At 62.7% G+C, this 45389-nt stretch carries 42 protein-coding genes, 2 rRNA genes and 3 pseudogenes (2 of these 47 running past the window's edge); 26 read left to right on the top strand and 21 right to left on the bottom strand.

The features are described from left to right. Together I6L36_RS12275 and rrf are read left to right on the top strand one after the other, a co-directional pair. Positions 1–2002 (top strand): 23S ribosomal RNA (locus I6L36_RS12275) (it extends 888 nt beyond the left edge of the window). Between the two features lie 84 nt (positions 2003–2086). Beyond that, a 5S ribosomal RNA gene (gene rrf / locus I6L36_RS12270) occupies positions 2087–2201 on the top strand. Positions 2202–2302: 101 nt separating this feature from the next. Here rrf and I6L36_RS12265 read toward each other — a convergent pair. The 3 genes from I6L36_RS12265 to ilvY all read right to left on the bottom strand — a co-directional run bounded on the left by I6L36_RS12265 (position 2303) and on the right by ilvY (position 6159). Then, on the bottom strand, positions 2303–4876 hold the full coding sequence (locus I6L36_RS12265; protein WP_053287979.1) for a bifunctional acetate--CoA ligase family protein/GNAT family N-acetyltransferase: 2574 nt from the start codon (positions 4874–4876) through the stop codon (positions 2303–2305). Between the two features lie 90 nt (positions 4877–4966). Beyond that, positions 4967–5158, bottom strand: a complete 192-nt coding sequence (locus tag I6L36_RS12260; protein WP_010676124.1) for a hypothetical protein — start codon at positions 5156–5158, stop codon at positions 4967–4969. A gap of 107 nt (positions 5159–5265) precedes the next feature. Continuing rightward, positions 5266–6159, bottom strand: a complete 894-nt coding sequence (ilvY, locus tag I6L36_RS12255) for an HTH-type transcriptional activator IlvY (protein ID WP_048209637.1) — start codon at positions 6157–6159, stop codon at positions 5266–5268. A 193-nt stretch (positions 6160–6352) separates the two neighbouring features. Between ilvY and ilvC the strand changes: the two genes are divergently transcribed. Then, on the top strand, positions 6353–7834 hold the full coding sequence (gene ilvC, locus I6L36_RS12250) for a ketol-acid reductoisomerase (RefSeq protein WP_039041087.1): 1482 nt from the start codon (positions 6353–6355) through the stop codon (positions 7832–7834). Between the two features lie 163 nt (positions 7835–7997). Here the strand turns inward: ilvC and pgi are convergent, their stop codons facing one another. Then, entirely contained in the window at positions 7998–9647 is a 1650-nt protein-coding gene (pgi, locus tag I6L36_RS12245; protein ID WP_053287980.1) for a glucose-6-phosphate isomerase, read from the bottom strand. A gap of 421 nt (positions 9648–10068) precedes the next feature. Between pgi and I6L36_RS12240 the strand changes: the two genes are divergently transcribed. Further along, the gene (locus tag I6L36_RS12240) at positions 10069–10257 is read left to right on the top strand and encodes a hypothetical protein (RefSeq protein ID WP_053288183.1); all 189 of its coding nucleotides are present in this window, start codon (positions 10069–10071) and stop codon (positions 10255–10257) included. 115 nt (positions 10258–10372) lie between these two features. On the opposite strand, the gene I6L36_RS12235 is transcribed toward I6L36_RS12240, so the two are convergent. The 6 genes and pseudogenes from I6L36_RS12235 to coaBC form a co-directional block, all read right to left on the bottom strand. Then, positions 10373–11209 (bottom strand): mechanosensitive ion channel domain-containing protein, encoded by an 837-nt coding sequence (locus tag I6L36_RS12235; protein ID WP_039040993.1) that lies wholly within the window; start codon positions 11207–11209, stop codon positions 10373–10375. Positions 11210–11493: 284 nt separating this feature from the next. Then, positions 11494–11577, bottom strand: a pseudogene (locus I6L36_RS12230) (nucleoid occlusion factor SlmA); the annotation flags it as partial. Between the two features lie 126 nt (positions 11578–11703). Further along, positions 11704–11787: pseudogene (locus I6L36_RS12225) on the bottom strand (nucleoid occlusion factor SlmA); the annotation flags it as partial. Between the two features lie 138 nt (positions 11788–11925). Then, complete coding sequence (gene slmA, locus I6L36_RS12220; protein WP_005307475.1) at positions 11926–12522, bottom strand: nucleoid occlusion factor SlmA; 597 nt, start codon at positions 12520–12522, stop codon at positions 11926–11928. A gap of 70 nt (positions 12523–12592) precedes the next feature. Then, the gene (dut, locus tag I6L36_RS12215; protein ID WP_010676116.1) at positions 12593–13051 is read right to left on the bottom strand and encodes a dUTP diphosphatase; all 459 of its coding nucleotides are present in this window, start codon (positions 13049–13051) and stop codon (positions 12593–12595) included. Positions 13052–13127: 76 nt separating this feature from the next. Beyond that, entirely contained in the window at positions 13128–14330 is a 1203-nt protein-coding gene (gene coaBC, locus I6L36_RS12210; RefSeq protein ID WP_053287981.1) for a bifunctional phosphopantothenoylcysteine decarboxylase/phosphopantothenate--cysteine ligase CoaBC, read from the bottom strand. A gap of 147 nt (positions 14331–14477) precedes the next feature. On the opposite strand from coaBC, the gene radC reads away from it, so the two are divergent. The 6 genes and pseudogenes from radC (at position 14478) to I6L36_RS12180 (ending at position 18126) form a co-directional block, all read left to right on the top strand. After that, positions 14478–15152 carry a DNA repair protein RadC gene (gene radC / locus I6L36_RS12205; RefSeq protein WP_216986702.1) on the top strand — a complete coding sequence of 225 codons (675 nt, stop codon included), beginning with the start codon at positions 14478–14480 and terminating at the stop codon, positions 15150–15152. A 136-nt stretch (positions 15153–15288) separates the two neighbouring features. After that, positions 15289–15525, top strand: a complete 237-nt coding sequence (gene rpmB / locus I6L36_RS12200) for a 50S ribosomal protein L28 (protein ID WP_005307492.1) — start codon at positions 15289–15291, stop codon at positions 15523–15525. Between the two features lie 11 nt (positions 15526–15536). After that, the gene (gene rpmG, locus I6L36_RS12195) at positions 15537–15704 is read left to right on the top strand and encodes a 50S ribosomal protein L33 (protein WP_005323752.1); all 168 of its coding nucleotides are present in this window, start codon (positions 15537–15539) and stop codon (positions 15702–15704) included. Between the two features lie 90 nt (positions 15705–15794). Next, positions 15795–16250 (top strand): hypothetical protein, encoded by a 456-nt coding sequence (locus tag I6L36_RS12190; RefSeq protein ID WP_053287982.1) that lies wholly within the window; start codon positions 15795–15797, stop codon positions 16248–16250. 14 nt (positions 16251–16264) lie between these two features. Continuing rightward, the gene (mutM, locus tag I6L36_RS12185; RefSeq protein WP_010676112.1) at positions 16265–17077 is read left to right on the top strand and encodes a bifunctional DNA-formamidopyrimidine glycosylase/DNA-(apurinic or apyrimidinic site) lyase; all 813 of its coding nucleotides are present in this window, start codon (positions 16265–16267) and stop codon (positions 17075–17077) included. Between the two features lie 176 nt (positions 17078–17253). After that, a pseudogene (locus I6L36_RS12180) lies at positions 17254–18126 on the top strand (VirK/YbjX family protein). A gap of 74 nt (positions 18127–18200) precedes the next feature. Here the strand turns inward: I6L36_RS12180 and coaD are convergent. After that, complete coding sequence (gene coaD, locus I6L36_RS12175) at positions 18201–18683, bottom strand: pantetheine-phosphate adenylyltransferase (protein ID WP_216986701.1); 483 nt, start codon at positions 18681–18683, stop codon at positions 18201–18203. Positions 18684–18904: 221 nt separating this feature from the next. On the opposite strand from coaD, the gene I6L36_RS12170 reads away from it, so the two are divergent. Next, positions 18905–19948, top strand: coding sequence for a glycosyltransferase family 9 protein (locus I6L36_RS12170; RefSeq protein ID WP_010676109.1), 1044 nt, complete (start codon positions 18905–18907; stop codon positions 19946–19948). 290 nt (positions 19949–20238) lie between these two features. Here the strand turns inward: I6L36_RS12170 and I6L36_RS12165 are convergent, their stop codons facing one another. Beyond that, positions 20239–21015, bottom strand: a complete 777-nt coding sequence (locus I6L36_RS12165) for a glycosyltransferase family 2 protein (protein WP_201921194.1) — start codon at positions 21013–21015, stop codon at positions 20239–20241. A gap of 339 nt (positions 21016–21354) precedes the next feature. On the opposite strand from I6L36_RS12165, the gene waaF reads away from it, so the two are divergent. From waaF to I6L36_RS12150, 3 genes are all read left to right on the top strand, one after another. Next, positions 21355–22452, top strand: a complete 1098-nt coding sequence (gene waaF, locus I6L36_RS12160) for a lipopolysaccharide heptosyltransferase II (RefSeq protein WP_010676107.1) — start codon at positions 21355–21357, stop codon at positions 22450–22452. Between the two features lies 1 nt (position 22453). Continuing rightward, entirely contained in the window at positions 22454–23722 is a 1269-nt protein-coding gene (gene waaA, locus I6L36_RS12155) for a lipid IV(A) 3-deoxy-D-manno-octulosonic acid transferase (RefSeq protein WP_201921197.1), read from the top strand. 111 nt (positions 23723–23833) lie between these two features. Beyond that, on the top strand, positions 23834–24712 hold the full coding sequence (locus I6L36_RS12150) for a DMT family transporter (protein WP_053287986.1): 879 nt from the start codon (positions 23834–23836) through the stop codon (positions 24710–24712). A 183-nt stretch (positions 24713–24895) separates the two neighbouring features. On the opposite strand, the gene I6L36_RS12145 is transcribed toward I6L36_RS12150, so the two are convergent. Further along, positions 24896–25759 carry a YicC/YloC family endoribonuclease gene (locus I6L36_RS12145; protein ID WP_053287987.1) on the bottom strand — a complete coding sequence of 288 codons (864 nt, stop codon included), beginning with the start codon at positions 25757–25759 and terminating at the stop codon, positions 24896–24898. A gap of 146 nt (positions 25760–25905) precedes the next feature. Here I6L36_RS12145 and rph point away from each other — a divergent pair, with 146 nt between their 5' ends. The 9 genes from rph to I6L36_RS12100 all read left to right on the top strand — a co-directional run bounded on the left by rph (position 25906) and on the right by I6L36_RS12100 (position 35477). After that, positions 25906–26622: a ribonuclease PH gene (rph, locus tag I6L36_RS12140; RefSeq protein ID WP_042864731.1), complete on the top strand. Its 717-nt coding sequence runs from the start codon at positions 25906–25908 to the stop codon at positions 26620–26622. Between the two features lie 75 nt (positions 26623–26697). Beyond that, entirely contained in the window at positions 26698–27351 is a 654-nt protein-coding gene (gene pyrE, locus I6L36_RS12135) for an orotate phosphoribosyltransferase (RefSeq protein WP_010676102.1), read from the top strand. A gap of 180 nt (positions 27352–27531) precedes the next feature. Continuing rightward, the gene (locus I6L36_RS12130) at positions 27532–29961 is read left to right on the top strand and encodes a heavy metal translocating P-type ATPase (RefSeq protein WP_216986700.1); all 2430 of its coding nucleotides are present in this window, start codon (positions 27532–27534) and stop codon (positions 29959–29961) included. Then, the gene (gene cueR, locus I6L36_RS12125) at positions 29958–30347 is read left to right on the top strand and encodes a Cu(I)-responsive transcriptional regulator (protein WP_010676100.1); all 390 of its coding nucleotides are present in this window, start codon (positions 29958–29960) and stop codon (positions 30345–30347) included. Before I6L36_RS12130 ends, cueR begins: the two co-directional genes overlap by 4 nt. A gap of 153 nt (positions 30348–30500) precedes the next feature. Further along, on the top strand, positions 30501–31655 hold the full coding sequence (locus I6L36_RS12120; protein WP_039039690.1) for a diguanylate cyclase: 1155 nt from the start codon (positions 30501–30503) through the stop codon (positions 31653–31655). 30 nt (positions 31656–31685) lie between these two features. After that, positions 31686–31949: a YihD family protein gene (locus I6L36_RS12115; protein WP_010676098.1), complete on the top strand. Its 264-nt coding sequence runs from the start codon at positions 31686–31688 to the stop codon at positions 31947–31949. A gap of 197 nt (positions 31950–32146) precedes the next feature. Then, the gene (ccoG, locus tag I6L36_RS12110; RefSeq protein WP_216986699.1) at positions 32147–33595 is read left to right on the top strand and encodes a cytochrome c oxidase accessory protein CcoG; all 1449 of its coding nucleotides are present in this window, start codon (positions 32147–32149) and stop codon (positions 33593–33595) included. Positions 33596–33669: 74 nt separating this feature from the next. Next, positions 33670–34659: a serine/threonine protein kinase gene (locus I6L36_RS12105; RefSeq protein WP_039039688.1), complete on the top strand. Its 990-nt coding sequence runs from the start codon at positions 33670–33672 to the stop codon at positions 34657–34659. Between the two features lie 209 nt (positions 34660–34868). Then, entirely contained in the window at positions 34869–35477 is a 609-nt protein-coding gene (locus I6L36_RS12100) for a thiol:disulfide interchange protein DsbA/DsbL (RefSeq protein WP_053287991.1), read from the top strand. A gap of 80 nt (positions 35478–35557) precedes the next feature. Here I6L36_RS12100 and phnE read toward each other — a convergent pair whose 3' ends face one another. The 5 genes from phnE to I6L36_RS12075 all read right to left on the bottom strand — a co-directional run bounded on the left by phnE (position 35558) and on the right by I6L36_RS12075 (position 40636). Continuing rightward, the gene (gene phnE, locus I6L36_RS12095) at positions 35558–37105 is read right to left on the bottom strand and encodes a phosphonate ABC transporter, permease protein PhnE (protein WP_109112443.1); all 1548 of its coding nucleotides are present in this window, start codon (positions 37103–37105) and stop codon (positions 35558–35560) included. Beyond that, positions 37093–37854, bottom strand: coding sequence for a phosphonate ABC transporter ATP-binding protein (locus tag I6L36_RS12090; RefSeq protein WP_043153387.1), 762 nt, complete (start codon positions 37852–37854; stop codon positions 37093–37095). Before I6L36_RS12090 ends, phnE begins: the two co-directional genes overlap by 13 nt. After that, complete coding sequence (locus I6L36_RS12085) at positions 37851–38696, bottom strand: putative selenate ABC transporter substrate-binding protein (RefSeq protein ID WP_043153390.1); 846 nt, start codon at positions 38694–38696, stop codon at positions 37851–37853. Before I6L36_RS12085 ends, I6L36_RS12090 begins: the two co-directional genes overlap by 4 nt. Positions 38697–38820: 124 nt before the next feature. After that, on the bottom strand, positions 38821–39999 hold the full coding sequence (gene pncB / locus I6L36_RS12080; protein WP_104452104.1) for a nicotinate phosphoribosyltransferase: 1179 nt from the start codon (positions 39997–39999) through the stop codon (positions 38821–38823). Between the two features lies 1 nt (position 40000). Beyond that, on the bottom strand, positions 40001–40636 hold the full coding sequence (locus I6L36_RS12075) for a nicotinamidase (RefSeq protein WP_119197178.1): 636 nt from the start codon (positions 40634–40636) through the stop codon (positions 40001–40003). A 74-nt stretch (positions 40637–40710) separates the two neighbouring features. On the opposite strand from I6L36_RS12075, the gene I6L36_RS12070 reads away from it, so the two are divergent. From I6L36_RS12070 to I6L36_RS12060, 3 genes are read left to right on the top strand one after another with little or no spacing between them, the layout of a single operon-like run. Then, the gene (locus I6L36_RS12070; RefSeq protein WP_201921210.1) at positions 40711–41361 is read left to right on the top strand and encodes a DNA mismatch repair protein MutT; all 651 of its coding nucleotides are present in this window, start codon (positions 40711–40713) and stop codon (positions 41359–41361) included. Positions 41362–41377: 16 nt separating this feature from the next. Continuing rightward, the gene (locus I6L36_RS12065; RefSeq protein ID WP_143236902.1) at positions 41378–41683 is read left to right on the top strand and encodes a hypothetical protein; all 306 of its coding nucleotides are present in this window, start codon (positions 41378–41380) and stop codon (positions 41681–41683) included. Further along, a complete protein-coding gene (locus I6L36_RS12060; protein WP_201921212.1) occupies positions 41680–42156 on the top strand; it encodes a DUF523 domain-containing protein in 477 nt (158 codons plus the stop codon). Before I6L36_RS12065 ends, I6L36_RS12060 begins: the two co-directional genes overlap by 4 nt. Here the strand turns inward: I6L36_RS12060 and I6L36_RS12055 are convergent. The 3 genes from I6L36_RS12055 to I6L36_RS12045 all read right to left on the bottom strand — a co-directional run. After that, on the bottom strand, positions 42099–43046 hold the full coding sequence (locus tag I6L36_RS12055; RefSeq protein ID WP_201921214.1) for an acyltransferase: 948 nt from the start codon (positions 43044–43046) through the stop codon (positions 42099–42101). The two genes, I6L36_RS12060 and I6L36_RS12055, sit on opposite strands and share 58 nt — an antisense overlap. Before the next feature lie 7 nt (positions 43047–43053). Continuing rightward, on the bottom strand, positions 43054–43953 hold the full coding sequence (locus I6L36_RS12050) for an acyltransferase (protein ID WP_143236905.1): 900 nt from the start codon (positions 43951–43953) through the stop codon (positions 43054–43056). Between the two features lie 132 nt (positions 43954–44085). Further along, positions 44086–45389: the 3' portion of a YifB family Mg chelatase-like AAA ATPase gene (locus I6L36_RS12045; protein ID WP_045522719.1), read on the bottom strand. It continues 214 nt past the right edge of the window; 1304 of the gene's 1518 nt are visible here — the last part of the coding sequence; the start codon falls outside the window, past its right edge; the stop codon is at positions 44086–44088.

The following is a 45389-nucleotide window of genomic DNA, read 5'->3' as shown; positions in this document are numbered from 1 at the left end:
ACCCCATGCAAACTCCGAATACCAGTAAGTACTATCCGGGAGACACACGGCGGGTGCTAACGTCCGTCGTGAAGAGGGAAACAACCCAGACCGCCGGCTAAGGTCCCAAAGTTCTGGTTAAGTGGGAAACGATGTGGGAAGGCTCAGACAGCTAGGATGTTGGCTTAGAAGCAGCCATCATTTAAAGAAAGCGTAATAGCTCACTAGTCGAGTCGGCCTGCGCGGAAGATGTAACGGGGCTCAAACCAGGCACCGAAGCCGCGGATTCACACTTATGTGTGAGTGGTAGGGGAGCGTTCTGTAAGTCTGCGAAGGTGTATCGAGAGGTATGCTGGAGATATCAGAAGTGCGAATGCTGACGTAAGTAACGATAAAGGGGGTGAAAAGCCTCCTCGCCGGAAGACCAAGGGTTCCTGTCCAACGTTAATCGGGGCAGGGTGAGTCGACCCCTAAGGTGAGGCCGAAAGGCGTAATCGATGGGAAGCAGGTTAATATTCCTGCACGACTTGTAATTGCGATGGGGGGACGGAGAAGGCTAGGTGGGCCAGGCGACGGTTGTCCTGGTGAAAGTGCGTAGGTGGTGTTTCTAGGCAAATCCGGAGACACAACACTGAGACACGAGACGAACGCACTACGGTGCGGAAGCCATTGATGCCCTGCTTCCAGGAAAAGCCTCTAAGCTTCAGATTACAAGTCATCGTACCCCAAACCGACACAGGTGGTCGGGTAGAGAATACCAAGGCGCTTGAGAGAACTCGGGTGAAGGAACTAGGCAAAATAGAACCGTAACTTCGGGAGAAGGTTCGCTCTTGATGGTGAAGTCCCTTGCGGATGGAGCTGTCGGGAGTCGCAGTGACCAGATGGCTGGGACTGTTTATCAAAAACACAGCACTCTGCAAACACGAAAGTGGACGTATAGGGTGTGACACCTGCCCGGTGCCGGAAGGTTAATTGATGGGGTTAGCGCAAGCGAAGCTCTTGATCGAAGCCCCGGTAAACGGCGGCCGTAACTATAACGGTCCTAAGGTAGCGAAATTCCTTGTCGGGTAAGTTCCGACCTGCACGAATGGTGTAACCATGGCCATGCTGTCTCCACCCGAGACTCAGTGAAATCGAATTCGCCGTGAAGATGCGGTGTACCCGCGGCTAGACGGAAAGACCCCGTGAACCTTTACTACAGCTTGGCACTGAACATTGAACCTACATGTGTAGGATAGGTGGGAGGCTTTGAAGGCGTGACGCCAGTTGCGCTGGAGCCGTCCTTGAAATACCACCCTTGTATGTTTGATGTTCTAACGCAGGGCCCTGAATCGGGCTCGCGGACAGTGCCTGGTGGGTAGTTTGACTGGGGCGGTCTCCTCCCAAAGAGTAACGGAGGAGCACGAAGGTTGGCTAATCCTGGTCGGACATCAGGAGGTTAGTGCAATGGCATAAGCCAGCTTAACTGCGAGACGGACAGGTCGAGCAGGTACGAAAGTAGGTCATAGTGATCCGGTGGTTCTGAATGGAAGGGCCATCGCTCAACGGATAAAAGGTACTCCGGGGATAACAGGCTGATACCGCCCAAGAGTTCATATCGACGGCGGTGTTTGGCACCTCGATGTCGGCTCATCACATCCTGGGGCTGAAGTCGGTCCCAAGGGTATGGCTGTTCGCCATTTAAAGTGGTACGCGAGCTGGGTTCAGAACGTCGTGAGACAGTTCGGTCCCTATCTGCCGTGGGCGTTGGATGATTGAAGGGAGTTGCTCCTAGTACGAGAGGACCGGAGTGAACGAACCTCTGGTGTTCGGGTTGTCACGCCAGTGGCACTGCCCGGTAGCTAAGTTCGGAATCGATAACCGCTGAAAGCATCTAAGCGGGAAGCGAGCCCTGAGATGAGTCATCCCTGACCCCTTGAGGGTCCTAAAGGGCCGTTGGAGACCACAACGTTGATAGGTGGGGTGTGTAAGCGTAGCGATACGTTGAGCTAACCCATACTAATTACCCGTGAGGCTTAACCATACAACACCCAAGAAGTGTTCTGAGACTTGTAGCAGATACCGAGAACGAATAACTAAATCAGCTTTTTCAGATTGAAGATTTTTGCCTGGCGGCAATAGCGCAGTGGAACCACCTGACCCCATGCCGAACTCAGAAGTGAAACGCTGTAGCGCCGATGGTAGTGTGGCATTCGCCATGCGAGAGTAGGACACTGCCAGGCACCCAACACGAGAAACCCCGCTCATCTGAGCGGGGTTTTTTATTGCCTGAAATTCACGTTATCCATCCATATCTGGTTGATTTACCACCACGATTGCATCGTTATACAACCTGATCAGCGCAGGGAAGCTCCATGTTGACTATCCCGTCTTCCAGCTGAATATCGATCTTGAAACCGAGCCGTTTGGCCAGATTGATCATGCCGCGATTGCTGGGCATGGTCATGCCAGAGAGCTGGCCTATGCCACGCTCTCTGGCGTAGCGCACGATCTTTTCCATCATCAACTTGCCGAGTCCGAGCCCTTTCAAGTCTGAGCGGACCAGGATGGCAAACTCCGCATCCGATTGATCCGGGCTGGCAATGGCTCGCACCACTCCCAGGATCTGCTGGCTGAAAGGGCCGTCCTGACCCACGGCGACGAAGGCCATTTCCCGGTCATAATCGATCTGGGTCATGCGGGCCAGCTCCTCATGCCCCAGCTCCCCCACGTCGGCGAAAAAGCGTTTGTACCTGTCTTCATCAGACACCTGCCGCACGAACTGCTTGTGGGCCGGCTCGTCTTCGGGGCGGATGGGGCGCAGCAGTACATGACTCTGATCTTTCAGCCAGGCACCCTCTTCCAGCTCGGTGGGATAGGGGCGAATGGCCAGTGGCAGCACTTGTTGTCCTCGCTCTGCCAGGACGAGCCGGGCATCCAGGATCACCATCTCTTCACCACAGGCCTGCAGCGGGTGCAGATCCAGTTCTTGTATCTCGGGGAAGGCCAGCAGCAGCTCGGAGAGCTGGCACAGCACCTGGCCGAGGGCGTCGATATCGAGCCGTACTGGACTGGCCTGCTCGCGGATCTTGCCATCCTTGAAGGCACCAATGATCTGGTAGCGAGCCAGTGCCTGGTTGAGGGGAGGAAGGGCCGCGACCATCTCGCGGGGCTCGACACCCGACTCCCCGAGCAGGATGACGGGACCGAAAACCGGATCCTGCTGCAAACGGATCCGCAGCTCCAGACCCCCGCTGCGGCGTGCCATGCGTTGTACTAGAAGCCCTTCTATGCGGGCGCCAGGGTCGTGCTGACGTACCCTGTCCAGAATGGCATCCGCCGCTTGGGCGACTTCCGCCGAGGTGCGCAGGTTCAGCATGACACCGTGTACATCGGATTTGTGGGCGATGTCGGGAGATCGCAGCTTCACCGCTACGGGGTAGCCAATCTGTTCTGCAGTCAGTGCGGCCTCGATGGCATCGGAAACGATCCAGGTCGCGAGGGTGGATAGCCCGGCTGCCTGCAAGATGGGGTGGGCCAGATGGGTATCCAGTACCCGCTGCTGGCGGTCCAGCGCTTGCCCAAGGAGCTGCTGGCAGCGCTCGACATCGAGCCTGTCGCCCTGCAGGGAGGCCGGGGTTTCCATCAACTGCTTCTGGTTGCGGCGATATTCCACCATGTGCATGAAGGCCGTGACGGCGCTTTCCGGGGTGCGATAGGTCGGGATGCCCGCCTCGTTGAACAGGCGTCTCCCCTCCTGGGCGGAGTATTCGCCTGCCCAGTTGGTCAGGATGTTGAATCGTCTGGCCCTGGGATGCTGCTTGATGAAGTCGATCAGGCTGCTGGCGAGGGTGACGCCTCGGGCGGTGAGGGACGGTGCATGGATCAGCAGGATGGCATCGGCACCGTCCCCTTGGAGCAGCGTCTCGAGTGCACTCTTGTAGGCCTCGATATCTGCATCGCTGCCGATGTCGAGGGGTGGCATCGCCAGCTTGCCTCCCCGAGACAGCAGTACGTCTGCGGCCATGTTGGCGAGGCCGCGCCCGTTGGAGAGGATGGCGAGCCGCTCCCCCTTGAGGGTCAGGGAGTGGCTCAGGGTCTCGACAGTGGCAAACAGTTCGTGGGTATCCCGGACGCGCAGCATGCCAGCCCGGCGGATGGCGGCATCATAGACATTGTCGAGACCGTTGGCCGGGTCGTGCCGACCGCTCTTGAGGATCAGGATGGGTTTGTTGCGCGAGGCGGCACGGGCGGCGGAGAGAAAGTGCCTGGCATCGTGCAGCTTGTCCATGTAGATCAGGATGGCGCGGGTCGTCCCGTCCCGGGAGAGCTGATCCAGCAGTTGGCCAAAGTCGATGTCGCAATGATCGCCCAGGGAGATGAAGGCCGAGAAGCCGATTTCGCGCTGCTTGGCCCAATCCAGGATGGTGGTGCTGACCGCTGCCGACTGGGAGAGAAACGCCACCTGTCCCGGAGTCGCTGCAATGGGGGAAAAGCTGGCGTTGATACCCTGCCCGGGGAGCAGCATGCCCATGCTGTTGGGGCCGAGCAGCCGGATGCCGTATTGCTGGCACAGATGCTTGAGCCGCAGGCGCTCGTCAGTGGAGAACTGGGCGGCCAGTATGATGGCGGCTCCGGTTCCTTTCTTGCCGAGCTCCTCGATGAGCGGCAGTACCCGTTCGCGCCGGGTACAGACGATGGCGAGATCGGGGGAGAGGGGAAGGCTCTCTATGTCCGGATAGGCGAGCACGCCAGCGATGGCCTGGCTGCGGGGGGCTACGGGTAGTATAGGGCCCTGGAACTGACCCGCCAGCAGGTGCCGGATGACCACATGGCCTGCTTTCTGCGGATCACTGGAGGCGCCGATGACGGCGATCGAGTGAGGTTTGAAGAGCCGATCCAGGCCGCTTTGTTTCATGGGCACTCCTCGTGGTGGCCCCCGGGGCGAGGGGGACGGATGGTGCCAGTCTAATACGCTTTGCGTGCGGGTACTGTGACCGATTGCGGATCACGATCTGGCCAGTGCGCTGGCGCGCAGATAAAAGCGCAGCTCCCCCTGAATGCATTGCACCGTGGCGAGGTGCCTGTCCTGGAGATAGATCTCCTGCTCCCGATCGAGTTCATGGCGCTGGACCCCGAGGCTTTGCAGATATTCTGCGAACAGGATGGCACTGCGGATTTCGACAAGATGCTGGCTCACGCTCTATTCCTTGATGGTGGCTGGATGGTGCCGGCCAGTGTCCCCTCTTCTCCCCCACTTTCATACTGATACATTTGACACTCACTGTGGCTCTGACGCCTGCCGGATCAGCGAAGGCCTCCCTGGCCGCGTGCGGTGTCCCAGAAGGCGCGGATCAGCGGCTCTTCCAGCCGCTTCTTGAGCACGGCGATGCCGACGTCGAACGCCTTGAGCGCCGGTTTGGGCTCGACCACACGCACCTTGTCCCCCATGGGGCTGTGATCGATGACGGCGGCAGGCACGACACCCACACCGAAGCCGAGGGCCACCATGGCGACGATGCCCTCGTTGCCCGCCACTTCTGCATAGATGTTGGGAGCTATCCCCTTGTTGCGAAACCATTGATCACAGCGCTTTCGGGCCAGCCCCTGTTCGGAGAGGATCAGCGGCAGGCGCTCCCAGTCAGGTTCACCCAGGGGGAACCACTGACCCTGCTGGGGGGCATTGCGGGGGGCGATGAACACCAGAGGGACTTGTTGCAGGCTGGCGAATTCCAGCTTGGACGAGAGCGCATCCGGCCTCGCTGCGATGGCGAGATCGGCTTCGTCAGCCAGGATCTTGTCCACTGCCAGTGCCGGGTCGCCGGTCTCCAGCTTGATCTCCAGCTGGGGATAACGGCGGCGAAAGCGCTCCAGTACTTCGGGCAACAGAAAGTAGCTGGCGGTGACCGAACAGAAGACCCGCAACCGCCCTTGCAGCGGCTCGTCGCTGCGCTTGAGCTCCTGTTTGAGTTGGCGCCACTCCTGCAGCAAGGCACCGCCAAACTCCCGCAGCTTGTCACCAGCAGGGGTGAGCCGCACCGAGCGGTTGTCCCGCTCGAACAGCACGCAGCCGGTCTCCTGCTCCAGTCGCTGGATGGCGCGGCTCAGGGTGGAGGGGCTGACCGCCATGGCATCGGCGCTTTTGCCGAAGTGGAGGGAGTCGGCGAGGTGGAGAAACAGTTCGAGATTGCGAAGGTCCATCTTTTTATTCCTGCGGCGTTGTCAGGCGCCCTGTAGCACGATGGCTCGGCGGCGGGAGATTGCGGGAAATCACATTTCAATTCCTGCAACGTACTGTTTCGAATATATCAGTTCAGGCAATAAGTGTCCCGCGCTATAGTGGTTTCGACAACGCCGCTATCCGGCATGGAATCAATCGAACGGAGCAATCACCATGGCTAACTATTTCAACACCTTGAACCTGCGTCAGCAGTTGGCCCAGCTGGGCAAGTGTCGTTTCATGCAGCGCGAAGAGTTCGCGGACGGCTGCAACGTGCTGAAGGGCAAGAAGGTGGTGATTGTGGGCTGTGGCGCCCAGGGCCTGAACCAGGGTCTGAACATGCGCGACTCCGGGCTGGACATCTCCTACGCCCTGCGCAAGGCCGCCATCACCGAGAAGCGCGCCTCCTGGCAGAAGGCCACCGACAACGGCTTCGTGGTCGGTACCTATGAAGAGCTGATCCCGACCGCCGATCTGGTGCTGAACCTGACTCCGGACAAGCAGCACTCCGACGTCGTCAAAACCGTGATGCCGCTGATGAAGCAGGGCGCCGCTCTGGGCTACTCCCACGGCTTCAACGTGGTGGAAGAGGGTCAGCAGATCCGTTCCGACATCACCGTCGTGATGGTGGCGCCCAAGTGCCCGGGTACCGAAGTGCGTGAAGAGTACAAGCGCGGCTTCGGCGTACCGACCCTGATCGCCGTCCACCCGGAGAACGATCCCCAGGGTGAGGGCATGGCCATCGCCAAGGCGTGGGCCTCTGCTACCGGTGGCGACCGTGCCGGCGTGCTGGAATCTTCCTTCGTCGCGGAAGTGAAATCCGACCTGATGGGCGAGCAGACCATTCTGTGCGGCATGCTGCAGGCCGGTTCCCTGCTCTGCTACGACAAGCTGGTTGCCGAGGGCACCGACCCGGCCTATGCCGGCAAGCTGATCCAGTTCGGCTGGGAGACCATCACCGAGGCCCTGAAGCAGGGCGGCATCAGCTTGATGATGGACCGTCTCTCCAACCCGGCCAAGCTGCGTGCCTTCGAGCTCTCCGAGCAACTGCGCACCCTGATGCGTCCGCTGTTCGAGAAGCACATGGATGACATCATCGCCGGCGAGTTCTCCCGCGGCATGATGGCTGACTGGGCCGAAGACGATGCCAAGCTGTTCGGCTGGCGCGAAGAGACCGGCAAGTCCGCCTTCGAGAATGCCCCTGCCTATGCCGGCAAGATCGCCGAGCAGGAGTACTTCGACAATGGCGTGGTCATGGTGGCCATGGTCAAGGCGGGTGTCGAGCTGGCGTTCGAAACCATGGTGGCCTCCGGCATCTATGAAGAGTCCGCCTACTACGAGTCTCTGCACGAGTTGCCGCTGATCGCCAACACCGTCGCCCGCAAGCGTCTGTACGAAATGAACGTGGTCATCTCCGATACCGCGGAGTACGGCAACTACCTGTTCGCCAACGCCGCCGTGCCGCTGCTGCGCGAGCACTTCATGCCGACTCTGCAAGCAGGGGACCTGGGCAGTGCCCGTGCCGAGAGCAAGGCGGTGGACAACCTGGCCTTGCTGGCTGCCAACGAAGCGACCCGCAACCACCCGATCGAGAAGATCGGCCAGACCCTGCGTGGTTACATGAAGGACATGAAGCGTATTGCCGTCGGCGGTTAAGCCTTCGCTGAGCGGCATCGGAAGGGGCGGGGATGACGATCCCCGTTACTGGCTGGCTTAGACACCTGGCCTGTCGTCCGGATGATGCAAACAGACAGATTGAAGCCTATAAAAAAGCCCCGCTCATCGAGCGGGGCTTTTGCATTCTGGAGGGCGGGAGCAATCAGACCTTCCAGGCTTTCCAGGTGTTGATCAGGCCGTTGGTGGAGCCGTCGTGGCTGGTGACGGCCTCATCGGTGCCCAGCTCCGGCAGGATCTTGTTGGCCAGCTGTTTGCCCAGCTCCACACCCCACTGGTCGAAGGAGAAGATGTTCCAGATTGCGCCCTGTACGAAGATCTTGTGCTCGTACATGGCGATCAGGGAGCCGAGGGTTTTCGGGGTCAGCTGCTTGAACAGGATGGAGTTGGTCGGGCGGTTGCCTTCGAACACCTTGAACGGCACCAGATCCTTGACTTGCTCCAGCGTCTTGCCGGCGGCCAGGAACTCGGCCTCCACCGCTTCCTTGCTCTTGCCGAAGGCCAGGGCTTCGGTCTGGGCGAAGAAGTTGGCCAGGAGCTTCGGATGGTGGTCACCGATGGGGTTATGGCTGATGGCCGGCGCCAGGAAGTCGCAGGGGATCAGCTTGGTGCCCTGATGGATCAGCTGGTAGAAGGCGTGCTGGCCGTTGGTGCCCGGCTCACCCCAGATGATGGGACCGGTCTGGTAGTCAACCGGATTGCCGTCGCGATCCACGTACTTGCCGTTGGACTCCATGTTGCCTTGCTGGAAGTAGGCAGGGAAGCGATGCATGTACTGATCGTACGGCAGGATGGCTTCGGACTCGGCACCATGGAAGTTGTTGTACCACAGGCCGATCAGGGCCAGCAGTACGGGCACGTTCTGCTCATAGGCGGCAGTGGCGAAGTGCATGTCCATCTCGAAGGCGCCTTGCAGCAGGGCCTCGAAGTGCTCGAAGCCGAGGGAGAGGGCGATGGGCATGCCGATGGCGGACCAGGAGGAGTAACGGCCGCCGACCCAGTCCCAGAACTCGAACATGTTGTCGGTGTCGATGCCGAACTCGGCCACGGCCTTGCCGTTGGTAGACAGGGCGGCGAAGTGCTTGGCCACGTGAGCCTTGTCACCGGCGTGACCGAGGAACCAGTCGCGGGCGGTCAGGGCGTTGGTCATGGTCTCCTGGGTGGTGAAGGTCTTTGAGGCCACCAGGAACAGGGTGGTTTCCGGATCGATCTTCTTGAGCGTCTCGGCGATGTGGGTGCCGTCGACGTTGGAGACGAAGTGCATCTCCAGGTGATTCTTGTAGGGGCGCAGGGCCTCGGTGATCATGACGGGGCCCAGATCGGAGCCACCAATGCCGATGTTGACCACGTGCTGGATGGCCTTGCCGGTATAGCCCTTCCACTCGCCACCGATGACCTTCTCGCAGAAGCCCTTCATCTTGGCCAGTACGGCGTTCACTTCCGGCATCACGTCCTTGCCGTCAACCTCGATGGGACGGTCGGAGCGGTTGCGCAGGGCGGTGTGCAGTACGGCGCGTCCTTCGGTCATGTTGATCTTGTCGCCGTTGAACATGGCGTCGATGGCGCTGCGCAGATCGGTCTCGCCAGCCAGGTTCACCAGCAGCTTGAGGGTCTCTTCGGTGATCAGGTTCTTGGAGTAGTCGACCAGGATGTCGCCACCGAAGGTGAGGGAGAACTTGTCAAAACGCTTGGGATCCTGTGCGAACAGATCCTTGAGACGCATCTCCTTGTTGGCTGCAAAATGGGCTTCCAGTGCCTGCCAGGCCTGGGTCCGGGTTGGATTGATATTTTTCATAGGATTATCAGTCTTCCAAGTTGTGTTTGAACCTTGCAGGCAAGGCTCCCGCCAAACCTTATTATGCGAGCATTATACCGGGCACTCCGTGCGCCCCGTGTAACAGAGCATTACCAATTGTCTGCAACGAGGGAGTGTACAACCAAAACAGTGCGATTATGAGTCACCCAGTACCCCGGGATCTTGCGTTCGCGCATGCTTGTTCGGGTTGAAAAGGCTTTCATTTCAAGGGGAGCACGGCCGTGGCTCTGGAAAGCTGGCGTGACAGATAAAAGGGTATTCAACAGACGCTCATCGGACGGTTTTTTGAGCAGACGCAAATGGCGGGCAACAGACGCTGGCTACCATATGAGCCGAATGGACGAGATCTCCCAGGGATGGCCAAGGTATGGAATCAATGGTGTGGAATGAGGAGATCGAGATGAAAGCCCTGTTATCCCTGTTTGCCCTGAGCCTGATCGCCACCGGCCTCATCGGCTTGCTGACCCTGACGCTGGCCAATGCGGCGCCGACGCTGGAGATCCGCGTGATGGTGGTGATCGGAGCCGTGCTGGGGGGCTATGTGCTGATGCAGCCCCTGCTCAACCGGGTTGCACGCCGGCTGGGGTGAGAACGCGGTGCTATCTGGTGCGCAAGACCGGCCTGTGGCCGGTTTTTTCATGTCACAGAAGGCAGAAACGACAGTGCCAGCCCGAAGGCTGGCACTGGAGAACGTACACCGAGGATCAATCCGCCGTCTTCTGCATGTGAACCACACGCTGGGGGAAGGGGATCTCAATGCCCTCGGCGTCGAAGGTGAGCTTCACCTTCTCGTGGAAGTCGAACCAGACACCCCAGTAATCACCGGTCTTGACCCAGGGACGCACCACGATGTTGACTGAGGAGTCGGCCAGCGCGGCAACGGCAATGGTGGCTGCCGGCTCCTTCAGGATGCGGGGCTCTTCGCTCACCAGCCGCTCCAGGATCTGTTTGGCCTTGCGGAGATCCGAGCCGTAGCCGATGCCGAAGGTCATGTCGACGCGGCGGGTATCCATGCGCGAGTAGTTGACGATGGTGCCGTTGAGGATGGCGGAGTTGGGCACTACCACCATCTTGTTGTCACCCGAGGTGAGGGTGGTGGTGAAGAGCTGGACCGATTGCACCACGCCATTGGTGCCTGCCACCTCGATAAATTCCCCTGCCTTGATGGGGCGGAAGATGATGAGCAGGAAACCGGCGGCAAAGTTGGAGAGAGAGCCCTGCAGCGCCAGACCGATGGCCAGACCGGCGGCACCGATAATGGCGACGAAGGAGGCGGTCTGCACCCCGACCCGGCCCAGGGCGGCGATCACCACGAACACCAGGATGGTGTATTTGAGGATGCTGCCGACGAAGTGGGTAACGGTGGTGTCCAGCTTGCGGGTCTGCATCACCTTGACCACGCCACCGCTGAGAAGGTTGGCTGCAATGTAACCGACCAGCAGGGTGATCAGGGCGGCGGCGATGTTGACCGCATACTCGATGATCAGTCCCTGGTTGTTGGTCAGCCAGGTCTGTGCTTCGGTAATGATCTCGGGTTCCATAGGATGTCCTGTTGGTGTGAAGATTTATGGCAGATGAATGTAACACTTGAGCGCGACAAGCTGGGTCGCATCTGGTGCTTGTCTCTTCTTTTGTGCCACAAAAAGCAAGGGAGGCCAAGGCCTCCCGTTTTGTCACAACCCTGCTGGCGCAGGAGCGCATCGAATGTACGCACTCAGCTTTGCAGCAGCTGGCTGCGGATAAACTGCCACTGATCTTCAAACCCGGCAGTGGGTTTGATTTTGAGCTCGGAGCAGACGTGCATTGGTTGATGCGGTCTGCTGGCTCAGCTTTGCAGCAGCTGGCTGCGGATGAACTGCCACTGATCTTCAAAGCCGGCAGTGGGCTTGATTTTGAACTCGGAGCGGACGTGCATTGGTGGATGCGGTCTTTGCAGCTGCTGGCTGCGGATGAACTGCCACTGATCTTCAAACCCGGCGGTGGGTTTGATTGTGAGCTCGGAGCAGACGTGCATTGGTTGATGCGGTCTGCTGGCTCAGCTTTGCAGCAGCTGGCTGCGGATAAACTGCCACTGATCTTCAAAGCCGGCAGTGGGCTTGATTGTGAACTCCGAGCGGACGTGCATTGGTTGATGCGGTCTGCTGGCTCAGCTTTGCAGCAGCTGGCTGCGGATGAACTGCCACTGATCTTCAAACCCGGCAGTGGGTTTGATTTTGAACTCGGAGCGGACGTGCATTGGTTGATGCGGTCTGCTGGCTCAGCTTTGCAGCAGCTGGCTGCGGATAAACTGCCACTGATCTTCAAACCCGGCGGTGGGCTTGATTTTGAACTCCGAGCGGACGAACTGGCTGATGCGGCCCTCGGTATAGGCCAGCAGCAGGTTGGCCAGCATGGTCTCGTCGAGCTGGAAGCCCTGGCCTTCCCGCAGCCGTTTCTCGCGCAGTACCTGCTTGATCTGGGTCTCCAGCTTGTCGAACAGGATGCTGATGCGATCACGCAGCCGATCGTGTTCGCCCAGCAGGGCATCGCCATTGAGAATGCGGGTGATGCCGGGGTTGCGCTCGGCGAACACCAGCAGCAGCTGCAGTATGTGATGGCAGCGGGACATGGTGTCCTTCTCTTCGGCCATGATCAGGTTGACCCGTGACAGCAGGGAATCCTCGATAAAGTCGATCAGCCCCTCGAACATCCTCGCCTTGCTGGGAAAATGCCGGTAGAGGGCCGCCTCGGACACGCCCACCTCGGCCGCGAGGCGTGCCGTGGTGATGCGCTGGCCCGGGCTGGTTTCCAGCATGTGGGCGAGTGCCTGCAGGATCTGATCGCGCCGACTCTGTTTCTGGTTACTGCTTGCCATGGATTCCCCTAAAAAAACAATGGCTTGATTCTATTATTTGGCACGTGCCCCAGGGGGCCGTGTGGTCTTGTTATTGGCGACCAGAAGAACCAAACCCGCCTTCACCCCGTTCACTCTGATTGAATTCGTCGACCAGCTGGAAGCTGGCCTGTACCACCGGCAGGATCACCAGCTGGGCGATGCGCTCGCCAGGCTGCATGGTGAAGCTGTCGTTGCCACGGTTCCAGACCGAGACCATCAACTGACCCTGGTAGTCGGAGTCGATGAGGCCGACCAGGTTGCCCAGCACGATGCCGTGCTTATGGCCGAGGCCGGAGCGGGGCAGGATGGTGGCGCACAGACCCGGATCCTGGATGTGAATGGCCAGCCCGGTCGGCACCAGCGTGGTGTCGCCCGGGGCCAGGGTCAGCGGGGCATCCAGCAGGGCGCGCAAGTCCATGCCAGCGGAGCCCGGTGTGGCGTAGGCGGGCAGCGGGAAGTCGGTGCCGATGCGGGCATCCAGGATTTTCAGTTCAATTTGTGTCGTCATGAATCTTTTTCAATTGGATCGCCTGGCGATCGGGTGGTACTGCAGGAGCCTGGGGCTCCCGGCATGTTCAATGGGCTCAGGGTCGATAATGGCGTGCAATCAGGGCGACAAGATGACGGGCGAGCGTCAGCTTATCGGCCAGGGGCAGGGCGGCTTGACCCCCTTGCCAGAAGACGGTCAGGGCGTTGTCATCGGCATTGAAGCCCTGGCCTGCACGGGACACATCGTTGGCTGCGATCATGTCCAGCCGCTTACGTCGAAGTTTGTCGAGGGCGTATTGTTCCACATCCACGGTTTCGGCGGCAAATCCGACGGTGAAGGGTTTGTCTGACAACGCCCCCACATCGGCGATGATGTCGGGGTTTTTGACCAGGGTCAGCTGCATCTGGTCGTTGTCGCTGGTCTTCTTGATCTTTTGCTCGGCCACCTGGGCGGGACGGTAGTCGGCGACTGCAGCGCAGCCGATAAAGAGGTCGCACTCACCGACCCGGCTCATCACTGCTTCGTGCATCTGCAGGGCACTCTCCACATCGATGCGGGTAACGCCGGCCGGGGTGGTCAGTGCCACCGGGCCGCTCACCAGGGTCACCTCCGCGCCCGCTTCGCGCGCGGCGCGGGCGATGGCGTAGCCCATCTTGCCGGAGCTGTGGTTGCTGATATAGCGCACCGGATCGAGCGCCTCGCGGGTCGGCCCGGCGGTGAGCAGCAGCCTGACGCCTGCCAGGAGCGGTTCGGCGGCGAGCTGCTGGCAGCAGCGTTCCACCAGTTCCAGGGGATCCAGCATCCGGCCCGGGCCCACGTCGCCGCAGGCCTGGCTGCCGGAATCCGGCCCCCACAGCTGAATGCCGCGCTCGGCGAGGGTCTGGAGGTTGGCCTGGGTGGCGGCGTTGCGGTACATCTGCTGGTTCATGGCTGGCGCCAGGGCGATAGTCGCCGGGGTGGCAAGGCAGAGGGTGGTGAGCAGCTCGTCCGCCATGCCGGCGGCCATGCGGGCCATCAGGTTGGCGCTGGCGGGGGCGATCAGCACCAGATCGGCCCACTTGGCCAGCTCGATGTGGCCCATGCCCGCCTCGGCAGCCGGGTCGAGCAGACTGTCGGCCACCGGGTGGCCTGAGACGGCTTGCAGGGTCAGCGGGGTGATGAACTCCTTGGCGGAGCGGGTCATCACCACTCGCACCTCGGCCCCCTGATCTTTCAGGCGACGTACCAGTTCGGCACTCTTGTAGGCGGCGATCCCGCCACTGACACCCAACAGGATGCGTTTATCGGCCAATCTCATCTGCTGCATCTCTTCCGGCTCACTCTGACTGGTCGGCTAAGATAGCACAGGCAATGGGTGGCGACAGAGGCTGACATGGGGGAGTTGTGGTCGGGCTCGCGGGATTCTTTGCTATGTTTTCTCTCAATAGCCATGAGGGAGAGACAAATGAGCATCAAGGAGTGGCCGGAAGAGGAGCGCCCGAGGGAAAAGCTGCTGCGCCGAGGGGCGGCGACGCTCTCCGATGCCGAACTGCTGGCCATCTTCTTGCGCACCGGGGTCAGTGGGTTGAGTGCGGTGGATCTCTCCCGCCAGTTGTTGCAGCAGTTTGGTTCCCTGCGGGCACTGCTGGGAGCCGAGCAGCAGGATTTTTGTGGCGCTCACGGGCTGGGACCTGCCAAGTATGCCCAGTTGCAGGCGGTACTGGAGATGGGGCGGCGCCATCTGGCCGAACAGTTGCAACGGGGAGAGGCGCTCACCTCGCCCGGGCTTACCCGTGACTTTCTGCAAGCCCAGTTGCGGGATCGGGGGAGGGAGGTGTTCGCCCTGCTGCTGCTCGACAACCAGCACAGGGTCATCCGGTTTGTCGAACTTTTTTACGGCACCCTCGACTCGGCGAGCGTCTGGCCCAGAGAAATCGTGCAGATCGCGCTCAAACATAATGCAGCCGCCGTGATTCTGGCGCATAATCACTCGTCCGGCGTGGCCGAGCCCAGTCGGGCGGACCGCCAGATCACGGATCGGATCCTGGCCGCCCTGGCCCTGGTCGATATCAGAGTGCTTGATCACCTGGTGATCGGTGATGGCATCACGGTTTCTTTCGCAGAGCGTGGTTGGTTGTGACTGGGCTCTGGCACTGTATTAGTTGATCTTTGATCACGGATGCTGTATAAAATGCCGCCTTCTGTTTGCCCCGCAATCGAAGGCCAGCGGGGCAGATATTTGCTCGAGCAATGAAGTAAGATTTGGAGAGACTGACATGTCTAGAGTATGCCAAGTAACCGGCAAGCGCCCGGCAGTTGGTAACAACCGTTCGCACGCTAACAACGCTACCAAGCGTCGTTTCCTGCCGAACCTGCACACTCACCGTTTCTGGGTTGAGAGTGAAAAACGCTTCGTGAGCCTGCGCGTATCCGCAAAAGGCATGCGTATCATCGACAAGCGCGGCGTTGAAGTGGTTCTGGCTGAACTGCGTGCCAGCGGCGTTAAGGTATAAGGAATTAGATCATGGCTAAAGGTATTCGCGATAAGATTCGCCTGAACTCCAGCGCCGGTACTGGTCACTTCTATACCACTACCAAGAACAAGCGCACCATGCCCGAAAAAATGGAGATCAAGAAATTTGATCCCGTGATTCGTCAGCATGTGATCTACAAAGAAGGCAAAATCAAGTAATTACTTGGTTTCGCTGCAAAAACCCGGCCTCGTGCCGGGTTTTTTTATGGCTGGAATTCAGTACACTGCCGATTCGAAGGGAGGCTAGCCATGTTCAAACTGAGCCGCAAAGGCTGGAACAACGTGATCATCGTGGTCGTGTTGATCGTCATTACCCTGTTGCACCGACTGGAGCAGGCCCAGCAGGAGAACAGTGCCAAACGCGTGCGTCCGCTGTTGCCGGAGAGCACCGTGGTGCTGACCTGGCAGGGGCCGAGCTGGCAGATAGAGCGTATCGGCCAGGGCTGGCGCAGCGTGCCGGATCTGGGGCTTGGCAGCGCCCAGCTGGCGGCCCGCATCGAGATGTGGCAAGGCTGGCTGCTGCCCCCCGGCGAGCCCGTGCGCGGCACCCCGGTGACCCTCAAGATCTGGATCGCCGGACAGAGCGATCCGGTGGAAGTCGGGCTCTATCAGGACGACGGCAAGTTTGCCGCTCTGCTGCCCTCCTCGACCTGGCTCAGCCTGAGTCAGGCGCAATACCGTGACCTGATGCGTCCCATTCCCTGAACGAGAGATCGCCCATGCCTGAATTACCGGAAGTCGAAGTCAGCCGCCAGGGCATCTCCCCCTGGCTTACCGGCATCAAGGTGACCCGCGTGGTGGTGCGGGACGGCCGCTTGCGCTGGCCCGTGCCCGGCGAGATCCAGGAGCTGGTGGATCTCGTCATCCACCGGGTCAGCCGCCGCGCCAAATACCTGTTGCTGGAGACCGACTTCGGCACCGCCATCCTCCATCTCGGGATGTCCGGCAGCCTGCGGGTGCTGGACATCGGCACCCCGGCCGAGAAGCACGATCACGTGGATATCGAGCTGGCCAACGGCAAGCTGCTGCGGCTCAACGATCCGCGCCGTTTTGGCGCCCTGCTGTGGACCCGCGAACCGGCCGAGGCCCATGCCCTGCTCGCCAAGCTGGGGCCGGAACCCCTCACCGATGCCTTCCATGCCGATTACCTGCGGGAGAGGGCGAAGGGGCGCAGCACCGCCATCAAGCAGTTCCTGATGGACAACCACGTGGTGGTCGGGGTGGGCAACATCTACGCCAACGAGGCGCTCTATGCCGCCGGCATTCATCCAAGGCGGGCGGCGGGCAACATCAGCGCCGAGCGGCTGGGCACCCTGGTGAGCGAGATCAAGCGGGTGCTGGCCGAAGCCATTCGCCAGGGAGGCACCACCCTCAAGGATTTCACCAGCGCCGACGGCAAGCCGGGCTATTTCGTGCAGCAGCTGCAGGTTTACGGCCGTGGCGGCCAGCCCTGTTTCCACTGCCACACCCTGCTCACCGAAGTGAAGATGGGCCAGCGAACCACGGTGTTCTGCTCCCACTGCCAACGCTGAAAGTGGGATTTTTGAGCCGGAACCGGCCAAGTTGTAAGAGAGTATTTCCGGTCTGTTGAAGCGGCGTCAGCCCATGACTACTATCTCGCCAGTTCAGGCTGCGAGGTAATAAAATGACAGCTAAATCAATAGACTGGGAACATTTATCCCGGCAGGGGCACTATTGTGCCCACGATATGGCCCGCTTCCTCTATCCCGAAGACAGCGCCCGCAAGACCTTCAATCGCGGCAAGTTTTTGCTGCGCAGTCTGCTCTACCGTGCGCAGTTGAACCGGGTGTTCGAGCTGTTCCAGAGCGCCCCCCTGCGGGCGCTTCCCGCCCGCCACCCCGAGCTGCTCGACAAGCCGATGCGCCCCTATCGCTTCGCCTGCTCGACGGTGAACCAGCGGGTCAAGATGGTGGAGGATCACTACCGCCTGCTGCTGGGCCTCTACCCCGAGCTCATCGACCCGCTCTATCTGGGGGAGGGGATAGTGCTGGGCCATTATCCCGATGGCGGCTGGCGCATCGTGCTGCGTCACGACGGCACCTTCCGCCGGGAGGCGGAGCTGGCGCTCTCCATCGTCAACGCGCGGGGGTAGCGACTCTACAGCTGTGCCTTCTCCCTGGCGGGCAACGAACAGGAGTTGGCCCTGGTGATCGGGTCGGTGCAGGGGCCAGAGCCCTGTGTCGAGCAGCCCCAGGAGCAGGTGCGGGCATTGACCCGGGCGGGTCAGGGTCTGAGACCCAAGTCGCTGGTGGTGATGCTGGTGATGGCGCTGGCCGGGGCCATGGGCGCCCACCGGGTCTGTGCGGTGCGCATGGAGGCCCACATCTTCCAGGCAAGACGGTACAGCAAGAAGAAGAAAGCCTGCCTGCAGGCGGACTACGACGAGCTGTGGCAGGAGTTTGGCGCCCTCGATCAGGACGCCAACTTCGTGCGGCTGCAACCCGTTGTGCGCAAGCCGCTGGAGGAGATCGCCTCCAAGAAGCGGGCCATGTACCGGCGCCGTTACGAGTGGCTCGATCAGCTGGAGCTGGCGATCCGCCAGCAGTTTGCCCACAGCTAGGCGTGCAGTGCGTTGATGCAACCAGGGCTACCCGCGGGTAGCCCTTGTTCGTTTCTGCCCATCAGGGGAGGGGATTAGCGCTGCTGCTTGGCGGCAATGGCCTGAGCCACCAGGGGGTCGACGAATTGGTGGATGTCACCTCCGTGCAGCGCCACCTCCTTCACCAGGGTGGAGGAGATGAAGGAGTTCTCCTCCGCCGGGGTGAGGAAGACGCTCTCCAGGGTGGGCATCAGGCGACGGTTCATGTTGGCGAGCTGGAACTCGTATTCGAAGTCGGAGACGGCGCGCAGGCCGCGGATCAGCACGTTGGCCTGCTCCTCCCTGGCAAAATCCACCAGCAGGCCGGAGAAGCCCACCACCTTGACGTTGGGCAGGTGAGCCGTCACCTGCCTGGCCAGCTGAACGCGCTCCTCGAGATCGAACAGCGGCCGTTTGCTCGGGCTGTTGGCCACTCCGACCACCACCTCGTCGAACAGTCTGGCGGCGCGGCCAATGAGATCGGTATGGCCGTTGGTGATGGGATCGAAGGTGCCGGGATAGATTACCTTGTTGGTCATGCTGCTGATTCCTGAAACCGGAAAACTGGTCGCATTATAGGGGCTGTTGCCGGTTTGTCGCGACCGGGATGGCGCGGATTTCGGGCGCTGATCGGCGGCCGGGGTCGCACAAATCGGAGCCCCGTGGCGTCTTCGCTTGAGAATCGCCCTGCATCAGGCAAGAATACCCGCATCGCGCATCAAGCCTCCTTCGCTGGTGACAGGGAGCATAGGGATTTTTTATGAAACGTATTCTGGTAGTCCGCAATGACAAGATTGGTGACTTCATGCTGGCGTGGCCGAGCTTTGCCATGCTCAAGCGCTCCATGGAGTGTCATGTGACTGCCCTGGTTCCCGCCTACACGGCGCCCTTGGCCCGCCTCTGCCCCTGGATCGACGAGATCATCCTGGATCCGGGTGCCCGGGCCGACAAGGAGCAGCAACGCGCCCTGCTGGCGCGCATCAAGGCGGCCGCCTTCGATGCCTCCATCTGCCTCTTCTCCAACACCCGCAATGCCAAGCTGGTGTGGAAGGCGCACATTCCCTACCGGCTGGCCCCGGCCACCAAGCTGGCCCAGGTGCTCTACAACCAGCGCCTGGTGCAGCGCCGCTCCCGCTCCCAGAAGCCGGAGTACGAATACAACCTGGATCTGGTGCGCCGCTTCCTCGCCGATCAGCATCAGACCGTGGTGGAGCCACAAGGACCCTACCTCGGCTTCGACCCCGAGAGCCTGCTGCAGGTGCGCGAGCAGGTCGCCGCCCGTCTCAGGCTCGACGCCAGCCGCCCCTGGCTGATGGTGCATGCGGGCAGCGGCGGCTCGGCCAACAACCTCTCCATCGAGCAGTACTCGCGCCTCATCATCAAGCTCAACCAGGCCTGTCCCGAGTTGCAGTGCGTGTTGACGGCAGGGCCGGGGGAGGAGGGGAAGGCGGAGCAGTTGGCGGCGGAACTGCTGGCCCATGGGGGCAACGGCTGGATCTATCGCTCCGACGAGGGGCTGCCGAAGTTCTGCCAGGTGATGGCCAACGCCGCCCTGTTCGTGGCGGGCAGCACTGGGCCCCTGCACATCGCCGCGGCCATGGACGTGCCGACCGTCGGTTTCTTCCCGGCACACCGTTCGGCGACGCCGCTGCGCTGGCGGCCGCTCAACGGCGAGGGGCGCCATCTGCCCTTCAGCCCGCCGGAAGACAGCGACCACCCGGAGGACATGAGCCAACTCGATCCCAAGGCCATGGCGGCAGAGATCGCCCGCTGGGCGCCGCCCTTCTGGCGCGCCGAGCGCTGAGAGCGCACATAGAACATACAGACCAGCCTACCGGGCGTGGTCCCCATCAGCCCCTTGACGGGCCGGCCCGGGCCCCGGGCAGGGGAAACCTGTCGGTATAAGCCGGAGTCGGGTCATGTTGCCAATATCCATGCATTCGGCTTATTGCGGCCAGTTTTCGTCCGTGGCGCCCGGGTTTGCGCCGTGAGCGGCCCCGCGAGGGCTGCTCCCGCTCCATGGCAACAGGGTTTGCCCCTTGTTCCGCTGGAACAAGGGGTGAGTGATTAATGCGATGTTTGAGGCGCGATGCCCTATTTCGGCTGCTGGGGCTGCTGGCGAACCCAGAGATCGGCGTATTTGACGAAGGTGGAGTGGGCGGAGAGGATGGCCAGCAGCAGGCCCTGCTTGCCGTCGAGGAAACCGGCCTTGAGCAGGTACATCTTGAGGAAGCAGCCGACGGCGTGGACCAGCCCCTGGCCGAGGGATCCCTTCTTGCCGCGGGCGGTGCACTGATCGGCCCATGCGCGGGCGTAGCCGGCGGATTTGACCAGGTAGTGTTCCAGATCCCGGTAGGTGTAGTGGAGGAGGTCGCCCTGCAGGTTGACGATCTTCATGTTGGCGCGCACCTCCACCTTCTCGTGTACCAGCGCCTCGTTGTAGCCGGTCAGCGCCTTGGGGTAGAGGCGCAGCACCCGATCCGGGTACCAGCCGCTGTGGCGGATGAAGCGGCCGAACACCCAGGAGAGGCGCGGGATGGAGTAGATGGTGTCGCTGGCCGGGTTGGCCATGACCCCCTGGATGGCTTCCCTGAGTTCCGGGGTGAGCCGCTCGTCCGCGTCCAGCCACAGCACCCATTCCGACTGGACATGGGACTGGGCGAGGCGGCGCTGACGGCCGAAACCGGGCCAGGTGGTGTTGACGAAGAAGCGGGCGCCAAATTCGGCGGCGATGGCCGGGGTGTCATCCTGACTGCCGGAGTCGAGAATGACGATTTCATCCGCCAGGCCTTCGAGGGAGGCGAGGCAGGCGCGCAGGTTGTCGGCTTCGTTCTTGACGATCAGGACGGCCGCCAGGGTCGGTTTTTTCACAGGCAAGGGACTCTTGTTGGCACCCGGCGGGCGGGTCATGCTCGGATTGGCGCCCATTCTAGCCTAAAACCCCGCGCGGGGCATGACCCGAGGGCCCGGTGGGCCCGCTTTTGAATGCGGGGGAAGGGAGATCTCTGCTACCCGGCAGTTGGTGGCCCAGGGCACGCCGTGTCCGGGTGGAAGAGGGCCTCATGAGGGATGCGCGGGGGAGCAGATCCTGCCAGGTAGGCGTTTTGCGGGAGCAGACGGGTATCTTCTGTTATTTCTTCGGCCTTTCTTGGGGCATAATCTCGCCCAGTAACGATCAACAGCCGGGCCAGTCCCGAGAGAAGACGCGCGATGAAGATATTGGTGATCGGCCCCTCCTGGGTCGGCGACATGGTGATGTCCCAGAGCCTCTACAAGGCGCTCAAGAGCAACCACCCGGGCAGCGAGCTCCATGTGATGGCGCCGGCCTGGTGCGTTGCGCTGCTGGAGCGCATGCCCGAGGTGGACAAGGCCATCCCCATGCCGCTTGGCCACGGTGACTTCAAGCTGGGGGCACGCCGCCGCCTTGGCAAGCAGTTGGCCGCCGAGCAGTACGATCAGGCCATCATCCAGCCCAACTCCATGAAGTCGGCCCTCATCCCCTGGTTTGCCAGGATCCCGGTGCGCACCGGCTGGAAGGGGGAGCACCGCTTCGGTCTGCTCAACGACATGCGCAGCAACAAGCAGGCCTTCCCGCTGATGGTGGAAGGCTATGTGGCTCTGGCCTACCCCAAGGGGCAGATGAAGAGTCGGGACGACATTCCCGCTATTCCCCATCCCTCCCTGCACGTGGATCTCATCAACCAGGGCAAGGCGCTGGAGCGGCTCGGCCTGAATCGTGCCCGCCCTGTGCTGGTACTCTGTCCGGGGGCCGAGTTCGGCCCGGCCAAACGTTGGCCGGAGGGGCATTACGCCGTGGTGGCGCAAAAGCACCTCGACGAGGGGTGGCAGGTGTGGATCTTCGGCTCGGGCAAGGACGTGGACGTGGCCAACACCATCCGCGATCGGATCAACCCCCTGTCGCGCCCCAACTGCCACGTGCTGGCGGGCAAGACCAGCCTGCACGAGGCGATCGATCTGATGGCGCTGGCCGGTCGGGTCATCGCCAACGACTCGGGCCTGATGCACGTGGCGGCCGCCCTCAACCGGCCGCTGATCGGCGTCTACGGCTCCACCTCGCCCCTCTATACCCCACCGCTGGCGGACAGGGTCGAGATCGTCCACACCGACATCGAGTGCCGCCCCTGCTTCAAGCGCACCTGCAAGTTCGGCCACCTCAAGTGCCTGATCGAGCTGATGCCGGAACAGGTCATCGAGGCGGGAAATCGGCTGGAGCGTGGTGAAACGGCAGATCTGACCATAGTGCGGCAGCCGGTGGAATCCTCTGCTGCTGAACCAGGTAATAGCTAGCATGATCTACCGGTTGCTCTACAACCTGCTGATCCACCTGGGGTTGCCCCTGGCGTTGCTGGCGCTCTACAAGCCCAAAAAAGGCAAGCCCGGCTTCGGGGCGCGCTGGGCCGAGCATCTGGGACGATTGCCGCCGACCGGACAGGAGGCTCCCCTCTGGATCCATGCGGTGAGCGTGGGGGAGACCCTGGCCATCACCTCCTTCATCCGCGCCCTCAAGGCCGAGCGCCCCGAGCTGCCCATCCTGCTCACCACCACCACCCGCACCGGCGCCGAACAGGCAGCCAAGCTTGGGGATCTGGTGGTGCATCGCTATGCGCCTCTCGACTACCCCTGGGCCGTCTCGGCGTTTCTGAGCACCGTCAAGCCCCGCGCCCTCTGGGTGATGGAGACAGAGCTGTGGCCGAACTGGCTGGCGGCCTGCGAGGCACGCCACCTGCCGGTGACCATCCTCAATGCCCGCCTCTCGGAGCGATCCTGTCAGCGCTATGGTCGCTTCCAGGGCGCATTCGATGCCCTGAGCCGCCCGCTGACCCACCTGCTGTGCCAGCATCAGGACGATGCGGATCGCTTCCATCGGCTGGGGATAGGGCGCAACCGGCTGGCGGTGACCGGCTCCATCAAGTTCGACATCCAGTTTGGCGACGAGGTGCAGGCCAGGGGCCGTGCCCTGCGCCAGCAACTGGGGGAGGCACGACCTGTCTGGATCGCCGCCAGTACCCACCAGGGGGAAGACGAGCTGGTGCTGGCTGCCTTTGATCGGGTGCTCAAGGCCCACCCCTCCGCCCTGCTGATCCTGGTGCCGCGCCATCCCGAGCGTTTCGATCGGGTGGCCGAGCTGTGCGCCCCCTACGGTTGCGTGCGGCGCACGGCGGGCAGTGCGGTCGGCGAGAGCGACAAGATCTACCTGGGTGACACCATGGGCGAGCTGCCGCTGATGCTGGCGGCGGCGGATCTCGCCTTTGTCGGTGGCAGCCTGGTGCCCGTGGGCGGTCACAACCTGCTGGAACCGGCGGCGCTGGGCAAACCCTGCTTGACCGGCCCCGTCTATTTCAACTTCAGCGACATCACCCGCCAGCTGGTGGCCCAGGGTGGCGCGGCCGTGGTGGCGGACGCCGAGGCGCTCGGCCACCGGGTGAGTACCCTGCTCGGCGATGCCCCTGCTCGCCGCGAGATGGGGGAGCAGGCCCGCGCCGTGGTGCTGCGCAATCAGGGGGCGCTGGCGCGCACCCTCTCCCATTGCCTCGCCAGCCTGGAAAGTGACGACTGAGGCGGGGCGGCGTGGTGGCCGCCCCGCCAGCATGTCTGCCAAACCCCGGGAGACAATCCGCGCCTCTTTCCTTTATGCTCTGCCCTTTGCCCCTGACCCTGTGATGCTCCGATGAACCGCGCTCCCCTGCTGTTGATGATACTGGTCACCCTGCTGGCCGCCGCTGGCTGGCTCTTCTCGAAAGAGGCGATTCGTGAACTGCCCACCGCCGCCTTTATCGGCAGCCGCTTCCTGCTGGCCGCCCTGCTGCTGTTGCCGCTCGCCTGGTTGCGCGAGCCGCCCCCCAGTGGCTCACAACTGCTGCGTGCCGCCGGGTGCGGCACCTTGCTCGGGGCCAGCCTGCTGTTCTGGGTTACCGCCATCAGCCAGAGCGATGCGCTCGGCAGCGGCGCCTTCATCATGAGCGTGGCCACCCTGATGGCGCCGCTCGCCGCCTGGGCCGCCTTCAAGGCCAGACCCGGCCGCCACTACTGGTTGACTCTGCCCGTGGCCGTCGCGGGTCTGCTGTTGCTCTCCAGCAGCACCCACTGGGGTGTGTCGCTCTCCCTGTTCTGGTTTCTGGCGGCGGCCGCCACCCTGGGGGTCCAGCTCGCGGTGCACCGCCATTTCGCCCAGTCCATCCCCCCTACCTGGCTCACCTGCATCCAGTTGGCGGTGACCGGACTGCTCGGCACCCTGCTCTCCCTGCTGACCGAGCAGTGGCCCGCCAGCATCGGCACTGGTATCTGGGGCTGGTTTGCGGCCAGCGTCCTGATCGCCACCACATTGCGCTACTGGCTGCTCACCCACGCCCTGAGCCGGATGACCACGGCCCACGCCGCCCTGCTGATGCTGCTCGAACCGGTCTGGACTCTTATCCTGAGCACCCTCTTCTATGACGAACCCCTGGGCTCCGCCAAGCTGGCCGGCGCCGGCCTGGTGCTGGGCGCCCTGGTGCTCTACCAGCTTCCCCTGCTGCTGCGCAGCCGAAGGCTGAAGTCACCGGTCTAGCCTGCGCGGGTGGGGGATGCATAGAAAAGAAGGAGAGGGTCTGCATGGCAGACCCTCTTTGCGTGATGGTACATGTCGGGCTCCCTTTGCTAGGGGTTGCCATCAGTCAAGCGGCTGAGCGCTGCGGGAAACGAGCATAAAAAAGCCCCCGGGTGGCGGGGGCTGGTGCATCGATGAGGGAGATCACTCGATGTTCTGGATCTGCTCGCGCATCTGCTCGATGAGCACTTTCAACTCGACGGCGGACTGGGTCACCTCGGCGTTGATGGACTTGGAACCGAGGGTGTTCGACTCGCGGTTGAACTCTTGCATCATGAAGTCGAGACGACGGCCACAGGCGCCACCCTTCTTCATGATCTTGTTGGTTTCGCTGATGTGCATCTCCAGGCGATCCAGCTCTTCGGCCACGTCGATCTTCTGGGCCAGCAGCACGATCTCCTGCTCGATGCGGGCCGGGTCCAGCTCCACCTTGGCTTCGGCCAGCCGGTCGGTGAGCTTCTGGCGCTGCCACTCGATGATCTGCGGCAGGTGCTCGCGCACCTTCTTCACTTCTACCTGGATGCCGGCCAGACGCTGTTCGATCAGCGCCTTGAGGTTGGCCCCTTCGCTGGCGCGTGAGGCGAGGAAATCTTCCATGGTCAGGTCAAATCCGCCCAGCAGCTCGGTGGCAACCGCATCCATGTCCTGCTCGGCGGCAGCCATCACGCCCGGCCAGCGCAGCACGTCGACCGGGTTGAGCTGGCCCTGGCCCGCTTCCTTCATTACCCAGTTGGCGCTGTCGATGATGAGCTTGGCCAGCTCTTCATTGATGTGCAGCTGGCTGGCAGCGGCTTGCGCGGCCTCGAAACGCAGGTTGCACTCCACCTTGCCGCGCTGCAGCTTGGCGCGGAAGCGCTCACGCAGAACCGGCTCCAGGCTGCGCAGTTGTTCCGGCAGGCGAATGTAGGTCTCCAGATAGCGCTGGTTGACCGAACGAATTTCCCAAACGGCTGTGCCCCAGTCGCCCTTGAGTTCCTTGCGGGCGTAGGCGGTCATGCTGTGAATCATTGATTGTTCCGGGCTTGATGAAGTGTGGGGCCAGTATACTCAGCCAGCCCTGCTCCGTCAGCCGACAGCGTGGTTTTAGCGGCTGATATTTGGGCTGGGATCACTTATACTCCTGCGCCAATTCAGCCAGCCCAGAGGTCAGTCCCATGTCCCGTCCCAGCGATCGCAGCGCCGCCCAGGTGCGTCCGGTAACCATCACCCGCCACTTCACCAAGCATGCTGAAGGGTCCGTGCTGGTGGAATTCGGCCATACCCGTGTGCTCTGCACCGCCAGCGTCGACACCAGCGTGCCGCGCTTCCTCAAAGGCAAGGGGCAGGGGTGGGTCACTGCCGAGTACGGCATGCTGCCGCGCTCCACCCACTCCCGGATGAACCGCGAAGCGGCCTCCGGCAAGCAGAGCGGCCGCACCCTGGAGATCTCCCGTCTGATCGCCCGCTCCCTGCGCGCGGCGGTAGACTTGAGCGCTCTGGGCGAGCACACCATTACCGTTGACTGCGACGTGTTGCAAGCCGACGGAGGTACCCGTACCGCCGCCATCACCGGTGCCTGTGTGGCGCTGGTGGATGCGCTGAACTGGATGGTGGAGAAGGGGCTGATCAAACAGAGCCCGCTCAAGCAGATGATCGCGGCCGTCTCCGTCGGTATGTATGAAGGGGAAGCCATCTGCGATCTGGAGTACATCGAAGACTCCGCCGCCGAGACCGACATGAACGTGGTGATGACCGAAGATGGTCGCATCATCGAGGTGCAGGGCACCGCGGAGGCCGAACCCTTCACCCACGAGGAGCTGCTGGCCATGCTGGCGCTGGCCAAGGGCGGTATTGCCGACATTATTGCGCTGCAGAAGCAGTCACTTGCATGATTTTAAAAACGCGGCATTGACCGCGTTTTTTTATACCCCCACACAAGACAACGACAAGCCAAGCAAGGAGCCAGAATGAAAGCCTACCAGCGTCAATTTATCGAGTTCGCCCTGGAGAAACAGGTCCTCAAATTCGGTGAATTTACCCTGAAATCCGGTCGTAAAAGCCCCTACTTCTTCAACGCCGGCCTGTTCAACAGCGGCCGCGATCTGGCCCGTCTCGGCCGCTTCTATGCCGCCGCCCTGATGGATGCCGGTATCGAGTTTGATGTGCTGTTTGGCCCGGCCTACAAGGGGATCCCCATCGCCTCCGCCACCGCCGTGCAACTGGTGGAGCAGCACGACGTGGACGTGCCCTGGTGCTTCAACCGCAAGGAGGCAAAGGATCACGGCGAGGGCGGCAATCTGGTGGGCAGCCCGCTCAAGGGGCGCATCATGCTGGTGGACGATGTCATCACTGCCGGCACCGCCATCCGCGAATCCATGGATCTGATCCAGGCCAACGGCGCCTCCCTGGCTGGCGTGCTGATCGCGCTGGACCGTCAGGAGAAGGGCAAGGGCGAGCTCTCCGCCATTCAGGAAGTGGAGCGTGACTACGGCGCTCACATCATCGCCATCATCCAGATGAGCGACTTGATCCAGTATCTGGAAGAGAAGCAGGCCGAACAGCCGGAGCTGGCGGCGCAACTGGCCGCCATGAAGGCTTACCGCGCCCAGTACGGTATCTGAGTCGCCGCGTATACCGCGCAATAGTTGAAGGCGGCGCCCGTTTGTTCTCTGGCAGCAAACGGGCGCCGTTTTTTTCATCTGAAAAAAGTGGATCATGTGGCTTGAGTTTGCCCTTACAGTAAAGGTTAGGGTTTGCCAGTCGGCGTTTTGTGGTGCCGACGGGTTCCGGGGAGGAACAACATGACCACTCATCTTCAATCACCCATTCATTTGCAGTTGCCGCTCAGCGGCATGAGCTGCGCCAACTGCGCCGGCCGCATCACGACCGCCCTCAACAAGCTCGACGGGGTATCGGCCACCGTCAACTTCGCACTGGAGCAAGCCGCCATCGAGCTGGCCAGCCCTGATCGTTTGCCGGCGGTGCTGGAGAGCATCCAGGCGCAGGGTTACGACTACGGCAGCGAGACCATCCTGTTTCAAATTACCGGTATGACTTGTGCCGGTTGCTCGGCCCGCCTGAACAAGATGTTGGCGGCGCTGCCCGGCATCATCTCCGCCGACGTCAACTTCTCCATCGAGCAGGCCCGGATCGTGCTGGTACCCGGGATGCAGACGCCCGCGGCCCTGCGCGAGCAGATCGAGGCCCTCGGCTTTGGCGCCCAACTGGCGCAGGGCTCGGCCAGCGGCCGCCGCCAGCAGTTGCTGGAGCGGGAAGCGCAGGAGGCCGCCAGCGCCCGTCAGGCGCAAACCCGGGTCATCGTCTCGACTTTGCTGACGTTGCCGCTGCTGGTGGGGATGCTGGCCATGGCCGGGTTGTTCCCCTGGCATCTGCCCGCCTGGCTGGAGCTGCTGCTCGCCACCCCGGTGCAGTTCTGGATCGGGGCCCGCTTCTATCGCGGCGCCTGGCTTGCCATCAAGAACCGCTCCGCCAACATGGATGTGCTGGTGGCCACCGGCACCAGCGCCGCCTACTTCTACAGTCTCTATCTGTTGTTGACGCTGGGGATGGCTGCCAGCGGCCAACTCTACTTCGAGGCGAGCGCCATCATCATTACCCTGATTTCGTTGGGAAAACTGCTGGAGGCTCGGGCCAGACGCAGCACCCAGTCCGCCATTCGCGAACTGATGGCGCTGCGGCCGGAAACCGCCACCGTCTGGCGTGGCGAGAGTTGGCAGAGCGTCGCCATCGATGAGGTGCTGCGCGGTGATCGGCTGCGGGTGCTGGTGGGTGAGCGGGTGCCGGTGGACGGCAAAATCGTGAGCGGCGAGAGCGAGCTGGACGAGTCGATCCTCACCGGTGAGAGCCTGCCGGTGCTGCGCAGTGCGGGCGACAAGGTGCTGGGCGGTGCCATCAACCGCTCCGGCGTGCTGGAAATTGAAGCCACTACGGTGGGGGAGGACTCCAGCCTCAGCAAGATCATCGCACTGGTGGAGAACGCCCAGATGGGCAAGGCGCCGCTGCAACAGCTGGTGGACAAGGTCTCCGCCGTGTTCGTGCCGGTGGTGATGGCCATCGCCCTGTTCACCCTGCCGGTGTGGTACGCCATCAGTAACGACTTCGGTCAGGCGCTGCTGGCGGCGGTGGCCGTGCTGGTGATCGCCTGCCCCTGTGCGCTGGGGCTGGCCACACCGGCGGCCATCGTCACCGGTACCGGGGTGGCGGCGCGCCACGGCATTCTGATCAAGGATGTCGATACCCTGCAGAAGGCCCACGCCATCAAGGCGCTTATCTTCGACAAGACAGGTACGCTCACTCAGGGCAGGCCCGTGCTGGCGAGCTGGAGCGGCACAGCCGAGCAGCTGCGTCTTGCCGCCGCCCTGCAGCAGGCGAGCGAACACCCGCTGGCGCTGGCCATGCGCGAGGCGGTCGGCAAGGAGACTACGCTGCCTCAGCCGGAGGCGGTGGAGGTGCGGGTCGGTGCCGGTATTGTCGGTCAGGTCGCCGGTCATACGGTCGCCATCGGCAATGGTTCTTTGCTGGCCCAGCTCGGCATTGAGGTGCCCGCGCAGGATAAACAGCCTGCCGACGGCGCGACCCGGGTCTGGGTGGCCATCGACGGCGTGGTGGCTGGCATTGCGGCGCTGGCCGATACCCTGCGCCCCGAGAGTCCGGATGCCATCGCCACCCTGCGTCAGCGCGGCATCGCCAGCTGGCTGGTGAGCGGTGATGCGCCGGCGCCGGTGGCCCATATCGCCGCCAAACTGGGGCTGGACGGGGCCTTTGACTCCGTGCTGCCAGCCGGCAAGGTGGAGAAAGTGGAGGCGCTGCGGGCGCAAACCAGCGGGCTGGTCGCCATGGTGGGGGACGGGGTGAACGACGCCCCGGCGCTGGCGGCGGCGGATGTGGGTATCGCCATGGGCTCCGGCTCCGACGTGGCGATGGAGACCGCCTCCATCACCCTCATGCGGTCTGATCCGCGGCTGGTGGCCGATGCCATCGACATCTCGGCGGCCACCTGGCGCACCATCCAGCAGAACCTGTTCTGGGCCTTCGTGTTCAACATCATCGGCATTCCGCTGGCGGCACTGGGTTACCTCAGCCCCGAGCTGGCGGGGGCGGCCATGGCCCTGAGCAGCATCACCGTCTTGAGCAATTCCCTGTTATTGAAGCGCTGGCAGCCCCGGGCGGGCAGCCTGCGTGCATCTGAATCCCAAAGGAGTCATTCATGAACATCAGCAAGGTCGCCAAGGCCACCGGCCTGACCGCCAAGACCATCCGCTACTACGAGAGCATCGGCCTCATCTCGTCGCCGGTGCGCAGCGATAACGGGTATCGCAGTTATACGGATGCCTCCCTGCGGGAGCTGCGCTTCGTCAAGCGGGCGCGGGAGACCGGTTTCAATCTGGAGGAGTGTCAGGAGCTGCTGGCGCTCTATCGGGACGAGCACAGAACCAGTGCCCAGGTGAAGAAGCTGGCCCAGGAGAAAATCGTCGATCTGCGCTCCCGCATCGCCGGTTTGCAAGCCATGCTCAGCGCCCTCGAGGAGGTGGTGAGCTGCTGTCACGGAGATGCGAATCCCCAGTGCCCCATCCTCGACGAGCTGGAGAAAGGGTGAGGGAGGGCTGCGCCATTTGACCCTGCAGAAAAGGGTCTGTCGGAGCCTGTGCGGGAGAGGACGCGCTGAGTGGCAGCTTAATAGCGGTCGATTGATTGTTGAGCAGGAAAGGGGAGTGTTAAACTGTGCGGCTCTTGTACAGGGAGTACCCAGTTGACACAGAGTGTGAAATATCAGGTGCGGCGGGCCATCATGGTCCAGCTCTATACCCATGCCTCCTTCAGCCTGCCTTGCCTGGGGCTGCTGGCGATCAGCTGGAGCCTGCTGTTCCACGATTACCTGCCGGCCAGCGAGTCGCTGGGCTGGCTCGGTCTGGTCCTGCTGCTGTTGCTGGGGCGCTGGTGGCATTTGCGCTGGCGCCAGCCCAGGCTAGCGGAGCTTCCGCTGCCGGTGCTCGAGCGCGAGCTCTTTGTCGGGGTGACCATCACCTCCATCGTCTGGGCACTGGGCGTGCTGCTCTACATGGACAAGCTGCCAGACACCTATCGTGCCGCCATGATGATGCTCTCCAGCCTGATCCTGACCGGCAGTGCCATCATGCTGTTCGGCAGCCGTCGTACCCTCTATGGGGCCGTGCTGCCCCTCGGGTTTGCCATGTTGTTCGAGCTCAGTGGCGGCAACACCCAGGAGCGTATCGTCTCCTGCATGCTGGCGGGGTATCTGTTCGTCTTTCTGCCGACACTGCTGCGGCGCCTGCGGCGGGATCAGGTGGCCTCTCTCTACCACAGTTTTTCCAATGCGGATCTGGTGGCCGAGCTGAAGGCGGTCTCCGAGCACCTCAAGCTCACGTCCCGCCTCGACGGTCTGACCGGCATCGCCAACCGGGCCCATCTCGACGACTCCCTGGCGCGCGCCTGGCGTCGCTGCCACCGTGCCAGGGCGCCTCTTTCTCTGGTGCTGGTGGATGTGGACTACTTCAAGCAGTTCAATGATCACTATGGTCATCAGGTGGGGGACCAGTGCCTGCAACAGGTGGCGAGCCTGCTGGCCGAAGTGCTGCGGCGGGAAGACGATCTCGCTGCCCGTTACGGCGGAGAGGAGTTCGCCCTGCTGCTGCCCTGCACCACCTTGCAGGGGGCCATGCAGATCGCCGAGCAGGTGCGTACCTCGTTGCGAGCCCTCGGCATTCCCCACCACAAATCCCGGGTCTCGGGGCGGGTCAGTTGCAGCTTCGGGGTGGCGACCCTGGTGCCGGATCAGCATCACTCCATTGCCGAGCTTATCCAGAAAGCGGATGCGGCGCTCTATCAGGCCAAGCATAATGGCCGGGATCGTATCGAAGTAGCCTTGATGGGTAAGGTTGCCTGAGTTTCACAAGACAGATTAAAGAGGTCGTCTATGCAATGTCATCGTATCGAAGAGCTGCTGGAACTGCTGCAGCCTGCCTGGATCAAGGAGCAGGATCTCAGCCTGGTGCAGTTTGTTGCCAAACTGGCCGAGGAGGCGGGATTTGACGGTCCCCTGTCCGCACTGACCGACGACATGCTGATCTACCACCTCAAGATGCGGGAATCCGACAAGCAGGCGATGATCCCGGGGCTGGCCAAGGATCACGTGCCCGACTTCAAGGAGGCCCTGCTCAAGGCACGCGGCATCAAGTAATCCGGCCGTCACATCGCCATCAGAGAAGGGTTTCAAAAGAATCTGTGAAAAGGCGCATAGTCAACTGGCTATGGGCCTTTTTTGTTGCCTGAAATTGCGACGGGACTCGAACTATAGATACATTTAACCCACACAATTAGCAGGTTGTTTAAGATATAATCGCTTTCATAACAATATGAGTGGAGCGATGTGTTGCAATGGCCGACAAGGACAAGATCGACATCAAGGATGTGACCGGTGACGTCACCGGGACCTTCAATCCCAACACCTTCAAGGCGGGAGATGACAGGTTCAACCCCGGCAACCGCATCTATGTCCGCTCCCAGACCGGCTACTGGCAGCGGGTGCGCAAGGCCATGGGCTGGTTCTTCGTCGCGCTCTTTGTCCTCCTGCCCTGGCTGCGTTATGACGGCCGTCAGGCGGTGCTGTTCGATCTGGAGCACCAGCAGTTCCATATCTTCGGTGCCACCATCTGGCCGCAGGATCTCACCCTGCTGGCCTGGGTCTTCATGATCGCGGCCTTCGCCCTCTTCTTTGTGACCACCTTCCTGGGCCGGGTCTGGTGCGGCTACCTCTGTCCCCAGACGGTGTGGACCTTCCTGTTCATCTGGTTCGAGGAGAAGCTGGAAGGAGCCGCCAACAAGCGTCGCAAGCTGGATGCGGCGCCCTGGAGCGGCGAGAAGCTGGCCCGGAAGGGCGCCAAGCACCTGGCCTGGCTCCTGCTGTCGCTGGGCACGGGGCTGACCTTCGTCGCCTACTTCCAGGATGTCTTTCACCTGGTGCCCGATTTCTTCACCCTGCAGGCGGGAGGCTGGGTCATCTTCTGGGTGCTGTTCTTCGCCGCCTGCACCTATGGCAACGCCGGCTGGATGCGCGCCATCATGTGTATCCACATGTGCCCCTATGCCCGCTTCCAGTCCGCCATGTTCGACAAGGACACCTACATCGTCGGCTATGACAGCCAGCGTGGCGAGACCCGCGGCGCCCGTGGTCGCAAGGCCGATCCCAAGGCCCTGGGGCTGGGGGACTGCATCGACTGCGACCTCTGCGTGCAGGTCTGCCCGACCGGTATCGACATCCGTGACGGCCTGCAGTACGAGTGCATCAACTGCGGTGCCTGTGTCGACGCCTGCGATCAGACCATGGAGCGGATGGGGTATCCGAAGGGGCTCATCAGTTACACCACCGAGCACAAGCTGGCCCACAGTGAAACCCAGGTGGCTCGGCCCAAGCTGATTGGCTATGGCCTGGTGATGGTCGTCATGCTGGGGGTCTTCATCTATAACGCCATGTCCATCATGCCCATGGGGCTCGACATCCTGCGGGATCGCAACCAGCTGTTCCGGGAAAACAGCGAGGGGCTCATCGAGAACACCTATACCCTGAAGATCCTCAACAAGACCCTGAACTCCCAGACCTACCGGCTGGACGTGGAAGGGCTGCCGGAGTACCAGTGGTTCGGTCCTCGCGAGGTGACCCTAAAGGCGGGCGAGATCTATACCCTGCCGGTGAGTCTGGCGGTGGATCCCTTCAACCTGAAGCGCCCCACTCTGGACGTCCAGTTCGTGCTCAAGCGGGAAGGCGCGGCGCCGGACGACAGCAAGGGGACCTTGCGCCAACCGAGCAAGTTTATCAGCAGGTTGTGACGGCAAGGCGCACCGCCATGCACGGAAACGGCAGACAGTGGTGATAGAATGGGGCGCAACAGCGCCCCTTTTCTATGGTGGATGACATGCGTTTCAACTATTCCGACCTCAATCCCGATCTCATCATGGATGCCATCGATCTCAGCGGCTTGCGCATCGACTCCGGCCTTATCGAGCTCAACAGTTACGAGAATCGCGTCTATCAGTTCCAGGATGAGGATCGCCGTCGCTACGTGGTGAAGTTCTACCGCCCCGGTCGCTGGAGCCGGGCACAGATCCTGGAAGAGCACGCGTTTGCCGCTCGCCTCTGTGAAGCTGAGATCCCGGTCGCCGCTCCCATTGCCTTTGCCGGCGAGACCCTGCTGGAGCATCAGGGCTACCCGTTTGCCATCTGGCAGAGCGTCGGGGGGCGTCAGTTCGAGGTGGACAACCTGGACCAGCTGGAGTGGGTGGGGCGTTACCTCGGTCGCATCCACAGCGTCGGTGCCAGCCATGCCTTTCATCACCGGGTTCCGCTGGATGTGGAGAGCATGCTGCACGAGCCGCGTCAGTTGCTGGCGGCAGGCGAGTGGTTGCCGAGCGGGCTGGCCAAGTCCTTCTTCGGGGTGCTGGACGAGCTGATCCGGCACGTATGCGACGCCATGACCCTGGATGTGGCGCGCATCTCCCTGCATGGGGACTGCCACCCGGGCAACATCCTGTGGCGTGACGGCCCCCTGTTTGTCGACCTCGACGATTGCCGCACCGGCCCTGCCATCCAGGATCTCTGGATGATGCTGAACGGGGAGCGTCATGAGCAGCAGATCCAGCTCGATACCCTGCTGGCGGGGTATGAGGAGTTCATGGAGTTCGACCCGCGGGAGCTGGCGCTCATCGAGCCGCTGCGCGCCATGCGCATCGTCCACTACATGGCCTGGCTGGCAAGACGCTGGGAAGATCCCGCCTTCCCCCGCCACTTCTCCTGGTTCAACACCGAACATTACTGGCGCCAGCAGATTGCAACCCTGCATGATCAGCTCGAGGCATTGAAGGCCCCGCCGCTCAGCCTGATGCCGCAGTGGTAGGGGCGTGAGCCCGGCAGATCGCCACGCCACGGGGCGTCCGCTGGTGGTGTCGCCCGTACCATTGCCACAGCGGCAAGGTGCCCGTGGGAGGCGGGATGGCGGTCCCGCCTGTCTGCCTTTGCCATTGACGGCACGAGGGTGAGGCAATAGGCTTGGACTGCTTCGGTTCGCCGGGCGTGCCTCACAGTGATCCCTTAACAGGAAACGTCATGAAAAAAGTACTATTTTTCCTCGCTGCCATGCTGATGATCCCCATGGTTCACGCCGCCCCGCAATTCAAGGAAGGTGTCAACTATGACGTGGTCAGCCAGACCGGCAGCGCCCAGCCGGAAGTGATGGAGTTCTTCTCCTATTTCTGCCCGCACTGCGCCAAGTTCGAGCCGATTGCCGAGGATCTGAAGAAGAGCCTGCCGGAAGGCGTGCCGATGAAGAAGAACCCGGTGGCCTTCCTGGGCCGTGAAATGGGTCCCGAGATGCAGCGTGCCTACGCCGTCGCCAATCTGCTGAACGTGGAAGGCAAGCTGACCCCGGCCATCTTCGACAAGATCCACACCCAGCGCCAGATCCCCCAGAGCCGTGGTGACGTGAAGCAGATCTTCGTGGACAACGGCGTGCCGGCCGAGGAGTTCGACGGTGCCGTCGACAGCTTCGCCGTCTCCGGCATGGTCTCCCAGTTCGACCGCAACACCGAGAGCTACAACGTGCGCGGCGTGCCGGCCTTCCTGGTGAACGGCAAGTACATGGTGAAAATCGAATCCATCACCTCCCAGGAACAGTTCAACCAGCTGGTGCAATTCCTGCTGGCGAAGAAAGACTGATCCAGACTGACCTCGTGAAAAAAAGCCCGCCGGTGCAAACCGGCGGGCTTTTTGTTTATCAGGGCCATGCAAGGCGGGCCTCAGATCTGGCAATCCCGCTGGCTGGGGGCCGGGCGAGGCAAACGGGTGCGGCGGCTGAGGGCCTCCGCCAGCCAGACCAGCAGCAGTATGGCCAGCAGCAGGGTGGCGGTCTGGTCGTAGCGGAACAGGCTGAGCGAGACATAGAGCTGCTGTCCCAGGCCGCCGGCGCCAACCACGCCGAGTATGGTGGCGGCCCTCAGGTTCATCTCGCCGCGATAGAGGCTGTAGGCCAGCCACTGGCGCGCCACCAGGGGGAACACCCCGTACCAGAAGCAGGCCGTAGGGCCGGCCCCGCTCAGCTGCAAGGCGAGGCGAGGGGCGGGATCCGCGTTCTCCAGGGTCTCCACGAACAACCGCGCCAGCACCCCGGTGGTGTGCAGGGTCAGCGCCAGTATGCCCGCCACCGGCCCCAGTCCGACCGCGATCACCAGCAGGCTGGCGAAGATGAGTTCGGGCACGGAGCGCAGCAGGTTGAACAGCAGCCGCAGCGGCCAGCAGTGGCGCGCGAGGCAGGCCAGCGGCAGGGCCAGCAGGGCGCTGAAGAGGGTGCTTAGCAGCGCCATCTGCACCGTATCGAGCAGGCCCATAGCCACTGTCTTGAGGAAGGGCCATGACCAGTCCGGTCGCAAAAACTCCCCCAGGAAGGTGCCCAGGCCCCCCAGTGAGAAGCTCAGCATGCGCCAGTCGAGCTGATACAGCGCGAGGACAGCGGCCAGCCCCAGGCAGATCAGCAACAGCAGGCCGGGGGAGCGGCTGTGGCGCAGCCAGGCGCTGAGGCCATCCGCGAGCGTCACCAGCAGGATGAAGGCCAGCAGCAGGGTCACCACCTCGCCACCGGCAAACATGCGCAGGGAGAGTTCGAGCTGCTGACCGAGCCCGCCGGCGCCGACGAAGCCCATGATGACGGAGGCGCGCAGGGCGCACTCCCAGCGGTAGACGGTGTAGGAGAGCAGTTCCTGACGCACCGCAGGCAGCACGCCGTACCAGAGCGCCTGCAGCCGGCCGCTACCGCCCAGCAGCAGGGCGCGGGCCGGTTGCAGGGCACCGCTCTCCATGATCTCGTTGTAGACCTTGGCCAGCATGCCGCCGTAGCTGACGGCGATGGCCAGGATGGCGGCGAGCGGCCCGAGCCCCGACAGACGCACGAACAGCAGCGCCCAGATGAGCTCGGGCAGGCTGCGCAGCACGATGGCGACGAGGCGCGAGAGGGCCCGCAAGGCGCCGCGCAGCGGGCTGGGCACCGGCCCCAGTTCGGCCAGCGACAGGGCGCGGGAGCCGAGCAGGGCGAACGGCACGCCGAGCAGCAGGGCGCCCGCCAGTCCCAATGTCGCCACCGCCAGACTCTCCAGGGTCGCGGTCAGGGTCAGGACGAGGAAGTCCCGATCCATGCGGGGCGGCCAGCTGGTGGCGAGGAAGTTGCCCATCTGCCGCCAGCTCTGGCCGTCGAACAGGCCGAGCCAGCCGTCGGCCTGTTGCCACAGGCTGTAGCCGATGAGCAGCAGCAACCAGGGCAGGGGATGGCGCCAGCGGCTAGTCAAATTGAACACGCCGCCGCCTCGTCATCACCGGCGTAGAGCTCGGCCAGCATGGCCGGGGTGACGGCCGCCGCCGGACAGTCGAACAGCACTCGCCCCTCCCGCAGGCCGATGATGCGGGGGAAACGGCCGAGCGCCAGCTCGACCGCATGCAGGTTGGCGATGAGTGTGCTGCCCCGGGCGCGGGCCTGTGCCAGCAGGGCATCCAGGCTGCCTTGGGCGAGCACGGGATCGAGGGCGGAGACGGGCTCGTCCGCCAGGATCAGATCCGGCTGCTGATAGAGCACCCGTGCGATGCCGACCCGCTGCAACTGGCCACCGGAGAGCTCGCCGCAGCGCTGTTGCCACTTGTCGGCGAGGCCGAGGCGCGCCAGCTCGGCTAGCGCGCCTTCGGGGTCGCAGGGGCGCAGCAGGGAGAGTAAGGAACGGCCGAGGGACCACTGACCGAGCCGGCCGGCCAGCACGGCGGTCACCACCTGCTGGGAGGCGGGCAGCGGCGGTTGCTGCCAGACCATGCCGATCCGGCTGCGCAGCCGCTGGCGGTCCCGGGTGGAGAGGGTCCAGGGATCCTGGTCCCAGAGGGTGAGCCTGCCTTCGCCGCGCAGCTCGGTGCCGAGCAGCCGCAGCAGGCTGGTCTTGCCCGCGCCGCTCGGCCCTATGATGGCCACGCACTCGCCTGCCGTTATCTGCAGGTTGAACGGCTGCAGGATGCGGCTCTGGCCGAGCCGCAATCCTTCCCCGTCCAGCGCGACGGCGATCACTTCAGCAGGCCGGCCTGGGTGGCGGCGGCTTCGATGCCCAGGTAATTCTCGGGCTTGGTCTCGATGAAGCGGGTAGCGCGTTGCAGCTTGAGGATCTCGGCCTGGGCGGGCACCGCCGGATCCAGGCTGAGGAAGGCTTGCTTGATCTTCTCTTGCAGGGCCGGATCCATATCACCGCGTACTGTCCAGTTGTAGTCAAAGTAGGTCGGGGTGGTCCAGATCACCTTGACCTTGGTGGTGTCGACCTTGCCCTCTTCCACCAGTTTCTCCCACACGGAGGCGTTGAGCGCACCGGCCGGCACCTTGCCGGAGGCGACCCAGGCGACGGTGGCGTCGTGGGCGCCGGAGAAGGCGACGTGGGCGAAGTCACGTTCCGGGTTGATGCCCTGCTCGGCCAGGAAGTGGCGTGGCATCAGGTGACCGGAGGTGGAGGAGGGGGAGCCGAACGCGAAGTCCTTGCCCTTGGTGTCGGCCAGGGTCTTGATGCCGCTGTCGGCATTGGCGATGAACTTGGAGGTGAACTGGGCATCTTCCTGACGCTGCACCAGGGGTACCACCTTGTCGGCACGGCGGTGTGCCTGCACATAGGTGAAGCCCCCGAGCCAGGCCATGTCCAGCTTGCCGGCGGCCAGCGCCTCGACCACGGCGGCGTAGTCGTTGACCGGCACGAACACCACCTCGCGGCCTGTTTTCTCGGCCAGGTAGTCACCCAGGGGGGCAAACTTGCGCTGCAGCTCGGTGGGGGCTTCGTCCGGGATGGCGGAGACCCGCAGCGGTTCGGCGGCGACGGCGCTCAGGCTGGCGAGCAGGGTGGTGAGGGCGAATATCCATCTGGAGGTCATGAGTGGTTCCTTGTGGTCTGGCGTTCGAACAAGCGAAAGGTCCGACGGGGGCCGGACCTTTCAGGTGAGTCATGGTAGGGGGCCATCGGCGCAGTGCGCAAGATGGGACACTCAAAAAGGCGTCTTATACCCCGACGTGGAAGGCCTGCTTGAGGTTGCGGATGAAGTCCGCGTCCCGGCACAGGGTCTTGCCCGGGCTGTCGGAGATCTTGGCGACCGGGCCGCCGTTGCACTCCATCAGCTTGAAGACGATGTTCATCGGGGTGACGCCTGGCAGATCGCAGGTGAGCTTGGTGCCGATGCCGAAGCTGGTGTTGATGCGACCACTGAAGTGGCGGAACAGCCGGACTGCCTTGTCGAGGTCGAGGCCGTCGGAGAAGACCAGCGTCTTGGTGGCGGGATCGATACCGAGGCGCTGGTAGTGGCTGATGGCCTTCTCGCCCCAGACCACGGGGTCACCGGAGTCGTGGCGCAACCCCTGATATCGGCTCGCCAGCTCGAAGTCGAAGTCGCGCAGGAAGGCATCCATGGTGATGCAGTCGGTCAGGGCGATGCCGAGGTGGTTGGTGAACTCGTCCAGCCAGCTGGTGAGGGCCGCGCGCTGGCTGAGTTCCAGCGGGAAGCCGAGTTGCTGGTGAGCCTGGAACCACTCGTGGGCCTGGGTGCCCACCGCCGGCAGCCGGTATTTCTGGGCCAGCTGGTAGTTGCTGGTGCCGCGAAACGCCGGCAGCCGATCCTGGAGGCGGCCCACCACGGCATCCTGCACCGCATGGGAGAAGCGGCGGCGGGTGCCGAAGTCGATGAGGTTGAACTCGGTCATCTCCTCCCGGCTCAGCTCCCGTTCCAGCTTGTCGATCTTCTGGTCGAGCCGCTCCAGTGCCTGGCTGACGCCGAACTGGGGGTAGCGGAAGCGGTTGCGCATCTCGCTGATGATGGCGAGCACCGGGATCTCCCACAGGATGACGTCCTGCCAGGGCCCTTCGACCCGCACATTGATGCGGCCATCCTGCTCGAACACCTTGAGCAGGGAGGCATCCAGCGGCTTGCGGCGCAGGTGATCCAGATAATCCGGGGTGAAGAAGGGGCGCTCGGCCAGAAAATCGAGCTCGGGTCGGGTCAGCCGCAGGGAGCCGGCGAGGCGCAGCTGCTCCTCGATCTCGCCCATCATGGGCAGCAGATCCTCTTCGTTGCGGCTGTGGAATTCGGCCACCACCTCGGCATCCGGGTAGCGATGGAACACAGCCTGCTGCATGTGCAGCTTGTAGGCATCGGTGTCGAGCAGGCTGTTGAGGATCGGGGGCATATCAGGCGTCCAGCAGGCGTTGTACATCGGCCAGGGTCTGGGCCAGCTCGGCGCCGGCCTCGATCATCCGGGTGCGGGCCTGGTCGATTGTCTCGGGGGCGATGCCGCGGCAGGCATCGAGGTGGACGATGACCCGGAAGCCGGCGCGGAGCAGTTGCAGCACGCTGGTCTTGACGCAGTAGTCGGTGGCGAGGCCGCCGACCAGCACGGTCGCGACGCCGCGGGCCTGCAGGAACTCGATAAGCCCGGTGCTGCGACGCTCGGCGAGGTCGTGGTAGCAGGCGCCATAGGGGTGCAGATCCGGCTCGACCCCCTTCCAGACGAAGAAGTCGTAGTCGATGGGGGCGGGCAGGCCGTCGAGCAGCTCGAAGCCAGGGGTGCCCGGCACGCAATGGGCCGGCCAGGTGAGGTCGGCGTTGGGCAGATCCAGCGGTTGCAGCATGGCGGCCGGCTCGCTCACGACCCAGGCAGCGTTCGCGGGGTGGGCGTCCTTGCTGCCGACTCGCAGGGTGGCGAGGGCAGCCTGGGCATTGAGCGCCGCCACTATGGTATCCCCGCCAGCGACGGGCAGCTCGTTCGGGCAGAGGGGAGTGAATCCCTTCTGCGCATCAATATCCAGGCTGGCGATGATTCCCATGGATGGCTCCTTCACATAATATTCTTGTGATATTATCTACCAAACATTATTAGAAGGCGAGCAGGTCGACCAGGATGCCGAGAATGAGTCTGGATATGGTGGTGCTGCGGTTGCGCGAGGAGCGGCTCGAACTGCTTCTCGAGACCCGGGATCGCCCCCCCTTTGCCCACTGCTGGCAGTTGCCGGCCCTGCGCATCGACGAGACCCGGGATCGGGATCTGGACGCGGCTCGCCATCGCCTGCTGGCAGAGTGGGGGCTGGAGCACTGCTACAGCGAGCAGGTCTGTACCCTCGGCAACCTGGAGCGGGATCCCCGCGGCTGGTCCACCACCCTCGTCTATCTCTGTCTGGCGGATCCCGATGGGGGGGCGGTGCGCGGTCGCTGGCATCCTCTGGACGATCTGCCCGGCCTGCAACTCGCCTTCGATCACGGCAAGCTGGTCGCCATGGGGCTGGAGCGGCTGCGCATCAAGAGCCGTTACAGCACCCTGCCGCTGCATCTGCTGGGGGCGGAATTCACCCTCTCCGAGGTTCAACGGGCGTTCGAGATCGTCCTGCAGACCCCCATGAACACGGCCGCCTTTCGCAAGCGGCTCCACCGTGCCGACATCCTGGTGGACACAGGGCGCAAGCGTACCGGCAAGCAGCGGCCCGCCATTCTCTACCGGCTGGAGAGCCCCTGCTGCGTGATGTTCGATCAGGTGATGAACGGGGCTGAGGCATGAAGAGAGCGCTATTGCTATGAATTACAAAGTGAAGCTTTCATTAATTGTGCGGGATGTAGATAAGACCTGTTTTTGCAGTGGTTCCAAAGAGCTTAACTTGCCTTTCGCACCATTTTCAGGGCTTCGTTTGCATGAAGGAATGCAAGTTTACACTCTTGCTGCTGTCGGATGGGCAGACCATGAACAGTGCTTTTATGGCTCTATAGAAATTAGTGAAGAGCTACTGCCCGATGGCGATCTAATAGATATGGATTTCATTGTTGAAACAGCAAAAAGTACCGGGTGGGTTGGCTTTAATAAAATTCATAAGGCACAGGTGTGAAGGAAAAAATCTTAGTCAGCTCCTGTCTACTGGGCCAGCCGGTGCGCTACGACGGCCAGAGCAAGGGGATTGTCAGCGACTGGCTGCAGGCGCTGGGAGCGGAGGGGCGGGTGCTGGCCTTCTGTCCCGAGGTGGCGGGGGGGCTGCCGACCCCGCGACCACCCGCCGAGCGGCAGGGTGAGTCTGTAGTCACCGAAAGCGGGCTGGATGTGACGACCGAGTTCGATCGCGGCGCCGCCCTGGCGCTGGCGCTCTGCCAGCAGCAGGGCATTCGCTTCGCCCTGCTGAAAGAGGGGAGCCCCTCCTGCGGCAGCGGCCGTATCTACAACGGCCGCTTCGAAGGGGTCTCGGTGGCGGGCGAGGGCAAGACCACCGCCCTGCTGCGCCGCCACGGCATCGCCGTGTTCAGCGAGGATCAGCTGCCCGAACTGGCGTCGGCGCTCTCCTTGGCGGTCAATGGGATGGGCGCCTGAGCCCGCTGCCAGCCTTCCAGTATTTCGTCCTTCTCCTGCCAGCGCTGGTTCAGCCACTCCTGGAAGCCGCGCTTGAACTGCTTGTCGTTGAAGTAATCCCCTACCAGTTGCTCGTCCACCGGCAGCTCCTCGATCCGCACCCGGATGCGCTTCATCCGCCCCATCAGGAAGTCCTTGAAGGGGGTCTCGGTGTTGTCCGGGTAGCTGATGGTGACGTTGATCAGGCTGTCGAACTGATCGCCCATGGCCGCCAGGGTGAAGGCGAGCCCGGCCGCCTTGGGCGGCATCAGGTGGCGAAAGCGGGAGCGGGAGGCGTCACGCTTCTGTTCGGTGAAGCGGGTCCCCTCCACGAAGTTGATGACGGTGGTGGGGATGTGGCGAAACTTCTCGCAGGCGTTGCGGGTGGTCTCGATGTCCTTGCCCCGCAGGTGCGGATTGCGCAGCAGAAACTCTCTCGAATAGCGGCGCATAAAGGGCATGTCCAGCCCCCAGCAGGCGAGCCCCAGCAGCGGGATGTAGATGAGCTCGTGCTTCATGAAGAACTTGGGCACCGGCAGCCGGTCGCGGAAGAGATGGCCCAGCACGACGATGTCGGTCCAGCTCAGGTGGTTGCTGATGATGAGATACCAGCCATCCTTGCGTAGCCGGGTGTCGTCCTCCACCTGCCAGTCGATGCGGGTGGTGAGGCGGATCACCAGGGCGTTGCAGCCGAGCCACAGGCGCATGAAACGGTTGTTGAGGCGACTGCAGGCACGACCGAAGGCCGGTACGGGCAGCAGCAGTTTGGCCAGAGAAACCAGCAGGATCAGGCTGGCACACAGGGCGGTAAACAGTATGGTCAGGCCGGCGCTGATGAACAGCACCAGGGGGCCCGGGAGCAGGTTTGGCATGAGTGTCTTACTGCGTCTTGTCCGCCAGCAGCTTATCCAGGGTCTGGTCCTTCTCGCACCAGATCCCGTTCAACCACTGTTGAAACTCTTGTTGGAACTCGGGGTCATTGAAGTAATCCCCCACCAGATTGCGTTCGATCGGCAGAAAGCGGACCCGAACCTTGATCTCCTTGACCCGACCGCACATGAAGTCCCAGTAGCTGGGGACGCCGCCGGGATAGGCGATGGTCACATCCACCAGCTTGTGCAGTTGATCCCCCATGGCCGCTAGGGTGAAGGCGATGCCCCCTGCTCTCGGGTGCAGCAGATGACGATAGGGTGCCCCTTGCCTGTCGTGCTTGCCGACGGTGAAGCGGGTCCCTTCCACGAAGTTCATCACACTCACCGGCATATGGCGGAAACGGGCACACGCCTTGCGCGTGGTTTCTATGTCTTTTCCCCTCAGATGCGGGTGCTTTTCCAGAAATTTTCGGGAATAACGCCGCATGAATGGGAAATCCAGCGCCCACCAGGCCAGACCGAGAAAAGGTACCCAAATCAGTTCTTTCTTGAGGAAAAACTTCAGGAAGGGGATTTTTTGATTAAAAATCCGCTGCAATACCAGTATGTCGACCCAGGATTGGTGGTTGGCAATCACCATATACCACTCATTCCGGCGCCCTTTGTCCACTCCGACCACATCGAAAGGGGTGTTGATAATGGTTTTCTGGATCAGATTGTTAAAACCTATCCAGTGGGTGGCGCAGCCGTCCAGGAGGGTGTTGCAGAGACGTCGCGCCCCCTTGAAGGGCAGCAGCAGCTTGATGAGGCCAAGCAGCAGGACGGGGACAAACCAGAACAGGGTGTTGATGAAATAGAGCAGGGTCGAGAGGCTGCCGCGCAGTCGCTCTATCAGCTTGTTGGGCATGGTGGAATCCGTCTTCGTATAGGTGGATGGCAACCAAGTGGTCAGATCTGTTGCCATAATATCAGCCGGCCCACGACTAGACCATGGTGGCGCCCTTTCCGGGTCGTGTGGTGGCTGCTGCCGTTCCCCCGCTCACTGGCCCCCGCGCAGCCGCGACAACAGCCTGTCCATGGCACGATAGCCCAGGGCTTCGATCAGATGCGCTCTCTCGATGGTGGCGTGCCCCGCCAGATCGGCGATGGTGCGCGATACCCGCAGGATGCGGTGCCAGGCCCGGATGCTGAGCCCCAGCTTCTGGATGGCACCTTCCAGAAACTCGGCATCCTGTGGCGATAATCTGCAAACATCTTCGATTTCACGACTATCCAGCAGGTTGTTGAGTTTTCCGCTGCGACTCAGCATGCGCTCTCGCGCCCCCAGCACCCGTTCGCGTATCTGCTGGCTCGATTCCCCCCGCTCCGCCTTGCCGGTCAGGCTCCCCCTGGGCAAGAGCGGGACCTCTACCGTCAGATCGAACCGATCGAGAAAGGGGCCGGAGAGCTTGCCCAGATAGCGCAGGATCTGATCCGGGCTGGAGCGGGTCTGGCCGTCGCCATAATGGCCGCAGGGGCTGGGATTCATGGCACCCACCAGCTGGAAGCGGGCGGGAAAATCCACCTGACGGGCGGCGCGACTGATGGTAATGTGCCCGGTTTCCAGCGGCTCGCGAAGGGAGTCGAGCACCTTGCGCTCGAACTCCGGCAGTTCATCCAGAAACAGTACCCCGTTGTGGGCGAGGGAAATTTCGCCAGGCCTGGGATGGGTACCCCCGCCCACCAGCGCCACCGCCGAGGCGCTGTGATGGGGCGTGCGATACGGCCTGTGGTGCCAGTGGCCGGCGCGGGGGGTGAGGCCGCCGATGGAGTGGATGGCGGCGGTCTGCTGCGCCTCCTGTTCGCTGAGCGGCGGCAGAATGCCGGGCAGACGGCTGGCCAACATGCTCTTGCCGGTGCCGGGGGGGCCGATGAACAGCAGGTTGTGGCTGCCGGCGGCGGCGATCTCCAGCGCCCGCTTCGCCTGGGACTGACCGATCACGTCCTGCAGATCCGGCACGTCGGGCAGGGTCTCCGCGCTCTGGGGTTCCGGCAGCGGCAGTTCGTACTGGCCCGCCAGCCAGGCGGTGACCGCCAGCAGCTGGTGGGCGGTGCGCACCTCGGCATCCTGTATGAGGGAAGCCTCCGGACCGTTCTCCCGTGGGACCAGCAGGGTGCGCCCTGCGTCGCGGCAGGCGAGCACCGAGGGGAGTACCCCAAGCACGGGGCGGATCTCGCCGGTCAGGGCCAATTCCCCTAAAAATTCGTGGTCTAGCAGGTATTTTGCGGGTATCTGCTTGGATGCTGCGAGAATGCCGATGGCGATGGCCAGGTCGAAACGGCCCCCCTCCTTGGGCAGATCCG

This window comes from Aeromonas sp. FDAARGOS 1406 (assembly GCF_019048565.1).
GTDB lineage: Bacteria > Pseudomonadota > Gammaproteobacteria > Enterobacterales > Aeromonadaceae > Aeromonas > Aeromonas caviae.
This window is presented reverse-complemented; position numbering and strand designations above follow the sequence as displayed.

Coding starts and splice junctions, on each gene's coding strand:
- I6L36_RS12265 (WP_053287979.1), bottom strand. CDS start 4,876: ATGAAACAAAGCGGCCTGGATCGGCTCTTCAAACCTCACTCGATCGCC.
- ilvY (WP_048209637.1), bottom strand. CDS start 6,159: ATGGACCTTCGCAATCTCGAACTGTTTCTCCACCTCGCCGACTCCCTC.
- ilvC (WP_039041087.1), top strand. CDS start 6,353: ATGGCTAACTATTTCAACACCTTGAACCTGCGTCAGCAGTTGGCCCAG.
- pgi (WP_053287980.1), bottom strand. CDS start 9,647: ATGAAAAATATCAATCCAACCCGGACCCAGGCCTGGCAGGCACTGGAA.
- I6L36_RS12240 (WP_053288183.1), top strand. CDS start 10,069: ATGAAAGCCCTGTTATCCCTGTTTGCCCTGAGCCTGATCGCCACCGGC.
- I6L36_RS12235 (WP_039040993.1), bottom strand. CDS start 11,209: ATGGAACCCGAGATCATTACCGAAGCACAGACCTGGCTGACCAACAAC.
- slmA (WP_005307475.1), bottom strand. CDS start 12,522: ATGGCAAGCAGTAACCAGAAACAGAGTCGGCGCGATCAGATCCTGCAG.
- dut (WP_010676116.1), bottom strand. CDS start 13,051: ATGACGACACAAATTGAACTGAAAATCCTGGATGCCCGCATCGGCACC.
- coaBC (WP_053287981.1), bottom strand. CDS start 14,330: ATGAGATTGGCCGATAAACGCATCCTGTTGGGTGTCAGTGGCGGGATC.
- radC (WP_216986702.1), top strand. CDS start 14,478: ATGAGCATCAAGGAGTGGCCGGAAGAGGAGCGCCCGAGGGAAAAGCTG.
- rpmB (WP_005307492.1), top strand. CDS start 15,289: ATGTCTAGAGTATGCCAAGTAACCGGCAAGCGCCCGGCAGTTGGTAAC.
- rpmG (WP_005323752.1), top strand. CDS start 15,537: ATGGCTAAAGGTATTCGCGATAAGATTCGCCTGAACTCCAGCGCCGGT.
- I6L36_RS12190 (WP_053287982.1), top strand. CDS start 15,795: ATGTTCAAACTGAGCCGCAAAGGCTGGAACAACGTGATCATCGTGGTC.
- mutM (WP_010676112.1), top strand. CDS start 16,265: ATGCCTGAATTACCGGAAGTCGAAGTCAGCCGCCAGGGCATCTCCCCC.
- coaD (WP_216986701.1), bottom strand. CDS start 18,683: ATGACCAACAAGGTAATCTATCCCGGCACCTTCGATCCCATCACCAAC.
- I6L36_RS12170 (WP_010676109.1), top strand. CDS start 18,905: ATGAAACGTATTCTGGTAGTCCGCAATGACAAGATTGGTGACTTCATG.
- waaF (WP_010676107.1), top strand. CDS start 21,355: ATGAAGATATTGGTGATCGGCCCCTCCTGGGTCGGCGACATGGTGATG.
- waaA (WP_201921197.1), top strand. CDS start 22,454: ATGATCTACCGGTTGCTCTACAACCTGCTGATCCACCTGGGGTTGCCC.
- I6L36_RS12150 (WP_053287986.1), top strand. CDS start 23,834: ATGAACCGCGCTCCCCTGCTGTTGATGATACTGGTCACCCTGCTGGCC.
- I6L36_RS12145 (WP_053287987.1), bottom strand. CDS start 25,759: ATGATTCACAGCATGACCGCCTACGCCCGCAAGGAACTCAAGGGCGAC.
- rph (WP_042864731.1), top strand. CDS start 25,906: ATGTCCCGTCCCAGCGATCGCAGCGCCGCCCAGGTGCGTCCGGTAACC.
- pyrE (WP_010676102.1), top strand. CDS start 26,698: ATGAAAGCCTACCAGCGTCAATTTATCGAGTTCGCCCTGGAGAAACAG.
- I6L36_RS12130 (WP_216986700.1), top strand. CDS start 27,532: ATGACCACTCATCTTCAATCACCCATTCATTTGCAGTTGCCGCTCAGC.
- cueR (WP_010676100.1), top strand. CDS start 29,958: ATGAACATCAGCAAGGTCGCCAAGGCCACCGGCCTGACCGCCAAGACC.
- I6L36_RS12115 (WP_010676098.1), top strand. CDS start 31,686: ATGCAATGTCATCGTATCGAAGAGCTGCTGGAACTGCTGCAGCCTGCC.
- ccoG (WP_216986699.1), top strand. CDS start 32,147: ATGGCCGACAAGGACAAGATCGACATCAAGGATGTGACCGGTGACGTC.
- I6L36_RS12105 (WP_039039688.1), top strand. CDS start 33,670: ATGGTGGATGACATGCGTTTCAACTATTCCGACCTCAATCCCGATCTC.
- I6L36_RS12100 (WP_053287991.1), top strand. CDS start 34,869: ATGAAAAAAGTACTATTTTTCCTCGCTGCCATGCTGATGATCCCCATG.
- I6L36_RS12085 (WP_043153390.1), bottom strand. CDS start 38,696: ATGACCTCCAGATGGATATTCGCCCTCACCACCCTGCTCGCCAGCCTG.
- pncB (WP_104452104.1), bottom strand. CDS start 39,999: ATGCCCCCGATCCTCAACAGCCTGCTCGACACCGATGCCTACAAGCTG.
- I6L36_RS12075 (WP_119197178.1), bottom strand. CDS start 40,636: ATGGGAATCATCGCCAGCCTGGATATTGATGCGCAGAAGGGATTCACT.
- I6L36_RS12070 (WP_201921210.1), top strand. CDS start 40,711: ATGCCGAGAATGAGTCTGGATATGGTGGTGCTGCGGTTGCGCGAGGAG.
- I6L36_RS12065 (WP_143236902.1), top strand. CDS start 41,378: ATGAATTACAAAGTGAAGCTTTCATTAATTGTGCGGGATGTAGATAAG.
- I6L36_RS12055 (WP_201921214.1), bottom strand. CDS start 43,046: ATGCCAAACCTGCTCCCGGGCCCCCTGGTGCTGTTCATCAGCGCCGGC.
- I6L36_RS12050 (WP_143236905.1), bottom strand. CDS start 43,953: ATGCCCAACAAGCTGATAGAGCGACTGCGCGGCAGCCTCTCGACCCTG.